Source organism: Leisingera caerulea DSM 24564, from assembly GCF_000473325.1.
Taxonomy (GTDB): Bacteria; Pseudomonadota; Alphaproteobacteria; order Rhodobacterales; family Rhodobacteraceae; genus Leisingera; species Leisingera caerulea.
This window is the reverse complement of the sequence record NZ_KI421514.1, coordinates 390033-435499: the sequence shown is the minus strand read 5'-3', so window position 1 is coordinate 435499 and position 45467 is coordinate 390033. Positions and strand designations below refer to the sequence as shown.

Genomic DNA, 45467 nt, shown 5'->3' with positions numbered 1-45467 from the left:
CACCCGATACACTGAAGGCGGCAACCCCGAAGTGTCAGAGTGGCCAGAGGCCGAATTCCTCACCGTAGGTTTCGGTCCGCAGCGCGTTTGGGTTCCGCCCCATGTCCTGTCCTGACGTGGCGCCGCGGGCGCGGTATGTGCCAAGTGCCGGGTTTCTGGCGATGCTCGCGAAGCTAAAGGCTGAGGTTGAAGCGAAAGATGAATACACGCGCCGCCAGCTTGAGGCGGTGTTCAGTCAGTCCAAGTAAGGAGCAAGGCGATATGGCGTCACGGGATCTGATCAACGAACAGTTCGTCGCTCATGGTGCGCGCATGGACCGTGTTGCCAATTGCCAGCACTGTGATCAGGGCGGCCCAGTAACGCCGGAGCCGACGAAAACTGGGGTTCGGATCGTGTGCAATTACTGCTGGACGAAAACGCCGCCATTCAAACACATTAACGATGCCGTCGATCGCTGGACCGAAATGCAGCGTGCGGCGAAACAGGAGTCCAAATAGGAGCGAGGTATGAGTGCCAACAGGATTGAAGTTGTGCGGCTGGCCGACGGGCAGGTGAGCGTGCGAAAGGGGTCTTGGTTCGACGTGTTTGACGAGGGCCGCAGGGAGCCTTGGGCAACTTGGTATGAGCAGATGCATGCAGAATACGGATATGACGGCTACCTCGATATGGCCAAGGCTTTGCGGTCGTTGCCGCCCCTGGCTGCATAGCCTGCAAGGGAGCCAGGCAATGGATGCTCGAGACAGACGGCAATTCCGTGTGGTGTGCGAACGCCTGGCTGTAGCTTTCCGGAGCGTCGCTGAGGCTGGAGGAGACGATTTTCCGTTTTGCCCACTGGATGCCGCCGCGCGCGCTGATGCGGCCGCGGCGGAACTTCGCCAGGGCCCAAAGTTGGTGAATTCCAAATAGGAGTGCGGCCCGCGAAGGTGGTAAAACACGCACTAGTTACGCGCGGGCCGCTGCCCCTGTCGGCTAGGGGCAAGTTGATGGTAGGGCGATTTCTCGCCTTTCACGGGGAATTTTCGAAACGACCGCTCAAGATGGGGCTGTCTGAAATAGGAGAATGGTATTATGCCGCTTACTTTTTCGGGTGAGCAGGGAAGCTCTCAGGGGTTTGAGATGCTTCTTGAAGCATTTGATGGAGACAAGCGCGTAGTCGTTGTGACCTCCAGCGAAGCTATCGAGGACCACGGGCTACACGCTGTGCAGTCAAAGGCTGAGGAAAAATACGACGCTGGGATGTTTGGTAGTGACGGGCGCCTGCGGGTCCTCACAACGGATTTCTAGTGCTGGGTGCTCCAGCCGTCCAAAAAAAAGGAGTGTGCAACCCGCAGGACCAATCAATCCCCCAATTGGTTAACTCGCGGGTTGCAGCCCCATGTCGCCATGAGGCTTACTGTAGGTAGCGCTGGCTGAATGTTGATCAACTTGGGCTGGCCGAGGTTCAGTAAAGGGGGGGGGAGTGTTCCATTTTTTCAGCAACGCCAGTGAGGCTTGGGCGGAATTCGAGTGCCCTGTGTGTTCTATAGATATGGATTTCGAGCTGAGCGATGTGCCGGCCGAGGGTGAAGTGTTCGAATGCCCAAATTGCGCAGCGCATCTGACTGTGCACCATCTAAAGAGTGAATCAAGCTAAGGAGGGAAGCCGTTGATTTACCAATTGTTTGTTGAGGGCGCTCTTGTTGCGAAAGGTTGCAAAACGCTTGCCGAGGCTATGGCATATGCCGATGAGGAGATTTGCAAGAAGTCTTCGTGCCGCATTGTTGCTATCGGCCACGGTGCCACCTTGCCTACCCCCACTCAGGAGTGGCGCTATGACTACAAGGTGCAAGACTGGGTTCAGAGCTAGCTGACCAGATCGTCGAGCGGCCTGCGAAAGAACTATATCAGGTTGTGCAGGCCGCTCTGCCCCACCCCTCGGTAAGTTGCGGGATGGTAGGGGAGCTAGGGCTACACCTAAAATTGTCCAGTTAAGGAGCAGCGGCTCATGGCAAAATGGGAAATAAGACACTGGGATGGAACTTCAGAGAAGAGCGTGGGGGAGATGCCTGGGAACCTGAGTGAAGGGGAAATTCTTCAAGTTCTCCAGCGCTTGGCCTGCATATCATTGAAACCGCAAGAGATCTTAAGCGCTTCACTTCGGCGTGGAAGTAGGCAGCGCTCTGCAGTGTTGGATCGCGCCGGATTTGGCTTGCCGGTTCAAGTTGACAGTGGCGATGGCTTTTATTCAGCGAACCTGGTCGAGTAGCAGATCCAGAAAAGGAGAGCGGAAGCCAAGCGAGCGACCCGCCGGGCAAATTTACCGCCGTAGACGGTGTTGCGGGCCGCTCTATCCCACCCCGGTTAGTTGGGATAGTGGAAGAGTAGGGCTGAACTGGAGAAACTCCAGATAAGGAGAGCAGGGCCCCGGCAAATCGCCGGGGCCTTTGGCTTCAGGCGGCCTCTGCAGTAATCTCGACGTGCATTCCTAGAGCTTCGAAAGCTTCCTCGACCTGGGTCAGTTTGCTTTCGTGGTTCGGATCAAACAGCCGGTCAACCTTTGTGCGCGACCAACCAGTTGCCCGTTGAAGGTCTGCGCGTGTCATTCCTGCCGCGTTGAGCGCCCAATAGAGCTGCAGCTTGATACTGAGGGTCAGAGGGATAGAGGCGCCGCCGCCGGCGGAGGGTGGGGGAATTTCCTGAAACGCGTCCATCCGGGCAGCAATGGCTTCCAGAATCGCATTCCGGCCATTCGCTATGGCTTCCTCCTCGCTGGCCCCGAAGGATGTAACCTCTGGCAAATCGGGGCAGGTCACCAGAAAGGTGTCGTTGTCGTCTGGGGTCAGATCAATCGGGTAAAACATGTAGCCCTCCGTGGCTGGTAACCCCGGCCTATTTAAGGCCGAGGTCTTTGAGTATCTTGTTAACAAGGCCGGTTCCGAGTTCTTTTCTTGAGCCGTGCATGGGCAACTGTGAAGTTTTGTCGCCTAGCTTTACCGTCTTGTGTCCACTTCCGCCCTTATGCGTTTCGAAGGTGCATCCGTGGCGCTTGAGTAGCTTCTCCAGTTCTTTGCTGTTCATAGGTATATATTACACATAAGTGTGTAATCAAGTAAACAGAAGTGTGTAATATTTTGTCCAAACCACGCAAGTTTGTAGCTTGCGTACCGGGCTTCCGCCCGGGAAGCGCCGTTCGAGCTGGGGGGGGGCTGGGAGCTTCTGCAGCCCAGTGATCGGTTGGGCTTATTTGGTTGCCTTATCGGCTGCGCCCCACCAGTTCTGCGCGTAGAAGGGGCGGCAACGCTCCCGCATGTTATCTGGCGAGACGCGATCCTCAGGACAGTCTGCGGCAATAACTGAAAGCGCTTGCGGCAGCTCTGTGTCGCCTCCTACTAGGTCGGTGAACCTGCTCTTTCGGTACTTTCTGTACCTGCAGCAGTAATCGCAGGAAATTTCGACCATTGGCAGCGGGTAGTCTTTAGCCTTCATCTGCGTCCGCTTCCTTGGCTGGTGCGATACGGGCGAGCCATGGCCAGCCTTCGAACCGGTCACCGGTGGCGCGGATATGGCTGTACCTCTGCAGGCTCTGCCAGCTCCGGTGGCCAGATACGCTGGCTACCTGAGGGATGGTCTTTCCCATTTCGAACAGGCGGCTCACGCCCTCATGCCGTAGATCGTGAAACCGCAGATCATCTATCCCCAGCAGGGCGCATGTTCTGATGAATGACGCCGAAATGTTGTTCGCGCGGTGCCGGAAGATGGGTTCTTCCGGGCCGGTGTCGGGCATTGTCTCGATGATGCGCACTGCCTCTGGTGGCAGCTCGCACCAAACATCATTCCCGATTTTCTCGCCGGGGTTCTTCATATCCCTGACCAGCACACGACTATGCTCCTGGTCGAGATCCTGCCATTTTATCCGGACGATTTCGTCTTGCCGCCTGGTCGAGAAAATCGCGAAAGGGATGATCTTGTTCATAGGCATGTGCCCGCGCGCGGCGCTGTCTTGGTAGTGCGTCATGAGCTTTTCGAGCTCGTCCATAGTCGGCCGGCGGTCGCGCCTGTTTGACTTGGAAATCAGGCCCAGCCGCTTACACACGATCAGGGCATCATTGATGGCAGCCGGGTCGAGGTCGATCTGCCAGGCGGGACGTGCCATTCTAAAGACGGGGGCGAGGTGTGACAGGTAATTGCCGACTGTGGAACTGGCTCGGCCTTCCCCGATTTCGCGGGCCAGGTCGACAATGTGCTGGCTGGTGATTTCGTCGCAGGGCTTTTCCGCTATCGGCATTTCCTTAAGCCGGTTCAGCACCTGTGCCTTTGACCGGCCGTAGGTCTTCTTGTGATCGTCGATGTATTGGTTGATCGCGTCGGCGAGTGTCTTGCGTTTCCCGCGGGCCTTTTCGAGTCCGCCCGGGGCGCGAAGCTCTTTCTCACGCCGCTCCATCCAAGCTTTGGCGGTTGAGCGCCTGGGGAATTGGCGGGATTCTCTGTGCGTTGGTTCGCCCTTGCGTTTGATAATGATTTGGGCCTTATAGGCGGTGCGTCCGTCTGAAAGCTTGCGTTCTGCGATCGTACCCATATTGCCCCTTCGATCCTTGGTATGCCCTGAGTGTTGCGGTATGCCTTCGGGGCATAACATGGTTGGCAAATGATCAGAAAAGCAAGAAAATAACGGGCGAAAACTGGCGAAGGCGGTCAAGTAAAATCAAAGGTTTGCCGCCCAAGCTTCTGAATTATTGAGGTTTCTTGCCTCAAGCGTGGGCGATTTGTTACCGGATTGCGGGCCACGTTAAACAATCCCGCTAAAGAGGTCAGGACGTGAAGGACCCCCTTTCGCTTGGCCGATCGGGGGTTTTTTTGTGCGCTATAGGCGCGAGGAGACAGAAGATGAGCGACAACTGGAACAGCCGCACCAAGCTGGTTCATGGCGGCACCCGCCGCAGCCAGTACAACGAGGTGAGCGAGGCGATCTTCCTGACCCAGGGCTTTGTCTACGACAGCGCCGAGCAGGCCGAGGCGCGGTTCATCGAGACCGGCCCGGATGAATTCATCTATGCCCGTTACGGCAACCCGACCGTCGACATGTTCGAAAAGCGTATCGCGGCGCTGGAAGGGGCAGAGGATGCCTTTGCCACCGCCTCCGGCATGGCGGCTGTGAATGGCGCGCTGACCTCGCTGGTCAAGGCGGGCGACCACATCGTGTCGGCCAAGGCGCTGTTCGGCTCCTGCAACTATATCCTGGCGGATGTGCTGGGCCGCTTCGGGGTTGAGGTGACGTTCATCGACGGCACCGATCTGGAAGCCTGGCGGCAGGCGGTGCGCCCGGACACCAAGGCGGTGTTCTTTGAGAGCATGTCGAACCCGACGCTGGAGGTGATCGACATCGCGGGCGTGGCTGAGATCGCCCATGCCGCGGGCGCCACGGTGGTGGTGGACAACGTGTTCTCGACCCCGGTGTTTTCCAACGCGATCGAACAGGGCGCCGATGTGGTGATCTACTCCGCGACCAAGCACATCGACGGCCAGGGCCGGGCGCTGGGCGGTGTGGTGCTGGGCACCAAGGACTACATCCGCGGCACGCTGGAACCCTATATGAAGCACACCGGCGGCTCATTGAGCCCGTTCAATGCCTGGGTGATGCTGAAGGGGCTGGAAACACTGGCGCTGCGGGTGAATGCCCAGGCCGAAACCGCGCTGAAAATTGCCGAAGCCCTGAACGGCCATCCGGCACTGGCGCGAACCATCTATCCGGGGCTCAAGGACCATCCGCAAAACGCGCTGGTGCAGACCCAGCTGGGCGGCAAGGGCGGCACCGTTTTGTCGCTGGACCTGAAGGGCGGCAAGGCGGCGGCTTTCAAGTTCCTGAACGCCATGACCATCCCGGTGATCTCCAACAACCTGGGCGACGCCAAATCCATTGCCACCCACCCGGCCACCACCACCCACCAGCGCCTCAGCGACGACCTGAAGGTCGAGCTGGGCATCACACCCGGCCTGGTGCGCTTCTCGGTGGGGCTGGAAGACGCAGACGATCTGATTGCCGACCTGACAGCGGCGCTGGAGGCCGCGCAGGCTTGACCCCGTTACAGCCGGAAAAACATTTATTCATCTGGCTGAAAATATCCTCGGGGTGAATTGAGCCGGAGGCTCAAGAGGGGGCAGACAGCCCCCTCTTTTCTTTCAGCGGGGGCCGGCTCAGGAGGCGCGGCCGTAAAAGCCGATGTTTTCCTCATCGCTGAACCGCACGCCCGGGCGTTCGTAGAAGGTGAAGACGGCGATCACCCTGGTCTTGCCGCCTTTGACGGTGCCGACCCGGTGGGGTGAATTCTTGCCGCGGAAGATGTTCAGCGTGCCGGGCGCCAGGGTGATCGAGCGCATGTTGGGGTCTTCACCCTTCAGCAGCCGTTCGACGCCTGCGTAATTCGGATCGTCATCACTGCGCAGCTCGGGGCTGTAGATGAACTCGCCGCCTTCCTCAGGCGCTTGCAGCAGCATGGTGGTGGTGAATTCAGAACGGTCGAAATGCCAGTTCAGCGCCTGATCGGCTCCGTAGGACATGATGTTCAGCCGCGCCAGCGGGTCGTCCATGGTGTAAAGCGCGGGCTTGTCCATTGTGGCGGCGAGGAATTCGGCAAAGGGCGGCCAGTCGTACAGCCGAAGCACAGGCGAGTCCGGGAACTGGTCGGCACACAGGGTGAAGTTCGAGGTCTCCACCTTCTGCAGGGCCGGGTGGTCCGAGGCCAGCCCCTCGACGCGGTCCTTGAAATAGATGTTGTGCCAGCGCTTGTGGTGGAAGCTTTCGGTCTCGAACTTGCCTTTCAGCGCGTCGGCTGCGCCTTGGGCCACCTCCGGCTTCATCAGCCCCTCCAGGCTGAACATGCCGTCGGCGGCCAGCTCAGCACGGCAGCGGTCCACCAGCGCCTGCCATTCCGGGGTGCCGGGGCGGTCGAGCGGGTAACGGTCGAGATCAAGAATATCGTGCATGGGGTGGTCCTTGGATCTTGATGGTCTTTTGTAAAGCCTGCGCGCTGCGCGGACATCTGACCACTATAAAATATCTTGGCGAGCATAAGCATTTCTTGCACTGTGCCGCCATGAAGCTGCCGCCCCTGAACGCCCTGCGCGCCTTTGAATGCGCTGCCCGGACCGGGAGTTTTTCGGCTGCGGGGGCGGAGCTGGGGGTGAGCTCTGCTGCGGTGTCGATGCAGGTCAAGAACCTGGAGGACTGGCTGGCGCTGAAGCTGTTTGTCCGCCGCGCCAATCAGGTGCGGCTGACGGATGCGGGGCGGGATTACTACCAACGGGCGGCGGTATCGCTGGCGGAGATCGCCAGTTTCACCGAAGCGATGACCGAAGGCGCCAAAAGCCGCCCGCTGGTGATTTCTGCCACGCCTGCATTGGCGCAGCTGTGGCTGCCGGAGCGGCTGAAGCTGTTTGCGCAGGCGCGGCCTGACGTGACGGTGCGGCTTCGGATCGAGGATGACAGGATCGACCTGGAAGCCGAGGGTATTGATGCGCGGCTGGCCTATGGCGGCGAGCATCCGGAGCACCGGACGCAGGCACTGTTCAAGGACCGGCTGGTGCCGGTCGGAGCGGATCCGCAGGCCGATGTGCGCAGTGCGCCGCTGGTCGAGGTTGCCTGGGGCGAGACGATTTCCTCGGTGCCGGGCTGGCGGCAGTATTTTACGCAGCATGGGATTGAGCGCCCCAGCCTGGCGGCGGCGATCGGGCAGTCGGTTCCCTCTGTCGTGTCGCTGGTGCAGGCGGGGCTGGGCATTGCGCTGCTGCCGGAGCAGGTTGTGGGCGGCGAACTCCGCGCGGGCAGGCTGCACCGGCTGGAGGGGCCGGCGCTGGAGATGGCGCGGCCTTATGTGCTGGTCACTGCGCATTACAAGTCGCGTTCGCGGCGCTTGAGGGCGCTTGCAGAGGCGTTGGGGGTCCGATAAGGCGCCGGTTCTGCCGCAAATGGCGGATCCGTTTTGAAAATTGCCGCGTAACAGTATATGAGGGTGGCCTGCCGGACCTTATATGGGCCGTATCACTGGGGGAAACGCCGATGAACATTCATAACCGCGACGCTGCTGAGGCGCCGGACCGCGAGGCCGCTGCCGCCGCGCTGGATGTGTTGCGGGCCTGGGCCGGCATTGCGTCTGAGACCGAGATTGCCGAGCTGGACCCGGCTGTGGCACGGCTGCTGCCGGGCCGTGAGGTCGGGAATTATCCGGATCTGTCGCGGATTTACCCCGAGGATTTCAAGTCGGACGAGCCTTATCGCGCGACGCTGCCCGACCTGCAGAACGGGCCTACCAGCCTGATCCGCGGCGCCAAGGAGCAGATTCAGCATGTGGGGATCTCCAACTTCCGCCTGCCGATCCGGTTCCACACCCGCGATGATGGCGATCTGACGCTGGAAACCAGCGTGACCGGCACCGTCAGCCTGGACGCCGGCAAGAAGGGCATCAACATGTCCCGGATCATGCGCACCTTCTACAAGCACGCGGAGCGGACCTTCAGTTTCGAGGTGATGGCGAACGCGCTGGATGATTACCTGAGCGATCTGGACAGCCCGGATGCGCGCATCCAGATGCGGTTCTCCTTCCCGGCGCGGGTCAAGAGCCTGCGCTCCGGCCTGAGCGGTTACCAGTATTACGATTTTGCGCTGGAGCTGGTGGACCATGACGGGGTGCGTGAGAAGATCATGCACCTGGACTATGTCTATTCCTCGACCTGCCCGTGTTCGCTGGAGCTGTCAGAGCACGCCCGCCAGGCGCGCGGCCAGCTGGCGACGCCGCATTCGCAGCGCTCTGTCGCGCGGATTTCGGTGCAGTCTGTGCCGGGCAGCCAGTGCCTGTGGTTCGAGGACCTGATCGAGCTGTGCCGCAAGGCGGTGCCGACCGAGACCCAGGTGATGGTCAAGCGCGAGGACGAGCAGGCGTTTGCCGAGCTGAACGCCGCCAATCCGATCTTTGTCGAGGATGCGGCGCGGCTGTTTTGCGAGGCGCTGCAGGGGGATGCCCGGATCGGCGATTTCCGGGTGGTGGCCAGCCACCAGGAAAGCCTGCACAGCCATGACGCGGTCAGCGTGCTGACCCAAGGACCGCTGTTCAAGGCGATGAGCCTGGACCCGAAACTGTTCTCGACCCTGATCCATCACGGCTGAGACACGCGCGCGCCTGCCTGATTTGCAGGCAGGTTTCCGCCTGAAACGAGCCTGCTCTGCGGCATTTTCTGCGTTGCCGCAATTTTTACGCCGCTGCGCAGAAACGCATGTTAGCCTGATCTGCGAATCCCCCGGTTATCCTGCCGGGGGCAGGGGAGCTTGTGCGCAGGTGTCTGCAATTGACGGCCCGAATTCTGCTGGACCCGGCCCGGTGCGCATCCGGCGTCCGCTCCCCGATATCCTTGCCCGGACATCTCAATGCAGCCCCGGCGCAAGGCCAGTGCAGGACTTGAGGAGTACCAGATGACGAGCTTTCACCACTTTGCCGGTTTCACGGCCCGGGCGCATGAATGGGCGGGGTTTGCGGCCGGCATACAGCTGAAGCTGTGGCGCCAGGCGGCAGAGGCGGCGTTGCAGACCCCCTTTGAGCAGATGCGGATGGCGCATTCGATGCTTGAGGCGCAACGGCGGCTGATGGGCGCAAACCCGGCCGCGGCGGAGACCGTGCCGGAAGGCCAAGCTGACGCCGGAGCGGAGGCGGAAACGGCCCCGCTAGCGGCAGCCGGAACGGAAGCCGTGGCGGACGCGGACGCAAAGGCGCAGCCCGGCAAGAAGCCGGCTGCCAAGACGGCCCGGAAGGCGGCAGCCAAAAAGCCGGCGGCCCGCAAGGCTGCAACCCGGAAGCCTGCAACCCGCAAGCCTGCCGCGCGAAAGGCCCCGGCCCGTGCGGCGGCGGCAGATACGGCGGCCAAGCCGGAGCAGGCCAAGACTGCCGCGGCACAGCCAGCCAAAGACGCCGCCGGCAATCAGGCCGCCAAGCAAGGCGGGGCGGCTGCCGGACCCGGGATGAAAGAGGCACCCGCGGTGTTCCGCACCTCCGCATCCCGCAAGAGCGCGCCGGAACAGCCGGCCAAGGCGGCAGAGAAACCCGCAGCCAAGGCCGAAGCGCCAAAGGCCGCAGCGCCGGACGCCAAGGCTGCTGCGTTGAAGGCACCCGAGACCAAGGCCGCGGCGCCTCAGGCAAAGAAACCTGAAGCAAAGGCACCGGAAGCAAAGGCGCCTGAGGCAAAGGCTCCTGAGGCAAGGGCGCCTGAGGCAAAAGCCGCGGGAGCTAAGCCGCCTGAGGTGAAAGCACCAGCCAAGGCGGAGGCAGCCCAGTCCGGCTCTGCCAAGCGGCCGCGCAAGCCGTCTTCGCCGCCGCAGATGCCGCAGCGCAACGCTGCTGGCACCAGAGGCAGCGGCGAATAGCGCCGCACACTTGACACTTACCGCGCGGGGGGCCAACGCTGCGCCGCATGTTGGATCTCCGCCCGGTTGGATATGTCATCGGCCTGCTGGTCGTCATCTTGGGAGCCATGATGGTGTTCCCGCTGCTGGTCGATCTGCTGGACGGCCGCGGCGAGTGGCATGTTTTTCTGGAAAGCGCGGTGTTCACCATTCTGGTCGGCGGGCTGATGGCGCTGAGCTGTGCCAACGGGGTGAAGGAGGGGCTGAGCATCCGCCAGACCTTCCTTCTGACCACGATGGTCTGGCTTGCGCTGCCGCTGTTCGGTGCGGTGCCGCTGATGCTGGGGGCCACCGAGCTGCGTTTTGTCGATGCTTTTTTCGAGGCGATGTCGGGGCTGACCACAACCGGCTCGACGGTGATCTCGGGACTTGATGATCTGCCGCGCGGATTGCTGCTGTGGCGTGGCATCCTGCAATGGGTCGGCGGGATCGGCATCATTGTTGTGGCGATGGTGTTCCTGCCCGAGCTTCGGGTCGGGGGGATGCAGATCTTTAAATCGGAAAGCTTTGACACCTTTGGGAAAATCCTGCCGCGCGCGCAGGCGATCGCCAAGCAGATTTCGCTGATCTACGTGTCGCTGACGATGGCCTGCATGCTGGTTTACATGGTGATGGGCATGGGGCCGTTTGATGCGCTGGTGCATTCGATGACCACCATCGCGACCGGCGGCTTTGCCAATTACGATGCGTCCTTCGGGGCCTTTGCCGGGCCGGTGGAATATGCCGCCTCTGTCTTTATGATCCTGGCGGCGCTGCCCTTCGTGCGCTATGTGCAGCTGATCAACGGCCACGGCACCCCGATGCTGCGCGACAGCCAGATCCGGGGCTTCATGATGACGCTGGGGCTGCTGGTCGCGATTGCCGCAGGCGTGCTGTACTACGCGCGCCCGCATGGCGGCGAGGAGGCGCTGCGCTCGGCCCTGTTCAATATCACCTCGATCATGTCGGGCACCGGTTATGCCAGCGCCGATTACATGCAATGGGGCAGCTTTCTGGTGATGATCTTCTTTTTCACCGGGCTGATCGGCGGCTGCGCGGGCTCGACCGCCTGTTCAGTCAAGATCTTCCGCTACCAGCTGTTGTTTGCCTCGATACGCAATCAGATCCAGCGCATCCGCTCGCCGCACGGGGTGTTCATCACCCGTTATGAGGGGCGTCCCGTGAACGCTGAGGTGCTGAGCTCGGTGATCTCCTTTTTCATGTTCTTTGTGGTTACATTGGGGGTGGTTGCCTGGGCGCTGGCGCTGACGGGGCTGGACTTTGTCACCGCAGTCTCGGGCGCGGCCACTGCAGTGGCCAACATCGGCCCCGGGCTGGGCGATACAATCGGGCCGGCCGGCAATTTTTCCACTCTCAACGATCCGGCGAAATGGATCCTGAGCGCGGCAATGCTGATCGGGCGGCTGGAACTGATGGCGGTCTACGCCATTCTGACGGTGCGGTTCTGGCGCGGCTGACAGCGCGCGGATTGGCAGAAATTGCGCAAACCGCCTGTTGTGGCGCTTTGCCGCGCCGCAGGGGCTGGCGGAACCGCAGCTTCCTTGCCGGATGGGGCTGCGCGCTCTTGCCCTTACAGGGCCGCTCGCATATGAGGCACGGGACCGAAACCCGCAAGCGCAGGGAGACCCGTTCCATATGCCCGTACTTGTGATGAAATTCGGCGGCACATCTGTCGCCAACCTGGACCGCATCCGCCGCGCCGCCAAGCGTGTCGGCGTTGAAGTGGCCAAGGGCTATGACGTGATCGTCATCGTCTCTGCCATGTCCGGTAAGACCAACGAGCTGGTGGGCTGGGTCGATGAGACCTCGCCGCTGTACGATGCGCGGGAATATGACGCCGTGGTGTCCTCGGGCGAGAACGTGACCGCCGGCCTGATGGCGCTGACGCTGCAGGAGATGGATGTCCCGGCGCGCAGCTGGCAGGGCTGGCAGGTGCCGCTCAAGACCAATTCGGCGCACAGCCAGGCCCGGATCGAGGAGATTCCGCCGGAAAACATCCGTGCCAAGTTTGCCGAGGGCATGAAAGTGGCGGTTGTGGCCGGTTTCCAGGGCATCAGCCCCGAGGGCCGTATCACCACCCTGGGCCGCGGCGGTTCGGACACGACCGCAGTGGCGTTTGCCGCCGCGTTCGAGGCGGAGCGCTGCGACATCTACACCGACGTGGACGGCGTCTATACCACCGATCCGCGGATTTGCGACAAGGCGCGCAAGCTGGACAAGATCGCCTTTGAAGAAATGCTGGAGCTGGCCTCGCTGGGGGCCAAGGTGCTGCAAACCCGCTCGGTCGAACTGGCAATGCGCTATAAGGTGAAGCTGCGCGTTCTGTCGAGCTTTGAGGAACAGTCCGACGAGGCCGGAACCCTGGTCTGCGACGAGGAGGAAATCATGGAATCCAATGTTGTGGCCGGTGTGGCCTATTCCCGTGACGAAGCCAAGCTGACCGTGCAGTCGGTGGCCGACCGCCCTGGCATCGCGGCCACCATCTTTACAACGCTGAGCGACGCGGGCGTGAATGTGGACATGATCGTGCAGGACATCTCCGAAGAGGGCCGCACCGACATGACCTTCTCCTGCCCGACCGATCAGGTTGCCCGCGCCGAACAGGCGCTGCTGGCGATCAAGGAAAAGGGCGAGCTGAACTATGCCGAGCTGCTGGCCGACAGGGATGTGGCCAAGGTGTCGGTGGTCGGCATCGGCATGCGCTCGCAGTCGGGCGTGGCGGCCAAGATGTTCAAGGTGCTGTCGGATGAGGGCATCAACATCAAGGTGATCACCACCTCGGAAATCAAGATCTCGGTGCTGATCGACCGCAAGTACATGGAGCTGGCGGTGCAGGCGCTGCACGACGCGTTTGAGCTGCAGAAAGCCGGCTGAGCGCTGATCTGATAAAGAGATCCGGTAAATTGCAAGGGCGCCCTTCCGGCGCCTTTGTTGTGTCTGGGCCGCGCTGTGCGGTATTTTGCGCAACGCCGGAGCGGGCTGCGCTGAATACGGGCAATGCAGTAAAAACACTTGGACTTTTCATCCTGGGGTGGGACAAGTGGGTGGAGGAGAGAGCGCTGGCGTACTACTCTGGGCGGTATCCGTTCCGGGAGAGCAATCTGGGCGGCAGCGTGCGGGGAAACGACCTCGGGAGAGGGTGAGAATGGCCGATAGTACGGAATCCGAAAGCAGGAAGCTTCTGGGCCGCTTGCGCGAGGCGATGGCGAGTGATGATGCCGGTCAGGCGCGGCTCGACAAGATCACCCATCTGATCGCCGACAGCATGGGCACAGAGGTGTGCTCAGTCTATCTGTTCCGCGATGATGAGACGCTGGAGTTGTGCGCGACTCAAGGCCTGAACATCGAATCGGTGCACCAGACCCGGATGCGCATCGGCGAGGGCCTGGTGGGCCGGGTGGCGCGGTTTGGCAAAGTGGTGAACACGCCGGATGCGCCCAATGCCAAAGGCTTCCGCTACATGCCGGAAACCGGGGAGGAGCGGTACTCGTCCTTCCTGGGGGTGCCGATCCAGCGCCTGGGCGAGATGCTGGGCGTGCTGGTGGTGCAGTCCAAGGAGGCGCGCGAGTTTTCCTCGGACGCGGTTTACGCACTGGAAGTGGTGGCAATGGTGATCGCCGAGATGACCGAGCTGGGCGCCTTTGTTGGCGAGGGCGCGGCGCTGTCTCCGCTGCACCAGCAGGCGGTGCTGATTCACGGCACCTCGGCCCAGGAGGGCGCGGCGGAAGGCAATGTCTGGCTGCACGAGCCGCGGGTGATTGTCACTAATCCGATTGCCGATGATCCGCAGCGCGAGCTGGAGCGGCTGAACGGCGCGGTGGAGGAACTGCGGGTCGGTGTCGACAAGATGCTGGAAGTCTCCCGCAATGGCGACAAGGAGCAGCTGCAGGTCCTTGAGGCCTATAGGATGTTCGCCAATTCCAAAGGCTGGATGCGGCGCATGGAAGAGGACATCGCCCGCGGCCTGAGCGCTGAGGCGGCGGTGGAGAAGGAGCAGTCCCAGGCCCGCGCCCGGATGAGTCAGGTGCAGGACGCATACCTGCGCGAACGGCTGAGCGATCTGGACGACCTGTCGAACCGGCTGCTGCGCATTCTGACCGGCCAGGGCGCCGATACAGGCGCTGAATTGCCGGAGAACCCGATCCTCATTGCCCGCAACATCGGCCCGGGCGATCTGCTGGAATACGGCCGGTCCTTGCGGGGGATCGTGCTGGAGGAAGGCTCCGTCGGCTCGCACGCGGCCATTGTTGCGCGGGCGCTGGCAATTCCGCTGGTGGTGAATGCCAAGCGCGTCACCACCGAGGCGCTGAATGGCGACCACATCATGGTGGACGGCGATCAGGGCGTGGTGCATCTGCGCCCCGACGAAACCGTCGTCGGCGCCTTCCGCGACAAGATCGCGATGCATACCCAGGCGCAGGAGCGCTATGCCTCGATCCGCAACAAGTCCGCGGTGACAACCGACGGGCAGCGCATAAACATGATGATGAACGCGGGCCTGATGGCTGACCTGCCGTCGCTGGACGGCTCTGGCGCCGAAGGGGTGGGGCTGTTCCGCACCGAACTGCAGTTCCTGGTGCGCAACCAGATGCCGAAGCGTTCGGAGCTGGTGGCCTTGTACAAACGGGTTCTGGACGCGGCCCACGGCAAGCCGGTGGTGTTCCGCACGCTGGACATCGGCTCCGACAAGGTGCTGCCTTACATGAAGCCCACGGATGAGCCGAACCCGGCGCTGGGCTGGCGGGCGATCCGGGTCGGGCTGGACAAGCCCGGGGTGATGCGGATGCAGCTGCAAGCGCTGCTGCGCGCCGCCGAGGGGCGGCCGCTGTCGGTCATGTTCCCCTTTGTGGCGCAGTTCGAGGAATACCGCGCCGCCAAGGCCGAGGTAGAAAAGACAATCGAGCGCGAGCGTATTCTGGGCCACGTGCTGCCATCCGATCTGGAGGTGGGCGCGATGCTGGAGACGCCGTCGCTGGCCTATGCGCCGCAGAAGTTCTTTGACGAGGTGGCGTTCATCTCGATCGGCGGCAACGACCTGAAGCAGTTCTTCTTTGCGGCTGACCGCGAGAACGAGCGGGTGCGCCGCCGCTATGACACGCTGAATGTCAGCTTCCTGAGCTTTATCGAGCGGATTGTCGAACGCTGCGCGATCTCCGGCACGCCGCTCAGCTTCTGCGGGGAGGATGCAGGGCGGCCGGTCGAGGCGGTGTGCCTGGCCGCGATGGGCATCCGCACGCTGTCGATGCGCCCGGCCTCGATCGGGCCGGTGAAATCGCTGCTGCTGCGGGTGGATCTGGGTGAGCTGCGCAAGATCATCTCGGATGCGCGCCACCGCGGCGACCAGGCGGTGCGCCCGGCGGTGATGGAGTACCTGCGGGGGCTGTAATCCGCGGCAGCCCGTGCCGCGGCGGCCTGCTCCGTAGCCCCGCCCAGGGCGGGGCTGGGGTGCATTTGCCACGTCTGAGGCGGTGCCGGGTCCGTGCCGTGAGCCTTTCTCGCGGCCATTTGTTTCAAGCTTAAAACTTTAGGCTTGAAGTTTTTCCGGACCCGCTTATCCTGATCCGCGGATATTGTGCTGAGCGGGAGTGGATGGTCATGAAAGTCGTCTGTCTGGGGGGAGGGCCTGCCGGCCTCTACTTTGCGATCTCTATGAAGCTGCGCCAGCCGGAGGCGCAGGTCACGGTGATTGAACGCAACAAGGCGGATGACACCTTCGGCTGGGGTGTAGTGCTGTCGGATGACGCGCTGGAGAACCTGACCGAGAACGACCCTCAAAGCGCGGCGGCGATCCGGGAAAACTTTGCCTATTGGGACGACATCGCAGTTGTCCATAACGGGACCCGCACGGTGTCGGGCGGCCACGGTTTTGCCGGGATCGGGCGCAAGCAGATGCTGCTGCTGTTGCAGGACCGGGCGCGGGAGCTGGGCGTCGACCTGCAGTTTGAAACCGCCGCGAAAACCGCTGCCGAGTATCAGAAAGAATACGATCTGGTGGTGGGCTGCGACGGGCTGAATTCCAGTGTCCGCAATGAGTTCGCAGAGCACTTTAAACCGGAAATCGACGTCCGCCCCTGCAAGTTCATCTGGCTGGGCACCCATCAGAAATTCGATGATGCCTTCACCTTTGTGTTCGAGAAGACCAAGCACGGCTGGATGTGGATTCACGCCTATCAGTTCGACGCCGACACCGCTACGGTGATTGTTGAATGCTCTGCCGAGACCTGGGAGGCCTGGGGCTTTGAGGGGATGAGCAAGGACGAAATCATCCGCACCTGCGAGGAGATCTTTGCCGATCATCTGGACGGGCACGCGCTGATGTCCAACGCTGCGCATCTGCGCGGGGCAGCGGTGTGGATCAACTTTCCGCGGGTGCTGTGCGAGAAGTGGTATCACGAGAATGTGGTGCTTTTGGGCGATGCCTCCGCCACTGCGCATTTTTCCATCGGGTCGGGGTCGCGGCTGGCCTTTGACAGCGCAATTGCGCTGGCGGAGCTGGTCAGCACCGAGCCGACGCTTGAGCGCGCGTTTGAGCGTTATCAGGAGGAGCGGCGGCTGGATGTGCTGCGGCTGCAGTCGGCGGCGCGCAACTCGCTGGAGTGGTTCGAGGAAGTCGAGCGCTATCTGGACATGGATCCGGTGCAGTTCAATTACTCGCTGCTGACCCGCTCGCAGCGGATTTCCCATGAAAACCTGCGCCTGCGCGATGCGGAGTGGCTGGAAAGCGCCGAGAAGTGGTTTCAGGATAAGGCAGGCGCGCCTGCCGATGCACCTGTGCGGCCGCCGATGTTTGCGCCCTATGCCTTGCGCGGGATGGAGCTGAAGAACCGCGTCGTGGTGTCGCCGATGGCGCAGTACAAGGCGGTGGATGGCAGCCCGACGGACTGGCACCTGATCCATTACGGCGAGCGCGCCAAGGGCGGGGCAGGGCTGGTTTACACCGAGATGACCTGTGTGTCGGCGGAGGGGCGGATCACGCCCGGGTGCCCAGGGCTCTACGCGCCGGAGCATGAGGCGGCGTGGAAGCGGCTGACGGATTTCGTCCACGCTGAGACCAGTGCGAAAATCTGCTGCCAGATCGGCCATTCGGGCCGCAAGGGCTCAACCCAGCTGGGCTGGGAGGAAATGGATGCGCCGCTGCCGGAAGGGAACTGGGAAACGGTTTCGGCCTCGGCGATCCCGTGGTCGGACAACAACCCGGCACCGCGGGAAATCTCACGCGCGGAAATGGATGCGATCAAAGCGGAATTCGTGGCCGCCGCGCAAATGGCAGAGCGCGCCGGGTTTGACATGATCGAACTTCATGCGGCGCATGGCTATCTGATTTCGTCCTTTATCTCGCCTAAATCGAACATCCGGGAGGATGAGTACGGCGGCTCCCTCGAAAACCGCCTGCGCTACCCGCTGGAGGTGTTCCAGGCGATGCGCGCAGTCTGGCCGGACGACAAACCGATGTCGGTGCGTATCTCCGCCAACGACTGGGTCGGCGACGAGGGTGTGACGCCGGAGGAGGCGGTGGAGATCGCCAAGGCTTTCACCGCGGCGGGTGCCGATATCATTGACGTCTCTGCCGGGCAGACCTCGACCGATGCGCAGCCGGTTTATGGCCGGATGTTCCAGACGCCGTTCTCCGACCGCATCCGCAACGAGGCCGGGATTGCCACCATGGCGGTGGGCAACATCTATGAGGCGGATCATGCCAACTCGATCCTGATGGCGGGGCGGGCGGATCTGGTCTGCGTCGGCCGGCCGCATCTGGCAGATCCCTATTGGAGCCTGCACGAGGCGGCGCGGATCGGTGACCGGCATGGCGACTGGCCGCTGCCTTATCACGCGGGCCGCGATCAGCTGTGGCGGCTGGCCGACCGCGAGGCGGAGGTGATCCGGGCATGAGCGTGGCGGGCAAACATGCGGTGATTTCCGGCGGCGGCTCCGGCGTCGGCGCCGAGCTTGCCGCGCGGTTTGCCGCAGGCGGCGCCAGGGTCACCATCCTGGGCCGCCGCATGGAGCCGTTGCAAGAGGTGGCGGACCGCACGGGCGCCTTTCCGTCCGTATGCGACGTGACGGACCGGGCGGCGCTGGATGACGCCTTGGCCAAGGCGGCTGAGGCTAACGGGCCGGTCAGCATCGCGCTGGCCAATGCCGGTGCTGCGCCCTCCAAACCCTTTGAGCGGATGACCACCGGGGATTTCGAGGCGGCGCTGTCGGTCAATCTGACCGGTGTTTTCAATCTGTGGCAGGGCTGTCTGCCGGGCATGAAAGACCAGGGCTGGGGGCGGTTGATTGCCGTGGCCTCCACCGCGGGGCTGAAGGGCTATCCTTATGTTTCCGGCTATTGCGCTGCCAAGCACGGCGTTGTCGGCCTGACCCGGGCGCTGGCGGTGGAATTGGCGAAATCCGGGGTGACGGTGAATGCGATCTGCCCGGGTTTCATCGAAACACCGCTGCTGCAAAGATCGCTGGACAACATCGTGGCCAAGACCGGTATGACGGCGGAGCAGGCGGCCAAATCCCTGCGCCGGGGCAACCCGCAGGACCGGTTTATCCAGCCGGAAGAAGTGGCGGAGGCAGCGCTGTGGCTGGCCAGCGAGGGCGCGGGATCGGTCAACGGCAGCGCGCTGCCGATTTCGGGAGGGGAGATTTGAGCACAACTTCGAAAGACCGGCTGCGGCTGTGGCTGAAGGTGCTGAAAGCCACCAAGGCGGTGGAGAGCGAAGTGCGGGAAAACCTGCGGCGCGATTTCTCTACCACGCTGCCGCGGTTCGACGTGATGGCGGCGCTGATGCAGCACGATAAGGGCCTGAAGATGAGCGAACTGTCGGGGGTCCTGAAAGTCTCAAACGGCAATGTGACAGGGATCGTCGAGCGGCTGGTCGAAGACGGCCATGTGCTGCGCGAGAAGGTCGAAGGCGACCGGCGCGCCAACCTGGTGCGGCTGACCCCGGCGGGCAAGGCGGAGTTTGCCCGGCAGGCGGACGCGCATGAGGGCTGGATCAACGCGGCCTTTGACGGGCTGACCGCGGATGAGGCGCAGAGAATAACAGAAAGCCTGGACGCGGTGGCCCGGCGTCTGGAAAACGGAGGCAAGGCGAGATGCTGAACACGGACCCGAAACACTTCCTGTGCCGGATCGAAGACGGTGTCGCCACCGTCTCATTGGACCGGCCGGAGCGGAAGAACCCGCTGACCTTCGACAGCTACGCCGAGCTGCGCGACTGGTTCCGGGATCTGCATTACGACGATACCGTTAAGGCGGTGGTCTTTGCCTCCAACGGCGGCAACTTCTGCTCTGGCGGTGATGTGCATGACATTATCGGGCCGCTGACCAAGATGAGCATGAAGGAGCTTTTGGCCTTCACCCGGATGACCGGCGATCTGGTCAAGGCGATGGTGAACTGCGGCAAGCCGGTGATTGCGGCGATTGACGGGATCTGCGTGGGTGCGGGGGCAATTATCGCCATGGCCTCCGACATCCGGATCGCGACGCCGGAGGCGAAGACCGCGTTCCTGTTCACCCGGGTAGGGCTGGCGGGCTGCGATATGGGCGCCTGTGCAATCCTGCCGCGCATTATCGGCCAGGGCCGGGCGGCGGAGCTGCTGTATACCGGGCGGTCGATGAGCGCCGAGGAGGGTCACGCCTGGGGCTTTCACAACAAGCTGGTTGCGGCGGACGCGCTGGCGGGCGAGGCGCAGAGCTGGGCGGAGCGGATCGCGGCGGGGCCGAACTTTGGTCACATGATGACCAAGACCATGCTGGCGCAGGAATGGTCGATGTCGATCGAACAGGCGATTGAAGCGGAGGCTCAAGCGCAGGCGATCTGCATGCAGACGGCGGATTTCGAGCGCGCCTATCATGCCTTTGTGAAGAAGGAAAAGCCGCTGTTCGAGGGCGACTGAGCCGTGAAAACGCCGGAGCCCGCGCCGGAGGAGGGTGCGGGAGCCTCCGGCGGGGATAATTAGGGCCAGATGAAGGAGCGGATCCGTTCTCTGGCCGGGGAGGAGTGAAGATGGCAGACAAGTCGTTTTTGGAATGGCCGTTTTTTGAGGACCGCCACCGCGCCTTGGCGGCAGAGCTGGACAACTGGGCCGGGGCGAATCTGGGCGGGATTGATCATTCCGATACCGACGCCGCTTGCCGGGCTTTGGTTGCGGCCCTGGGCGAGGCGGGCTGGACACGGCATTCAGGCGCCGAAGCGGGGGAGACCTTGGACGTTCGCACCCTGTGCCTGATCCGCGAGACGCTGGCGCGCCATGACGGGCTGGCCGATTTTGCCTTTGCCATGCAGGGGCTGGGCACCGGCGCGATCTCGCTGTTCGGCACCCCGGAGCAGCAGGCGGAATGGCTGCCGCTGACGCGGGCAGGCAAGGCGATTTCGGCCTTTGCCCTGACCGAGCCGCAGTCAGGGTCGGATGTGGCGAACTCCACCATGTCCGCCACGCTGGATGGCGACCATTATGTGCTGAATGGCGAGAAGACCTGGATTTCCAACGGCGGGATTGCCGATGTTTACACGCTGTTTGCCCGCACCGGCGAGGCGCCGGGCGCCAGGGGGCTGTCGGCGTTTGTCGTGCCCGCAGGCCTGCCGGGTTTTGAAGTTGTTGAGCGCCAGCAGGTGATCGCGCCGCACCCGCTGGCGACGCTGCGGTTCACCGGCTGCCGCATCCCGAAATCGGCGCTGCTGGGGCAGCCGGGGCAGGGCTTCAAAATCGCGATGTCGGTGCTGGACGTGTTCCGCTCCACCGTGGCCGCCGCCGCCTTGGGCTTTGCCCGCCGGGCGCTGGACGAGGCGCTGCAGCGGGTGAGCGAGCGCACGGTGCAAGGGGCGCCGCTGTTCGAGTTGCAAATGGTGCAGGGCCATATCGCCGACATGGCGCTGGATGTGGATGCCAGCGCGCTGCTGGTCTACCGCGCCGCTTGGGCCAAGGATTCCGGTGCCGCGCGGGTCACGCGGGAAGCTGCGATGGCCAAGCTATTCTCCACCGATCAGGCGCAGCAGGTCATCGACAAGGCGGTGCAGCTGCACGGCGGTGATGGTGTGCGCCGGGGCCAGAAGGTGGAGGAGCTTTACCGCGATATCCGGGCCTTGCGGATTTACGAGGGGGCCTCGGACGTGCAGCGGGTGGTGATCGCGCGCCAGGCGCTGGGTGCCTTTCAGGGAGGGAATTGAGATGCTGGGACCAACCGCCCATGTGGACACATTCGCCCGGGATAACCTGCCGCCCATCGACCAGTGGCCGGAGTTCCTGCTGGAGGGCTTCGACTATCCAGAATACCTGAATGCGGCGGTCGAGCTGACCGATGCGATGGTGGAGAAGGGCTTTGGCGACCGCACCGCGCTGATCGGTAACGGCCGGTACCGCACCTACAAGGAACTGGCCGACTGGACCAACCGGCTGGCGCATGTGCTGACCGAGGACCTGGGCGTGAAGCCCGGCAACCGGGTGCTCATCCGCTCGGCCAACAACCCGGCGATGGTGGCCTGCTGGCTGGCGGCGACCAAGGCGGGCGCGGTGGTTGTCAACACCATGCCGCTGCTGCGGAAGGGCGAGCTGGCCAAGATCGTCGACAAGGCCGAGGTCTCCCACGCGCTGTGCGACACCCGTCTGAAGGATGAGCTGGTGGCCTGCGCCAAGGAGTCGAAGTTCCTGAAAACGGTTGTCGGGTTTGACGGCACCTCCAACCACGATGCGGAACTGGACCGGCTGGCGCTGGAGAGGCCGGTGACCTATGAGGCGGTGAGAACCGGCCGGGATGACGTAGCGCTGCTGGGCTTCACCTCCGGCACCACAGGGTCGCCCAAGGCAACGATGCATTTCCACCGCGACCTGCTGATCATCGCCGATGGCTATGCCCGCGAAGTGCTGGATGTGCAGCCGGAGGACGTGTTTGTCGGCTCACCGCCCCTGGCCTTCACATTCGGCCTGGGCGGGCTGGCGATCTTCCCCCTGCGGTTCGGCGCGGCGGCGACGCTTCTGGAGAATGCCTCGCCGCCGAACCTGATCGAGATCATCGAGAAATACAAGGCAACGGTCTGCTTTACCGCGCCGACCGCCTACCGGGTGATGCTGCGGGCGATGGAGGAGGGGGCGGATCTGTCCTCGCTGCGGGCGGCGGTTTCGGCGGGCGAAACCTTGCCCGCGCCGGTCTATCAGGAGTGGATGGAGAAAACCGGCAAGCCGATGCTGGACGGGATCGGCGCAACCGAACTGCTGCATATCTTCATCACCAACCGCTTCAGCGACCACCGGCCCGCCTGCACCGGCAAACCGGTGGGCGGCTACCGGGTAAGGGTGCTGGACGCAGACGGCAACGAAGCCCCGCGCGGCGAGGCCGGGCGGCTGGCGGTGAAGGGCCCGACCGGCTGCCGCTATCTGGCGGATGACCGGCAGGGGGATTACGTGGTGAACGGCTGGAACATCACCGGTGACAGCTTCATCCAGGACGCGGACGGCTATTTGCGCTTCGCTGCCCGCAACGACGACATGATCGTCTCTTCCGGCTACAACATCGCCGGCCCTGAGGTGGAGGCAGCGCTCTTGGCGCATGCGGCGGTGGCGGAATGCGCCGTGGTCGGTGCCCCGGACGAGGCCCGCGGCGAGATCGTGCAGGCGCATGTGGTGCTGGCCGCAGGGCATGTGCCGTCGGAGGATCTGGTCAAGCAGTTGCAGGACCACGTGAAGGCGGAGATCGCGCCATACAAATATCCGCGTTCGGTGGTGTTCACAGAAGCGCTGCCTAAGACGGAGACGGGCAAGATCCAGCGGTTCCGGCTGAAAGGGTAGTTGTAGAGGGCATCTTCATCAGAGCGCTCTTGGCGGCCGCCGTGCCGCCGGGGTGTTCGGTGCGGCGCAAAACGCGTGCGGCCTGTGTGGCGGCAGCGCTTGCGGAACTCACGGATGTTAGTGAACGAGTGTGGAGGCGAGTACCGGAATCGAACCGGTGTACACGGATTTGCAATCCGCTGCGTCACCACTCCGCCAACTCGCCATCCGTGGTGTAAGGCGTGATTAATCACATGCCCGGCGCCGGTGCAAGAGGCGTTTTGTCCTTGCCCCGGCCTAAAATTGTTTTTCTTTCCTGTTGGGTAGAATCCCGCCGGGCCCGAGTTGCGTCAGGGTTCGCGGTCTGAGGCCGCGCTGCGGATGGCCTTGGCGATCAGCCCGGGGACACCCGGCAGCGCGCCTGTGACCGGCAGCACGGGGCCGCCGAACTGCGCTGTCTCCAGCGCTTCGGGAATGTCTTCTTTCACGTGGTCGCCGGCCTGGGCGAAGAACGGCAGGCAGAGGGCGCGGGCGGGCAGGGAAGCCGCCGCGGTTTCAACACGCGGGTCCTGTTCGACGTAGCCGGGGGTGACCGTGCAGCCGGGCAGCATCGGGCGCAGTCTGGCGGCAAAGGCTTCGGCGGCCTCGGCTGCCTTAAGTCCGCGGGCAGAGCCGTGGGCGGCCAGCAGCAGGTGGAGGCCGCCTAGATCCCACCCTTGTGCCAGTGCTGCCTGCTGAATCGCCCGGGCCGCCAGCGGCGGCAAGGCGGCATCAAGGCCGAAGGGCGCCACGATATGGCACTTGATCCCTTTCAGGCGCTCCGGCAGCACCCTGGCCGTGAAATAGCCCTGGGACATGAAAAACGGGTAGACCACGGCGCCGTCCTCCGTCATTTCCTCCAGCCGCCCTGGCGTTGCGAGCGTGGCGGAACGCACATCCCACTCCGGCAGGTATGCGGCAACATCCGCTGCGAGTTTTGCCAGTTCCGCTTCGGCCGGCGCGGGCGCGGAGGGCTGTCCGTGGGCGGTGATGATGGCGGTTCGCGGGCTTTGGGTCACAGCGTGCGTCCGGATTGTTGAGGGGCTGCCGGGCAGCGGATTATCCTGTTATTTGGGGGTCTTGGGGGGCGTTCCGCAAGGGCTGCAGATAATTTTCCGGCCGCCCCAGGAGAAAGCAATTCAAGGTGGTTGACCTTCCCCGGCGCTTCACCTAAATCAGCAGATGTCCTGAGCGGGTATGGTGAAATGGTATCATAAGAGCCTTCCAAGCTTAAGGTGCGGGTTCGATTCCCGCTACCCGCTCCAGACCTTTCCCGCACCGCCTGCCGCAGCGCCGCGCTGATCCGCTGATACAGTGTGACGCGGGCTGGCGCCATTCTCATACACAGTTTGAAACTGCTCTGCGCTTGACGCGCGGGGCCTGCGGGGCCATGAACCTTGGCAAATGCGCGGGTTTTGGGCCCGCAAGACCAAAAGTGCAGAAGGATCCGGAATGGCGCGGAGACAAGCGGCCCCGAACGCGGAACAGGAGCGGGAGAAGTCCCGGAAAATTGGCGTGCTCTCGGCGCTGTGGCCGTTTATGCGCCCTTACCGGCGGCTGATGTTTGCAGCCACCTGCGCGCTGGTGCTGACGGCGGCGCTGTCGCTGACGCTGCCCTTGGCGGTGCGCCGGGTGGTGGACAATTTCCGGGTCTCCGATTCCGAGCTGCTGAACCTCTATTTCGGTGCTGCGCTGGGGATTGCAGCGCTGCTGGCTGTTGGCACCGGGGTGCGGTATGCGCTGGTGACGCGGCTGGGCGAGCGCGTGGTGGCGGATATCCGCAAGGCGGTGTTTGACCGGGTGATCGGCATGAGCCCGGAATTCTATGAGCGCATCATGACCGGCGAGGTGCTGAGCCGGATCACCACCGACACCACGCTGATCCAGTCGGTGCTGGGCTCGTCGGTGTCGATTGCGCTGCGCAACCTGCTGATTTTCCTGGGCGGCATGGTGCTGATGCTGCTGACCTCCGCGAAGCTCACGATGATGGTGCTGCTGATCGTGCCTGCGGTGATCGTGCCGATCCTGTTCCTGGGCCGCCGGCTGCGCGCGATCAGCAAGGAGAACCAGGATTGGATCGCCGCGTCCTCCGGCAACGCGGGGGAGGCGCTGGGGGCGGTGCAGACGGTGCAGGCCTTTACCCATGAAAGCGCCAGCCGCCTGAAGTTCGGTGAGATGACCGAGACCGCCTATGACGTCTCGCGCCGCCGGATCCGGACCCGGGCTTATCTGACGGTGATCGTGATCTTCCTGGTGTTCTCAGGCATTGTCGGCGTGCTGTGGATGGGGGCCAATGATGTGCGCGCCGGCGTGATGTCCGAGGGCACGCTGATCCAGTTTGTGATCTACGCGGTGCTGGTGGCGGGCTCTGTCGCCGCGCTGTCGGAAATCTGGAGCGAACTGCAGCGCGCTGCCGGCGCGACTGAGCGGCTGGTGGAGCTGCTGAACGCCCAGGATACCGTGCTGGACCCGGCAGCGGCGCAGGTGCTGCCCGCGCCGGTCAGGGGCGAAATTGCGTTTGAGAATGTCTCCTTCCGCTATCCGTCGCGCCCGGACGTCTCGGCGCTGGAGGAGGTGTCGCTGGCTGTGAAGCCGGGTGAGACGGTCGCCTTTGTCGGTCCGTCCGGTGCTGGCAAGACCACCATCATCCAGCTGCTGCAGCGCTTTTATGACCCCAATCTGGGCGCGGTGAAGCTGGACGGCATTGCGCTGAAGCACCTGCAGCGGGACGAGTTCCGCCGCCATATCGCCTTGGTGCCGCAGGATCCGGTGATCTTTGCCGCCTCGGCCCGCGAGAACATCCGGTTTGGCCGCCCCGATGCGTCCGATGCGGAAGTGGAAGCTGCCGCCAAAGCCGCTGCGGCGCATGAATTCATTTCCAAGCTGCCGGACGGCTACGACAGCTTTGTCGGCGAGCGCGGGGTGATGCTGTCGGGCGGGCAGAAGCAGCGGATCGCCATCGCCCGTGCGATCCTGCGCGACGCGCCGGTGCTGCTGCTGGACGAGGCGACCTCGGCGCTGGATGCGGAAAGCGAACGGCTGGTGCAGGCCGCGGTGGATGAGCTGAGCCAGGGCCGCACCACGCTGATTGTGGCGCACCGTCTGGCCACCGTGAAAAAGGCTGACCGCATCGTTGTGATGGACCAGGGGCGCATCGTCGCCACCGGCAGCCATGATGAGCTGGTGGCGCAGGGCGGTCTTTATGCGCGCCTTGCCAAGCTGCAGTTCACCGAAGGTTTGGCCGCGGAGTAACCGCACGCATTTGCATGATTCCAGGCGCCCCGGACCTTGTCCGGGGCGTTTTTTGCGGCAAAAGGTCAATTCTTGGTGGAATTGGCGTCACGTCATGCCGCAACCTGCCTTGACGTGACCCCGTGCCGGAGCTTGCGCAAATGCGTGTTTGCAATAGTCTGAGGCGAACGAGAACACACCCCGAAACACCGGGGGCACGGGGAGGAGACGAATGGGTTTTTGCGGGATTACGGACCGTAACGCGCTGCAGAACGAAATGCCGTATGAGGCGCGGGATCTGCCAGCCACGCTGTATGGGCTGCTGTCGCGCACGGCGGATAAATTTCCGGACAGCAATGCGGTCAGCTATCAGATCTTCTCTGGCCCTGCGGACAAGGCGGAAACGCTGACCTGGCGCACGCTGAAGGAGCAGGTGAGCCAGGCGGCCAACATGTTCCGCGCGCTGGGGATCGGCGAGAAGGACGTGGTCGCCTATGTGCTGCCCAACTGCAACGAGACGCTGGTGACCATGCTGGGCGGCGCGGTGGCGGGGATCGTGAACCCGATCAACCCGCTGCTGGAGCCGGAGCAGATCGCCTCGATCCTGCGCGAGACCAAGGCCAAGGTGGTGGTGACCCTGCGGCCTTTCCCCAAGACCGACGTGGCGCAGAAAGTGGCCGAGGCGGTGCGCCATGCGCCCGGAGTGAACACGGTGCTGGAGGTGGACCTGAACCGCTACTTGACGCCGCCCAAGTCCTGGATCGTGCCGCTGGTGCGGCCCAAGTTGGATAACCAGGCCAAGGCTGCCCACGCCGACTACATGAGCTTTGCCAAGGAAATGGCGAAGCATCCCAAGACGCTGAGCTTTGCTGACAGCGCCGGCGACCGGGTGGCCTGCTATTTCCACACCGGCGGCACCACGGGCATGCCCAAGGTGGCGCAGCACAAATACTCGGGCCTGGTCTACAACGGCTGGCTGGGCAGCACCCTGCTGTTCACCGAGGAAGACAACATCATCTGCCCGCTGCCGCTGTTCCATGTCTTTGCGGTGCATGTGATCATGATGGCGGCGGTGGCCTCTGGCGCGCATGTGGTGTTCCCGACCCCGCAGGGCTACCGCGGCGAGGGGGTTTTCGACAATTTCTGGAAGCTGATCGAGCGCTGGAAGATCACCTTTGTCATCACCGTGCCCACCGCGGTGTCGGCGCTGATGCAGCGGCCGGTGGATGCCGATATCTCGACCGTCAAGACGGCGTTTTCCGGCTCCGCCCCGATGCCGATGGAGCTGTTCAAGCGTTTCGAAAACGCCTCTGGTGTGACCATTGTCGAGGGCTACGGCCTGACTGAGGCCACCTGTCTGGTGTCCTGCAACCCGCCCGGCGGCGAGAAGAAGGTCGGCTCTGTCGGCATTCCGTTCCCGTATACGGACGTTCGGATCGTCAAGCAGACCAACGGCGGCCCGCTGGAATGCGGTGTGGACGAGGTGGGCGAGATCTGCGTGTCCAATCCCGGGGTTTTTGCCGGCAACACCTATACCGAGGCCGAAAAGAACGTGGATCTCTACTATCAGGAAAAATTCCTGCGCACCGGCGATCTGGGCCGTATCGACGAGGATGGCTACCTGTGGATCACCGGCCGCGCCAAGGACCTGATCATCCGCGGCGGCCACAACATCGACCCGGCGGAAATCGAAGAGGCGCTGCTGGGGCATGAGGCCGTGGCCTTTGCCGGGGCCATCGGCCAGCCGGACGCCCATTCCGGTGAATTGCCCTGCGCCTTTGTCGAGCTGGTGGACGGGGCCTCTGTCAGCGAGCAGGAGCTGCTGGAATACTGCAAGATCCACGTGCACGAACGCGCAGCGATCCCCAAGCATCTGACGGTGCTGGATGAGCTGCCGAAAACTGCGGTGGGCAAGGTGTTCAAGCCGGATCTGCGCAAGCTGGCGATCACCCGTGTCTACAATGGCGCACTGGAAAAGGCCGGGGTGGCTGCGCGGGTTGTCAGCGTGATTGATGACAAGAAGCGCGGGCTGGTGGCGCAGGTCGCCGCCAACGGCAGCCAGGATGCGGATATCAACGGCGTTCTGAACAGCTTCACCCGGCCCTGGGAGCCGGCCGCGGCAGCGTGACCTCCGCCATCAGATGCAACAGCAAAAGGCGCCCTGCGGGGCGCTTTTTCATTCAGGCATTCCATTTGCGGGAATCTCTGCCTAGGCTCGGGAAAACGAGGCGCGCAGGGAGGCTCGCAGATGGACTACGAACGGCTGATCGACGAGGAGACCTGGGATTTCATCCAGAAGACCGGCGAGCTCTATCCCGATGACGCCGTGGAAATGTCCATAGACGAGCAGCGCCGCATTTACGACTGCATGGCCCGGGAGTTCCGGGCGCCGCGTCCGGACTTCGTCACCATCAAGGACACCCGGGCCGGCGGCGTGCCAGTGCGCATCTATTCCGCGGGCGATCCCACCCGCACGGTGCTGTTCTGCCACGGCGGCGGTTTTGTGGTCGGCGGCCTCGACAGCCACGACGATATCTGCGCCGAGATCTGTGCGCAGACTGGTTACAGGGTGGTGGCGGTGGATTACCGTCTGGCACCGGAGCACAAGCATCCCGCCGGGTTCGAAGACGCCTGGACCGTGCTGACCTGGGCGGAAAAGACCTATGGCAAGGGGATTGTGCTGGCGGGCGACAGCGCCGGGGCAAACATCTGTGCTGCGGTGGCGCACCACGCCCGGGGCCGGACCGATGCGTTGCTGGGTCAGGTGCTGATCTATGGCGTCTTTGGCGGTGATATGGACCAGGGGTCCTATATCGAACACGCCCAGGCACCGATGCTGACCCGCGAGGACGTGCGTTACTATATGGATATTCGCGCGGATGGCGGGGCGCCGAAGGATGATCCGCGGTTCGCGCCGCTGGCAGACAGCGACTTTTCGGGGCTGCCGCCTACGGTGCTGGTGACGGCGGATTGCGACCCGGTCCGCGATGACTCGCGTGACTACCGCGACCGCATCGCCGCTGCCGGCGGCAAAGCGCATTGGATCAACGAGCCGGGGCTGATCCATGGCTATCTGCGCGCCCGCCACAGCGTCAGCCGCGCCCGTGACAGTTTCGAGAGGATCTCGATCGCGATCGAGGCGCTGGGGCAGGGAATCTGGGCTTATGACGACTAGTCCCGCCTAACCGGCAAAATCCCGGCACTGTTCCTCATACAGCGAAGTATCGAGCCAGCCGCCGCTGATGAACCGCCAGTCCGGGCCGGAGGTGGTGACGTAGGTCCAGCTGCCAACCGGGATATGGGAGAACTTGATGTAGTCGCCGGGATTGATCTGCCCGACCAGAGGGGCGTCCGGCCGGTGTCCGGCCCGCAGGCCCATCACGGGGCCCAGCCAGCCCAGGCAGGCGCCTTCAAACTCGTCATGCACCGGCAGGTCCCACAGCTGATAACGCAGGTACAGGTCGTCCAGGTTCAGATAGGTCTGCCGGTTGTTCACCCGGCAGCCGATGCGTGCCTCCATCTGTTTGACCTGTGCCACTGTCCGCGCGTCCTGCGGCGGCAGGGAGACGGACTTGCCGATGCAGCCTGTGTTGTCAAAGACGGCCTGGCCCAGCGGCGAGCCGAAGCAATAGCCGGCCCGGTCGATCAGCGCGTTTCTGGTGAACCACAGATCGTGGCAGGTATCGCGGGCCAGAGCCGGGCCGGCTAGCAGGCAGAGGGCGGTAACAAGGGATTTCACGGGCAATCCTTTCTGGCAATTGGAAACGGCGGCTGAGGGGCAGTCTAGCACACAGCCGCCGCAACCGCGTTACTTCAGGAACGGTTCAGCCTTCATGGTTTCCGCGATGGGCGCGCCCAGCCGCTGGAGGATGGCCGGGGCCAATTGGCGCTGGTCGATGACATCGCTGTGGTCGGGGCCGTCGGCATCGCCAAAATAGTAGAGCGCAGTTTCCTGCTGCAGCGGGCTGCGGCCGCCGTGGTGGCCGCGCTCGTCCTGGCCGTGGTCGGCAGTGACGATCACCTCATAGCCCAGATCGCGCCAGCGGGTGATGAAAGGGGCCAGCATCTCATCCATCACAAAGCAGGCGTGGTCCATTTCCTGGCAGTCGTGGAAATAGCGGTGGCCCATGCTGTCCAGTGTGCAGGTGTGCAGCATGCCGTAATCCAGGCCGAACCGCAGGCACAGGTTGGTCAGGGTGCCGAACAGATCGACATCCGACGGGGTCATCTGGTTGTCCTTGCCGTAGCCGGTCATGGTGTGGAACCGGCCGTGGTTGATTGTCTTGCTTTCGGGCTCGTCATATTCGATGTCGCGCACGTAGTCGAACGGATGCCGGTTGAAGAAAGAGGACCAGTAGCTGTGCGCCACGGCTCCTGTTACGCCGCCCGCCTCGCGCACCTGGCTGAACACGTCCTTTTCTTTCAGCCGGAACACGTTGGCGTTGCCGGTGCAGCCGTGGATGGCGGGGGCCACGCCAGTGTGGATCGAGGCATAGCAGCTGGCAGAGATCGACGGCAGCACGCTGCGCAGCTTCCAGACGCGGGCATCGCCGCTGTCCACCCAGCCTTCCAGGTTTCCGAACAGGCGCCGGAAGTTGCGCCAGGGCACGCCGTCCAGAATGATAAGCAGAAGTTTGTTGTCCATGGCCCGAATCCCTCTTGCCTTGCAATGGCTTCGGTGCCCCATTTTGATGTCAGTTTCTTGAAGCGCCATTCAAAAAGCGAATGGATGGTCTGAAAGCGGCAAATTCTGGTGAGCGGGCAGGGCCGCCGCGGTTCAGAAAGCGGTAGCCATCAGGTAGCCGCCGGCAAGCATCAGCAGGATACCGGTGGCCGGAACGACCGGCCTGGCGCGTGCCAGGTGCTTCTCGGCAAGCACATAGAGGGCAATACCGGCGATCCAGTACAGGTTCATAATACCGCCCGCAAACAGCAGCAGCATCAGCGCCCAGCAGCAGCCCAGGCAATACGCGCCGTGATGGGCGCCCATCAGCACAGCACCAGCCAAGCCTGTGCGGTTATGCGCGGTCAAAAAATGAACCGGCATACGGCAGTGAGAGAGGCAGGCGTGCTTGCAGGGGGTAAACTGATAGGCGCCCGCCGCCAGCAGCAACGCACCCGCAAGGGCACGGCTGCTGAGCGACATCATCGGGCCATCCGACAGCCCAACTGTTTCCAACCCCCACTGCAAGGCGGTGGCTGCGGCTGAAAAGGCGCCCCAGGCCAGCAGGTAGCCGCACAGGAACAAGAGGCTGAGCAGCGGCGCCTGTGCAGGACGCGCGCCCGCTTTCTTGATGGCGGTGAACAGCAGCAGGACGGGGGCGGCGCTGGGTGTCATCATGGCAATCATCATGATCCACCACATCAGGAAGACCAGACCGGCGTAGCCTGCGGTCCACGGAGCGCCGGTTCCCATTTGCATCGGCTCGCCGACCGGGCCGGCCATCCTGGTCATCTCGGCCGCAGTCATGTCCATGCCGGTGCCGAGCACGGTGTAGAGTGCGCTCAGCACGACAACCATGGTTGCGGCGCCCAGCACGACCGCCTGGTCGTGGCGGGCCAGCCGTTCCACCGGCCCTGTGTCTTGCTGGACCTGCGGCATGACCGCCTCAGGCCGCGCGCTCTACGCCTTTGCCGGTCAGGTGCAGCTCGGCGATATGGGCGTGGGTTCCGCTGTTCTTTTCCAGGCTGATCGCTGCATTGCGGGTCTGGGTGGAGCCGCACGCCATGGTGGCCTCGGAAAATTCAAAGCCTTTGGGCAGCGCAATGCTGACGAAATGCGGGTCACCGGAAACAATGTTCGGGATCGGCTGCACCTTGGTCTCTGCATAGCCGCCCACCTTGGCCTGGCCGGTGCCGCTCTCAGCGTCATAATCCAGCGAAATTGCTGCGCTCAGCGTCTCGTGCTTGGTCGGGCTCATCAGACTGAACACAGAGAACATCGTGGCGAACTCATCTGTGTCTTCGCCTGTCATGATCGCTTCCAGTGCTGCGCGTTGTTCGGCTGTTGCGCGTTCGTCGATAATCATCTGCATCTGGCCGCCGCCCTCATGCACGGGGCCTGGCCATTTATAGATCACTGCGGCGAACAGGCCGTCCAGCTGGACATTGCCGTAATGCCCCTTGTCGATGCGGTACGTCAGCAAAGCCTCGCAGGTGCCGTCCGTGGGCAGCTGGGAAAACTGGCAGGGGCATCCCGGGTTGCAGTTGCAGTTTCCGATTTCCTGTCCGTGAATAGCCCAATCCGTCATGGCATCCCCTCCTGTTCTGCCTGAAACGCAAAACTGCCCGGAGTATTCGGGTTAGACCTGCATGAAAACAGCCGCACGCGGTGATCGTATTATTGCTTGCGGCTGATGTCGCCGCACTCTCCCTGCACCGTTAAATTATCACAAAATCATGTATGTATAAAAAGAAAAAGCCCCCGCCCGCATTGGGGCGGGGGCTTTGCATCTTGTGGTGGACTCAGTTGCCGGCGCTTTCCATCTTGCGGTGGGCGATCACCTCTTCCAGCCAGCCGAGCTTCATCTCTGGAACGGAGCTCAGCAGGAGGTCGGTGTAATCGTCGAACGGCGGGCTCAGCACTTTGGACTTGCCGCCGTAGCGCTGCACCTTGCCCTGGTACATCACCGCGATGTTGTCGGAGATGGCGCGCACGGTCGCCAGGTCGTGGGTGATGAACAGATACGCCACGTCCTCGATCTTCTGCAGGTCCAGGAGCAGCTTCAGGATGCCGTCCGCCACCAGCGGGTCCAGCGCCGAGGTGACCTCGTCGCAGATGATCATCTTGGGCTTGGCCGCCAGCGAGCGGGCGATGCATACGCGCTGCTTCTGGCCGCCCGACAGCTCCGCCGGGTAGCGGTCCATGAACTTCTCGCCCAGCTCGATCTCATCCAGCAGTTCGATGATCCGCTTCTTCTTCTCCGCGCCGCGCATGCCAAAGTAGAACTCCAGCGGGCGCCCGATGATGGTGCCGACGGTCTGGCGCGGGTTCATCGCCACGTCCGCCATCTGATAGATCATCTGCAGCTCGCGCAGGTCCTCGCGGCTGCGGCCCTTGAGATCGGGCGATAGCGTGCGGCCGGCAAACTCGATCTCGCCCTCGCGCGGCGGCAACAGGCCGGTGATCACGCGGGCGAGGGTGGATTTGCCGGAACCGGATTCGCCCACCACCGCCAGCGTCTGGCCGGGGTACAGGTCGACGTTCACATTGTGCAGCACGTCGAAGCTGGTGCCCTTGTAGCGGGCGGTGATGTTGCGCACGCTCAGCACCGGCTCCTCGGTGGGAGCCTTTTCCTCATGCTCGATGGAGCGGACCGAGACCAGCGCTTGGGTATACTCCTCCTGCGGGTTGTTGATGATCTGGTCGACAGGGCCGTATTCAACCGTGTTGCCCATCTTCAGCACCATGATGTCGTCGCTTACCTGCGCCACAACCGCCAGGTCGTGGGTGATGTAGAGCGCGGCAACGCCGGTATCCCGGATCGCTTCCTTGATCGCCATCAGCACGTCGATCTGGGTGGTCACGTCGAGGGCGGTGGTCGGCTCGTCGAACACCACCAGATCCGGCTCAGGACACAGCGCCAGCGCGGTCATGCAGCGCTGCAGCTGGCCGCCAGACACCTGGTGCGGGTAGCGCTCGCCGATGTTGTCCGGATCCGGCAGGCCCAGCTTGGCGAACAGGGCGCGGGCACGGGCTTCGGCCTGCTTGCGGGAGAACTTCTTCTGCTCGACCGCGGCCTCGACCACCTGGTCCATGATCTTCTTGGCAGGGTTGAAGGAGGCCGCCGCGGATTGCGAGACATAGGTGACCTCGCCGCCGCGCAGCTTGCGGATGTCGCCAAGCTTGGACTTCAGGATGTCGCGGCCGTTGACCCAGACCTCGCCGCCGGTGATCTTCACGCCGCCGCGGCCATAGGCCATGGAGGCGAGGCCAATGGTCGATTTGCCGGCACCGGATTCACCGATCAGCCCCAACACCTTTCCGGGCGCGAGGTCAAAGCTGACCCCGTGCACGATTTCGATGTCGCGGGGGCGTTCCCCCGGCGGATAGACGGTTGCGCCGATTTTCAGGTCGCGGACTTTCAACAGGGTATCGCTCATCCGCGGCCTCCTTTCAGCGATGTGGTCCGGTTCAGCACCCAGTCAGCCACCAGGTTGACCGAGATCGCCAGGGTGGCGATGGCAAAGGCAGGGATCAGGGCCGCAGGAATGCCATAGACAATCCCGTCCTTGTTTTCCTTCACGATGCCGCCCCAGTCGGCCGCCGGCGGCTGAACGCCAAGGCCCAGGAAGGACAGGGTGGAGACAAACAGAACCGCAAAGATGAACCGCAAGCCCATTTCGGCGACCAGCGGCGACAGCGCGTTCGGCAGGATCTCGCGGAAGATGATCCAGGAGGTCTTCTCGCCGCGAAGCCGCGCGGCTTCGACGTAGTCCATGACCTCGATATCGACCGCAACCGCGCGCGCCAGCCGGTAGACCCGGGTCGAGTCCAGCAGGCCCATCACGACGATCAGAATCGGAATGGTCACCGGCATGACCGACAGCACCACCAGGGCGAAGATCAGCGTCGGGATCGACATGATCAGGTCGACAAAGCGCGACATTGCCTGGTCCAGCCAGCCGCCGGCCTCGGCGGCGATAAAGCCCAGGATGGATCCGGTGGTGAAGGACAGCAGGGTTGCTGCAGTGGCGATGAAGATCGTGGTCTGGCCGCCATAGATCATCCGGGTCAGCAGGTCCCGTCCGATGTTGTCAGTGCCCAGCAGGAACTCCGAGCTGGCGGGTTCCCAGACGTCGCCGACCACTTCGCCAACCCCATAGGGGGCCAGCAGCGGCGCGAAAATCGCGCCGAGAAAGTACAAGGCCGTAAAGAACAGCCCGATGAGTGCGGAAATGGGGATATTCTTCATTTCGGATGCCTCAGGCGCGGGTTGCTCAGGATGGCGACGATATCAGCGATCATGTTGAGGCCGATATAGACGGCCGCAAAGATCAGTCCGCAGGCCTGCACAACAGGCACATCGCGCTTGGACACGTGGTCCACCAGATACTGGCCCATGCCGGGATAGACAAAGACCACCTCGATCACCACGACGCCCACCACCAGATAGGCGAGGTTCAGCATCACCACGTTGACGATGGGGGCAATGGCGTTCGGGAAGGCATGCCGGTAGATCACCTGAAAGGCGTTGAGGCCCTTCAGCTCGGCGGTTTCGATGTAGGCCGATTGCATCACGTTCAGGATCGCCGCGCGGGTCATCCGCATCATGTGCGCCAGCACCACCAGGGTCAGCACGGCAATCGGCAGAGCGATGGCGTTGAGCTTTTCAAACAGGCTCATGTTGTCGTTGACCATCGCCACAGAGGGGAACCAGCGCAGCTGCACCGCAATGACGTACATCAGCACGTAGCCGATCAGGAATTCGGGAATGGAGATCGAGGCGAGGGTGACGCCGGAGATCAGCTTGTCGGGCCAGCGGTCCTTGAAGCGGACAGCAAGCAGGCCAAGGAAAATGGCCAGGGGCACAGCAACGACGGCTGCCCAGAAGGCCAGGAACAGGGTATTCCAGAAACGGCTGGCGAGGGCCTCGGAAATATCCTGGCCGCTGGTGAGCGCGGTGCCCAGGTCGCCTTGGATGGCGCCGAACAGCCAGGCGAAATAGCGCTGCACAGGCGGATCGTTGACCCCAAGCTCAGCCCGCAGGTTGGCAAGTGCTTCCGGAGTCGCCGACTGGCCCAGAATCGATTGGGCAACATCGCCGGGCAGCACCATCGTGCCCGCGAAAATCACCATCGAGATAAGCAAAAGGAGGAGGAGGCTCAGCGCAATGCGCTGAACCAAAAGTTTCAATACCGGGGACATTTAGGCTTTGACCCACAGTTTGCTGGCGGCGTAGCCGTTCATCAGAACCTGGCCCGGGATGCCTTCGACAAAGCCGTCGACCTTGTCGGTGGTCGCTTCGACGAAGTCGTTGAACATCGGGCAGATCAGGCCGCCTTCGTCGCGCAGGATCATCGACATGTCAGCATACATCTGCGTCCGCTTTGCAACGTCCAGCTCGCCGCGTGCGGCAACCAGCATCTGGTCGAACTGCTCGTTGTTGAAGCGGGTGTCGTTCCAGTCCGCGGTGGACAGATAGGCTGTGGTGAACATCTGGTCCTGAGTCGGACGGCCGCCCCAGTAGCTGGTGCAGAACGGTTTGTTGTTCCAGACTTCCGACCAGTAGCCATCGTTCGGCTCGCGCTTGACGTCCAGCTTGATGCCCGCGCTGTTGAGCGACTGCTGGAACAGGGCGGAGGCATCCGGCGCGCCGGGGAAGGAGTTGTCCGAAGTGCGCAGCAGGATGGCGCCGTCGTGGCCAGCCTTCTTCATGTGGTGCATCGCCTTGTCCGGGTCGAACTGGCGCTGTTCCAGCTCGGTGTACATCGGATAGGAGGCGTTGATCGGGGTGTCGTTGCCCACGGTGCCATAGCCGTTCAGGATCTTGTCGACCATTTCCTGGCGGTTGATGCCGTACTTCAGAGCCATCCGCACGTCGTTGTTGTCAAACGGCGCGGTGTTGCAGTGCATGATGAACACATAGTGGCCGGCCGCAGAGGTCGAGTGCACGGTGATGTTCGGCGCGCGGTCCACCAGTTTCGCGGTGCGCGGCGGCACCCGGTCGATCACATCCACCTGGCCGGACTGCAGCGCTGCGACGCGGGCGGTGTCGTCGTTGATGACGATGATCTCCACGGTGTCCGCATTGCCCAGATCGCCCCAGTAGTTCGGGTTCTTCTCGGCCACGAAGCGCACGCCCATGTCGGAGGATTTCATGATGTAGGGGCCGGTGCCGATGGCCGCTGCCGGATCGTCATTGCCGCCGTTCGGCTGGATGATCAGGTGGTAGTCGGCCAGCAGATAAGGCAAGTCGGCGTTCGGGCTGTCCAGTTCGAAGACAACGCTGTCGCCGTCCGCGCGCACGTCCTTGATGCCGCGCATGATGCCCAGGGCGCCGGACTTGGTGTCCTCGCCGCTGTGGCGCTCCATGGTCTTGACCACGTCCTCGGCGGTCACGTTCTGGCCGTTCGAGTAGGTCACGCCGGGGCGCAGCTTGAAGGTCCAGGTCTTGGCGTCAGCCGAGGCTTCATAGCTTTCGGCCAGCTTGCCTTCGATGCCGCCGTCCTCGGCCAGCTCGACCAGGGTTTCACCCCACAGGCGGGTGACCATCAGGCCGACGGTGTTGGTGACCAGAGCAGGATCAAGGCTGTCGGTGGTGGAGCCGCCCTGCAGGCCAAGGCGGATGGTGCCGCCTTTCTGCGGGCCAGCCGCCTTGGCGGCGCTGGACAGCAGCAGGTTGGCGGATACAGCGGTAAAGCCCAGTGCTGCGGCCTTGCCCAGGAAGTCGCGGCGCGACAGCTTGCCTGCCACAGCCTGGCTGGCCAGGTACTGCATGTGTCTGTTCATAGGTCTCTCCCGATTGGTTGCGGTGCCGTAAGCACCCGTTTTTTGATTGGTGGTTCAAGATTTGCGCATTTGCTGCCACCTCGCAAGCGTTATTCGTGAAACGCTTGGTAAGGCCGCGCACACGCCGGCAAGGGCTGCTGAAGGGAAGTCGCCTTTTTCAAGTAAGGTGCCGTTTTTCGCTGCCATGCCGGGTGTAAATCAAAAAAACATCTGGAATGCGACAAGAAATTTTTGTGCGCAGGAATGACGGTTTTTTTATGATTTGGCCGGTTCGAGGTGCAATGCTGGCGGTAACAGGGATAGAATCGATGCTTTCTGGCCTGAAAACGTCGTCGCTGCCGCCGGCAGGGCCGGCTGACAGCGCGTTTCCGGCGGGTGGGGCCGCTGGGGCCACTGGGGCGCGATGGCCGGATCAGGCCTGTTCCGTATCCATCCAGATGGTCACCGGGCCGTCGTTCAGCAGCCGCACTTTCATGTCGGCGCCAAAGCGCCCCTTGGCTGTTTCCAAACCGAGCCGCGACAGCTGGCCCGCAAAATAGTCATACAGCCGCTCGCCCTCTGCCGGGGATGCGGCTGCCGAAAACCCGGGCCGGTTGCCGCGGCGGGTGTCTGCGGCCAGGGTGAACTGGCTGACCACCAGGGCGCTGCCGCCGGTGTCCAGCACCGAGAGGTTCATCTTGCCGCCCTCATCCTTGAAGATCCTGAGCTTGGAGATCTTGGCGGCCAGCTGATCCGCCTGGGCTTCGCTGTCGCCCTGCATGGCACAGACCAGGATCAGCAGTCCGGGGCCGATTTCGCCAAGGGTTTCGCCATCCACCGTGACCGAGGCCTCGCTGACCCGCTGAATCAATGCCCGCATCTGTGTTTGTCCTTGTCCTGCCTCAGCCGCGCCAGTCCGCAAATTCCTCCAGCGCCGCCCGGCTGGTGCGGAAGCTGTTGGCCGGGTGGTCTCCGTCGCCGTAACCAAAGGAGATGGCGCAGAGGATGATCCGGTCGTCCGGTATGTCCAGCAGTTCATGCAGCAGCGGTGCAAAGGAGGCAACCGCCGCCTGCGGGATACTGGCAACCCCGGCGGCTTGGGCCGCCAGCGTGAAGGCCGCAACAAAGCCGCCGCAATCCATCGCGCCGTAGGATCCCAGCTCCGCCGGAGAGGACAGGATCGCGCAATGGGGTGCGCCGAACAGCCGGTAATTTTCCATCATCTGCCGGGCCGAGCCCGCACGGTCGCCTTTCTGCACGCCGACAGCCTCATACAGCGCCCAGCCGCAGTCGCGGCGGCGCTGCTGATACTCATCCGAGTAGCCATCGGGAAAGGGCAGGTCCGGGCTGTGCCCGCCGTCCTCGGCCGCCTTCAGAAGGGCGGCCCGCACGCGCTCCGCTTCAGCGCCGCTGCAGATCGTCACCTTCCAGGGCTGCGCATTGCACCATGAGGGCACCTTTTGCGCGGTCCGCAGGATGTCATCTATCACCGCGCGCGGCACCGGCTCCGGGCGGAAGGCCCGGCAGCTGTGGCGCGCGGCAAACAGTTTGTTCAGGCGTTGCAGTTCGGGTGTCACGTCAGGTCCCTCCGGGCGGCTGAGGGCCAGACTGGCGTCAGAATTTCCTTTGCGCAAGCGCCCCGCTTGCGCCGGATCAAGGCAGTGCCGCAGCGTCAGGGATACAATGGGCCGAAACAGGAAAGGAGGTTGAACTATGGTGGAAAAAACCGAACACGGCGGTTTCTGGCCGTCGCTCTATGACCCGTTCCGCAGCTTCGGAACCCGTCTCACCGATTGGCTCAATCCCGCAACTGAGGCCTCTTCGGGCAAAGAGGCTTATGACATTGCGATGGAGCTTCCGGGCGTCGCTCTTGGAGATGTCGAGCTGACCGTGGACAACGGCGTGCTGATGATCCGCGGCGAAAAGAAAACCCAGTCCGAGAAGACAGGCGACACATGGTACTTCAGCGAGCGCCAGTATGGTGCCTTCCGCCGTTCCTTCCGCCTGCCGGAGGATGCCGACGGGCAGGCGGCCTCTGCCAGGATGGAGGACGGCGTTCTGCATATCTCGGTGCCGAAGAAAGCGCTGGAGCAGCCTGAGACCGCCCGCAAGATCGAGATCAGTAAGGGCTGACAAGGGGTCGGCTGCGGTTCCGGCAGAATACCGGGGAAAGGAACCGGCCGCATCAGGAAGGGGGAGGCAGCTCCCCCTTCCGCTGTTTGCAGCGCTACTGCTGGCTGGCCAGCAGGGCGATGCCCGCGGCAACGGCCAGCGCCAGAACGACCGCAATGGCAATCTTCCAGGCCGAATAGGGCCGCTCGCCCTGCACCCGGCCCGATTGCCCGTTCACCACAAAACGGTAGGTCTTGCCGCGGTACTTGTAGGCCGCCAGCCAGACCGGCAGCAGGATGTGCTTGAAGGTCACATCGGACATCCGCGTGTCGATGCTGCTGATGCGCTGCCGGTCGCCGCCGATGTCGAAGCGCACGTCGCGCTCGATAACGCGCTCCATCTTCTGTCCCGCCTCGGCAAAGCCTGCCTCCAGGTCCACCGCATAGGCCTCGGCCCGGAAGCCCGCCAGATACTGCGGCTGATAGGGTTCAAGCTGCGACAGGTCCCAGGGCTCCAGCGCCTCGGTATAGCGTTTCGGCAGGCTTTTGGAGGCCAGCACCAGCACATCGTCAAAGAACCGCTGCACCCGGCCGGAAGCGGGCCGCCAGCGCACCTTGGCCACCTGCCGGGTCTGCATCTTGCCGTCGCGCCGGAAGGTTTCGGTCACGTAATAGACCGTGCCGCGCTGACCGGTATAGGAACTGCGGGTCTGGGCGTCATAGGTCCAGTAAGGCACATAGATCCCTTGCATCCGCCGCCCCTTGCGGGCGTATTCCTTCAGGCCGCTTGGTGCGAACCACAACTGGCCGAGCCAATCGGTCATTGCCTTGTGCGCCGCGCGCTCCTCCACGGCAAACGGCAGCACCCCCTTGGGCTTGATATGCCTGTTCTCGCCGGTGCCGGTCACGACCGGGGTGGCGCAGAACGGGCATTCCTTGGCGTGGGTGTCAGGGTCGAACTCGACCTGGGCCGCGCAGTTCGGGCAGACAGAGACGCGCGTGACTTCGATTTCCGCCTCCGGCAGCTGCTCGGCCACGGCAGCGCGGAAGTCCAGCTCCCGCAGGGCGGAGCCCTCCCACGGCCCGCTGCGCACGTCTTCGCGGTGGCCGCAGTGATCGCAGATCAGCGCCCCCGCGTTCGGGTCGAAACGGTAATCGGCGCCGCAATTGGGGCAGGGGAAGCGGTGGCTGTCCTCCTGGGCAGAGGGCGCGCTGGCGGCTGGCGGCGGCGGGGGCATCGTCACGGGGCGGGGAACCTGCGGTGGGAAATCAACGGAAGGAATGAGGGCGGCGGCATCGCGGTCCGGGCACCGCCGCAGCCAAGGCTCAGCCGGCAGGCGGGGCCGGAGGGGGCGGGGGCGGGGGCGGCAGGATCGTGAACAGCTGCGCCAGTTCCATCACATCGCCCGCCCGTTTCCAGCCATCCTGGCCTGGCGTCCAGACATGGGTGTCCCGCGTCAGGCTGCCGTCCTGCGCCATCCGCCCCATCCGCGCTTTGGAAAAGGGCCCGGAGGTTTGCCCCTCCGCCGCGATATGCCAGACATGCTCCACCGGCGGCGGGGGCGGCGCCACGGGCGCAGGCGCTTGCGGCGCAGCGGGTTCGGGCCGCGCACCCCATGGCCCGGACGGCTGACCCGCTGCCTGAGAAGCCGCGCCTCCCTGCAGGGCCTGGCCCATCTGCTGCGCCATCGCCATTCCCATGCCCATCCCCATGCCGGCACCCATGCCGCTGTTCGGCGTTTTGGCCGCGGCGGTCATCGCTTCGGCCGCAGAAAACTGGGTATAGCGGCCAAGGTCGCCCAGCACGCCCATCTGCGTGCGCTTGTCCATCGCTTCCTCTACCGCGGGCGGCAGCGAGATGTTTTCGATATAAAGCTCCGGCATCATCAGGCCGTAGTCCGCCAAAGTGCCGGAGATCTCTGCCGCCACCAGCTTGCCCAGGTCTGCCGTGTTGGCGGCCATGTCCAGCACCGGAATGCCGGAGCCTGCGATGACGCGGGAGAACTCCTGCACGATGATATTGCGGATCTGATAGGAGATCTCGTCCATCGTGAACTCGCCATCGGTGCCGACGATCTCGCTCAGGAAGCGGGCGGGGTCGGCGACCTTGATCGTATAGGTGCCATAGGCGCGCAGCCGCACCGGGCCGAATTCCGGATCGCGGCAGATGATCGGGTTCTTGGTGCCCCACTTCAGATCGCTGAAGCGGGTGGTGTCGACAAAGTAGATCTCCGACTTGAACGGCGATTGGAAGCCATGGTCCCAATGCTGCAGCGTCGTCAGCACCGGCATGTTGTTGGTCTCCAGCAGATAGAGACCCGGGGTGAACACATCCGCCAGCTGCCCCTCATGCACGAACACTGCTGCCTGGCCCTCGCGCACCGTCAGCTTGGCGCCGTATTTGATGGCATGGCCCTCGCGCTCGAACCGCCAGACCATGGTGTCACGAGTGTCATCCACCCAGTGAATGACATCAATGAATTCGCCCTTGAGAAAATCGAAAATACCCATGTTTCAGGTCCTCTTCCTTTGGCGGCCTACAGTTCCTGGCCCATCGCCTCGCGGGCGAGAATGCGGATCACGGGGCGGGCGTCTTCGGCGCTCATGCCCGTTTTCAGTCTTGGATCATACAGCATCTGCAGCAGTTTTTCGTCAAAGCTGGTCAGCAGCGCAAATTCGTCATCGTCGTTGAAAATCGAGGGCCGCGCCCGCGGGCTGTCGTTGCGAAGGCCCAGACCTTGCGCCACTTCCTCATGCACGCAGCTTTTGCGTACCAGGTCCGGGTGCTCGGCCCGGATCAGCGCCACTCCGCGGGTGTAGGACAGCGGATTGCTCTGCGGCCCGCCTGCCACCACCAGGCAGTAGAAACTGCGCGGCGGCGCGGCCAGCAGCGACAGGTCCTTGGCGCTGATCGCGGGCAGCAGTTCGCGCACGCGCTCGGCCACAAAGGCGCTGTCGTCGAGGCTGGCAAAGATCACGTGGAAATTGCCGCGCGCGGCCACGGTGCCGATCGGGTGGCCGGTGATCCGGGCCAGCCGGGCGGCGTAGGCGTTCAGCGTCTCGGTGTCCGCAGCCCGCCGGGCCGCGGGCACCGAGGGGCCGAACTCTGCCGCGATCCGCACCGGGCCTTCCCAGCGGCCCAATCCGCCGGATATGCCGGAGCCGCCGTATTCATCATAAAACGCCAGCGCTTCGAAGCTCTCCGCCAGATCTTCGGCATCATAAGGCGTGTCCGGTCCGCCGCCGTCGGTTCGCAGCAGGCCGCGGGTCAGCAGGTCGCGCTGCAAGGCGTTGTAGTAGTAGGCCAGCTGTGCGCTGTCGGCGGAGGGTTTGTAGACTGCAGGTTCCGGCACGGCAGGGCGGGGCTGCGGCACCAGCGATTCCGGCTGGTCAAACGGCAGGCATGCCGCCAGGGCGGCCAGCCCGGCCAGTGCCGCTCCGCCTTTCCAAACCGCGTAATGCGCCCGCACGCCTGCCACCGGTTTCAGTTCGGCACCGCGGTGCCCGCGGTGTCGCCAGTCCCGTCGCGGCGGGACTTGGCGGCAGCCAGCGTGTCGCGCAGCTCGGCCTCCATCTTTTGCAGTTCGGCCTCTGCGGCGGCGCGTTTGGCCTTGCCCTCATCGGCGATGCGCAGGCTGTCCTGAATGGTGCCGATCAGATCCGCATTGGCCTGTTTCACGGCCTCAATGTCAAAGACGCCGCGCTCCATCTCCTGGCGGATCATCTCGTTCGACTGGCGCAGGTTGGCGGCGTTGGAGGTCAAGAGCTCATTGGTCAGGTCATTGGCGTCACGCACCGCGGCCGCTGCCTGGGCGGAGCGCTGGATGGTCAGTGCCTGCGCCAGCTGGGTTTCCCACAGCGGCACGGTGTTGACCAGGGTGGAGTTGATCTTGGTCACCAGCGACTTGTCGTTCTCCTGCACCAGCCGGATCGACGGCAGCGACTGCATGGTGACCTGGCGGGTGAGCTTGAGATCATGCACCCGGCGTTCCAGATCATCACGGGCTGCGCGCAGGTCGCGCAGCTCCTGCGCCTTCATGACCTGATCGTTTTCGGCGGCAGCCTGGACCTCGGCTTCCTTGGCCGGGATGTCCTCGCCGTCCAGCTGCGCCAGCTTGGCCTCGCCTGCCGCGATATACAGCGCCAGCTCGTCGTAGAAGTTCAGCGTCTTCTCATACAGCAGGTCGAGCGACTTGATGTCTTTCAGCAGCTGATGCTCATGGCCCAGCAGGTCATCGGTGATCCTGTCGATCTGCTCCTGCACCGTCTCATAGCGCGCAGTGAATTTGGCAAAGGGGGCGGCCCTGCCCAAAAGACGCTCCCACAAGGTCGGCTTGCGGCGGATGTCCAGTTCGGAGACCGAGAAGCCGCGGATGGTGGTCACGATATTGCGCAAGCTGTCGCCCGCAGGCCCCACGTCCTTATTGCGCACATCCGAGAGCATCGCCTGGCTGATCGTCTGCAGCTCGGCCTGCGCGGCAGAGCCGAAATGGATAATTGAATTGGTGTCGGCCATGTCGAGCTGGTCCATCCGCACCCGGATCGCCTCGCTGGTGGGGGCATCGGCCTGCTCCAGCGGCTGCACCTCCGCCACAGGTTCCGGCAGTTCGATGGCCGTGACCTCTTTTACCAGTGTTTCGGCCTGGGCGGCTTTCTGTTGGACAGCTTCCGACATGAACGGCTTCCTCGCTAATCAGTTGCGGTCCAGATGGACCCCTTCACGCTGCAAACGGTCGCGCAGCACATCAATCTCAATCGTCAGGTCCGTGCGGTCTTCCACCAGCATCTTGCGGGTGCGCGCGGCAAAGTTCTGTTCCAGATCATCCAGCAGCGCCAAATAACCCTCGCGCGCCTGCGCGTCCTGGCTGCGGGCGTAAATGTCGGCAAATTTCACCGTCGCGTCACGGGCGCCCTGCAGATAGACGGTCAGGTACTTCCGCGCCGCAGTCAGGTCGCGCGGGTCTTCCTCAACCGTGCGGAACAATTCGCGGGCAACAGATTGGAACTGTTCCACCCGTGCCTCCACCCGGCGGTCGCGGGCGCGCAGGGCGGCGTCCTTCATGGCGGCAAGGCTTTGCTCGGCCTCATCCACTGCGCGGGCCACCCGGGACTGCTGGAAGGTGTCGGCGCCCGCCACACCCTTGTCCCGCAGCGGGTCGATGCCAAAGGCTGTGATATGGAGACCCGTTGCCGCGGCGCCGTAAATGGCGGCAATCAGGATGCCGGGTTCGGCCTTCCACGCAGCCAGCGCCGCGCCGGCGCCGGCCAGCAGTGCCGCCAGGATCTTGCGGGGCAGAGTGGGCCTGCGGGCCACCTTGCGGGCGGCATAGGCAGCCTCAGCCTTCAGCCCCTCGCGCAGCAGGAAGGCGCCGCTGGTCCACAGGCCTGCGCCAAGCAGCCCCAGCGCCAGCCCGGTGGCGCCGTCGTTCAGCGACAGCAGGGCCAGGAGTGCGGGCGGCACAAAGAGCACGT

General features: G+C 63.5%; 42 protein-coding genes, 2 tRNA genes and 1 riboswitch (1 of these 45 only partly in view). Of the genes, 23 read left to right on the top strand and 21 right to left on the bottom strand.

Translation table 11 applies throughout. The annotated features are described in order from the left end of the window. Positions 1-261 precede the first annotated feature (261 nt). The 5 genes from CAER_RS0126705 to CAER_RS0126690 all read left to right on the top strand — a co-directional run bounded on the left by CAER_RS0126705 (position 262) and on the right by CAER_RS0126690 (position 1847). Positions 262-498, top strand: coding sequence for a hypothetical protein (locus CAER_RS0126705; protein ID WP_027238245.1), 237 nt, complete (start codon positions 262-264; stop codon positions 496-498). A gap of 9 nt (positions 499-507) precedes the next feature. Continuing rightward, on the top strand, positions 508-708 hold the full coding sequence (locus tag CAER_RS0126700; RefSeq protein WP_027238244.1) for a hypothetical protein: 201 nt from the start codon (positions 508-510) through the stop codon (positions 706-708). Between the two features lie 361 nt (positions 709-1069). Next, positions 1070-1285, top strand: a complete 216-nt coding sequence (locus tag CAER_RS0126695; RefSeq protein WP_027238243.1) for a hypothetical protein — start codon at positions 1070-1072, stop codon at positions 1283-1285. 175 nt (positions 1286-1460) lie between these two features. After that, positions 1461-1634: a DUF7836 family putative zinc-binding protein gene (locus CAER_RS30855; RefSeq protein ID WP_457911920.1), complete on the top strand. Its 174-nt coding sequence runs from the start codon at positions 1461-1463 to the stop codon at positions 1632-1634. A 12-nt stretch (positions 1635-1646) separates the two neighbouring features. Beyond that, a complete protein-coding gene (locus CAER_RS0126690; protein WP_027238242.1) occupies positions 1647-1847 on the top strand; it encodes a hypothetical protein in 201 nt (66 codons plus the stop codon). Positions 1848-2430: 583 nt separating this feature from the next. Here the strand turns inward: CAER_RS0126690 and CAER_RS0126685 are convergent. The 3 genes from CAER_RS0126685 to CAER_RS0126680 form a co-directional block, all read right to left on the bottom strand. Continuing rightward, on the bottom strand, positions 2431-2841 hold the full coding sequence (locus CAER_RS0126685; protein ID WP_027238241.1) for a type II toxin-antitoxin system HicB family antitoxin: 411 nt from the start codon (positions 2839-2841) through the stop codon (positions 2431-2433). A gap of 28 nt (positions 2842-2869) precedes the next feature. After that, on the bottom strand, positions 2870-3058 hold the full coding sequence (locus tag CAER_RS30815) for a type II toxin-antitoxin system HicA family toxin (RefSeq protein ID WP_084299662.1): 189 nt from the start codon (positions 3056-3058) through the stop codon (positions 2870-2872). A gap of 397 nt (positions 3059-3455) precedes the next feature. Further along, on the bottom strand, positions 3456-4676 hold the full coding sequence (locus tag CAER_RS0126680) for a tyrosine-type recombinase/integrase (protein ID WP_245597429.1): 1221 nt from the start codon (positions 4674-4676) through the stop codon (positions 3456-3458). A 48-nt stretch (positions 4677-4724) separates the two neighbouring features. Beyond that, a riboswitch (SAM riboswitch) is annotated at positions 4725-4804 on the top strand. A 60-nt stretch (positions 4805-4864) separates the two neighbouring features. Between CAER_RS0126680 and metZ the strand changes: the two genes are divergently transcribed. Continuing rightward, positions 4865-6055 (top strand): O-succinylhomoserine sulfhydrylase, encoded by a 1191-nt coding sequence (metZ, locus tag CAER_RS0126675; protein WP_027238239.1) that lies wholly within the window; start codon positions 4865-4867, stop codon positions 6053-6055. Positions 6056-6172: 117 nt separating this feature from the next. On the opposite strand, the gene CAER_RS0126670 is transcribed toward metZ, so the two are convergent. Next, positions 6173-6961: a HalD/BesD family halogenase gene (locus CAER_RS0126670; RefSeq protein ID WP_027238238.1), complete on the bottom strand. Its 789-nt coding sequence runs from the start codon at positions 6959-6961 to the stop codon at positions 6173-6175. Between the two features lie 110 nt (positions 6962-7071). Between CAER_RS0126670 and CAER_RS28575 the strand changes: the two genes are divergently transcribed. The 12 genes from CAER_RS28575 (at position 7072) to CAER_RS0126610 (ending at position 23204) form a co-directional block, all read left to right on the top strand. Beyond that, positions 7072-7923, top strand: coding sequence for a LysR substrate-binding domain-containing protein (locus tag CAER_RS28575; RefSeq protein ID WP_161631112.1), 852 nt, complete (start codon positions 7072-7074; stop codon positions 7921-7923). A 110-nt stretch (positions 7924-8033) separates the two neighbouring features. Then, on the top strand, positions 8034-9137 hold the full coding sequence (folE2, locus tag CAER_RS0126660) for a GTP cyclohydrolase FolE2 (protein ID WP_027238237.1): 1104 nt from the start codon (positions 8034-8036) through the stop codon (positions 9135-9137). A gap of 303 nt (positions 9138-9440) precedes the next feature. Then, positions 9441-10385, top strand: a complete 945-nt coding sequence (locus CAER_RS29010) for a hypothetical protein (RefSeq protein ID WP_051357896.1) — start codon at positions 9441-9443, stop codon at positions 10383-10385. 47 nt (positions 10386-10432) lie between these two features. After that, positions 10433-11881 (top strand): TrkH family potassium uptake protein, encoded by a 1449-nt coding sequence (locus CAER_RS0126650; RefSeq protein WP_027238236.1) that lies wholly within the window; start codon positions 10433-10435, stop codon positions 11879-11881. A gap of 178 nt (positions 11882-12059) precedes the next feature. Beyond that, positions 12060-13298 (top strand): aspartate kinase, encoded by a 1239-nt coding sequence (locus CAER_RS0126645; RefSeq protein WP_027238235.1) that lies wholly within the window; start codon positions 12060-12062, stop codon positions 13296-13298. A gap of 271 nt (positions 13299-13569) precedes the next feature. After that, positions 13570-15810, top strand: coding sequence for a phosphoenolpyruvate--protein phosphotransferase (gene ptsP / locus CAER_RS0126640; protein WP_027238234.1), 2241 nt, complete (start codon positions 13570-13572; stop codon positions 15808-15810). A gap of 209 nt (positions 15811-16019) precedes the next feature. Then, the gene (locus tag CAER_RS0126635; protein ID WP_027238233.1) at positions 16020-18314 is read left to right on the top strand and encodes a bifunctional salicylyl-CoA 5-hydroxylase/oxidoreductase; all 2295 of its coding nucleotides are present in this window, start codon (positions 16020-16022) and stop codon (positions 18312-18314) included. After that, positions 18311-19066: an SDR family NAD(P)-dependent oxidoreductase gene (locus CAER_RS0126630; RefSeq protein ID WP_027238232.1), complete on the top strand. Its 756-nt coding sequence runs from the start codon at positions 18311-18313 to the stop codon at positions 19064-19066. The genes CAER_RS0126635 and CAER_RS0126630 overlap by 4 nt, the downstream gene beginning before the upstream one ends. Further along, entirely contained in the window at positions 19063-19521 is a 459-nt protein-coding gene (locus tag CAER_RS0126625; RefSeq protein ID WP_027238231.1) for a MarR family winged helix-turn-helix transcriptional regulator, read from the top strand. The genes CAER_RS0126630 and CAER_RS0126625 overlap by 4 nt, the downstream gene beginning before the upstream one ends. After that, a complete protein-coding gene (locus CAER_RS0126620) occupies positions 19515-20318 on the top strand; it encodes an enoyl-CoA hydratase family protein (protein WP_027238230.1) in 804 nt (267 codons plus the stop codon). Before CAER_RS0126625 ends, CAER_RS0126620 begins: the two co-directional genes overlap by 7 nt. Before the next feature lie 110 nt (positions 20319-20428). Further along, positions 20429-21589, top strand: a complete 1161-nt coding sequence (locus CAER_RS0126615; RefSeq protein WP_027238229.1) for an acyl-CoA dehydrogenase family protein — start codon at positions 20429-20431, stop codon at positions 21587-21589. A 1-nt stretch (position 21590) separates the two neighbouring features. Then, the gene (locus CAER_RS0126610) at positions 21591-23204 is read left to right on the top strand and encodes an AMP-binding protein (protein WP_027238228.1); all 1614 of its coding nucleotides are present in this window, start codon (positions 21591-21593) and stop codon (positions 23202-23204) included. 131 nt (positions 23205-23335) lie between these two features. Here the strand turns inward: CAER_RS0126610 and CAER_RS0126605 are convergent. Both CAER_RS0126605 and CAER_RS0126600 read right to left on the bottom strand, forming a co-directional pair. Then, positions 23336-23409 (bottom strand) — tRNA-Cys (locus CAER_RS0126605). Between the two features lie 124 nt (positions 23410-23533). After that, positions 23534-24241, bottom strand: a complete 708-nt coding sequence (locus CAER_RS0126600; protein ID WP_027238227.1) for a sirohydrochlorin chelatase — start codon at positions 24239-24241, stop codon at positions 23534-23536. 172 nt (positions 24242-24413) lie between these two features. Here CAER_RS0126600 and CAER_RS0126595 point away from each other — a divergent pair. The 4 genes from CAER_RS0126595 (at position 24414) to CAER_RS0126580 (ending at position 29628) form a co-directional block, all read left to right on the top strand. Next, positions 24414-24487: transfer RNA gene (locus CAER_RS0126595), tRNA-Gly, on the top strand. 187 nt (positions 24488-24674) lie between these two features. After that, a complete protein-coding gene (locus CAER_RS0126590; protein WP_027238226.1) occupies positions 24675-26474 on the top strand; it encodes an ABC transporter transmembrane domain-containing protein in 1800 nt (599 codons plus the stop codon). A gap of 211 nt (positions 26475-26685) precedes the next feature. Then, positions 26686-28581: an acyl-CoA synthetase gene (locus CAER_RS0126585; protein ID WP_027238225.1), complete on the top strand. Its 1896-nt coding sequence runs from the start codon at positions 26686-26688 to the stop codon at positions 28579-28581. 120 nt (positions 28582-28701) lie between these two features. Beyond that, positions 28702-29628, top strand: a complete 927-nt coding sequence (locus CAER_RS0126580) for an alpha/beta hydrolase (RefSeq protein WP_027238224.1) — start codon at positions 28702-28704, stop codon at positions 29626-29628. Between the two features lie 6 nt (positions 29629-29634). On the opposite strand, the gene CAER_RS0126575 is transcribed toward CAER_RS0126580, so the two are convergent. From CAER_RS0126575 to CAER_RS0126530, 10 genes are all read right to left on the bottom strand, one after another. Beyond that, a complete protein-coding gene (locus CAER_RS0126575) occupies positions 29635-30192 on the bottom strand; it encodes a DUF4453 domain-containing protein (RefSeq protein ID WP_027238223.1) in 558 nt (185 codons plus the stop codon). 69 nt (positions 30193-30261) lie between these two features. After that, positions 30262-31098, bottom strand: coding sequence for an alkaline phosphatase family protein (locus CAER_RS0126570; RefSeq protein WP_027238222.1), 837 nt, complete (start codon positions 31096-31098; stop codon positions 30262-30264). 132 nt (positions 31099-31230) lie between these two features. Continuing rightward, the gene (locus tag CAER_RS0126565; protein WP_027238221.1) at positions 31231-32055 is read right to left on the bottom strand and encodes a DUF2182 domain-containing protein; all 825 of its coding nucleotides are present in this window, start codon (positions 32053-32055) and stop codon (positions 31231-31233) included. Positions 32056-32062: 7 nt separating this feature from the next. Beyond that, complete coding sequence (locus tag CAER_RS0126560) at positions 32063-32704, bottom strand: DUF1326 domain-containing protein (protein ID WP_027238220.1); 642 nt, start codon at positions 32702-32704, stop codon at positions 32063-32065. 214 nt (positions 32705-32918) lie between these two features. Continuing rightward, positions 32919-34556: an ABC transporter ATP-binding protein gene (locus CAER_RS0126555; protein ID WP_027238219.1), complete on the bottom strand. Its 1638-nt coding sequence runs from the start codon at positions 34554-34556 to the stop codon at positions 32919-32921. Then, positions 34553-35368 carry an ABC transporter permease gene (locus tag CAER_RS0126550; RefSeq protein WP_027238218.1) on the bottom strand — a complete coding sequence of 272 codons (816 nt, stop codon included), beginning with the start codon at positions 35366-35368 and terminating at the stop codon, positions 34553-34555. The genes CAER_RS0126555 and CAER_RS0126550 overlap by 4 nt, the downstream gene beginning before the upstream one ends. Continuing rightward, on the bottom strand, positions 35365-36321 hold the full coding sequence (locus CAER_RS0126545; protein WP_027238217.1) for an ABC transporter permease: 957 nt from the start codon (positions 36319-36321) through the stop codon (positions 35365-35367). The genes CAER_RS0126550 and CAER_RS0126545 overlap by 4 nt, the downstream gene beginning before the upstream one ends. Next, positions 36322-37905, bottom strand: a complete 1584-nt coding sequence (locus CAER_RS0126540; protein ID WP_027238216.1) for an ABC transporter substrate-binding protein — start codon at positions 37903-37905, stop codon at positions 36322-36324. A 412-nt stretch (positions 37906-38317) separates the two neighbouring features. Then, entirely contained in the window at positions 38318-38764 is a 447-nt protein-coding gene (dtd, locus tag CAER_RS0126535) for a D-aminoacyl-tRNA deacylase (RefSeq protein WP_027238215.1), read from the bottom strand. 22 nt (positions 38765-38786) lie between these two features. After that, on the bottom strand, positions 38787-39461 hold the full coding sequence (locus CAER_RS0126530; protein WP_051357895.1) for a nitroreductase: 675 nt from the start codon (positions 39459-39461) through the stop codon (positions 38787-38789). Between the two features lie 136 nt (positions 39462-39597). On the opposite strand from CAER_RS0126530, the gene CAER_RS0126525 reads away from it, so the two are divergent. Continuing rightward, positions 39598-40017, top strand: a complete 420-nt coding sequence (locus CAER_RS0126525; protein WP_027238213.1) for an Hsp20/alpha crystallin family protein — start codon at positions 39598-39600, stop codon at positions 40015-40017. Positions 40018-40111: 94 nt separating this feature from the next. On the opposite strand, the gene CAER_RS0126520 is transcribed toward CAER_RS0126525, so the two are convergent. From CAER_RS0126520 to CAER_RS0126500, 5 genes are all read right to left on the bottom strand, one after another. Then, the gene (locus tag CAER_RS0126520; RefSeq protein WP_027238212.1) at positions 40112-41233 is read right to left on the bottom strand and encodes a TFIIB-type zinc ribbon-containing protein; all 1122 of its coding nucleotides are present in this window, start codon (positions 41231-41233) and stop codon (positions 40112-40114) included. An 88-nt stretch (positions 41234-41321) separates the two neighbouring features. After that, positions 41322-42506 (bottom strand): SPFH domain-containing protein, encoded by a 1185-nt coding sequence (locus tag CAER_RS0126515; protein WP_027238211.1) that lies wholly within the window; start codon positions 42504-42506, stop codon positions 41322-41324. Between the two features lie 26 nt (positions 42507-42532). Beyond that, the gene (locus CAER_RS0126510; RefSeq protein WP_084299665.1) at positions 42533-43426 is read right to left on the bottom strand and encodes a DUF2927 domain-containing protein; all 894 of its coding nucleotides are present in this window, start codon (positions 43424-43426) and stop codon (positions 42533-42535) included. 53 nt (positions 43427-43479) lie between these two features. After that, entirely contained in the window at positions 43480-44670 is a 1191-nt protein-coding gene (locus tag CAER_RS0126505) for a toxic anion resistance protein (RefSeq protein WP_027238209.1), read from the bottom strand. An 18-nt stretch (positions 44671-44688) separates the two neighbouring features. After that, positions 44689-45467, bottom strand: the 3' portion of a protein-coding gene (locus CAER_RS0126500; protein ID WP_027238208.1) for a 5-bromo-4-chloroindolyl phosphate hydrolysis family protein. 115 nt of this gene lie beyond the right edge of the window; only the last 779 of its 894 coding nucleotides appear in the window; its start codon lies beyond the right edge, outside the window; its stop codon occupies positions 44689-44691.

Bases quoted from the DNA above. Each gene is read 5' to 3' on its own strand.
- CAER_RS0126705 (WP_027238245.1), top strand. From the start codon at position 262: ATGGCGTCACGGGATCTGATCAACGAACAGTTCGTCGCTCATGGTGCG.
- CAER_RS0126700 (WP_027238244.1), top strand. From the start codon at position 508: ATGAGTGCCAACAGGATTGAAGTTGTGCGGCTGGCCGACGGGCAGGTG.
- CAER_RS0126695 (WP_027238243.1), top strand. From the start codon at position 1,070: ATGCCGCTTACTTTTTCGGGTGAGCAGGGAAGCTCTCAGGGGTTTGAG.
- CAER_RS0126685 (WP_027238241.1), bottom strand. From the start codon at position 2,841: ATGTTTTACCCGATTGATCTGACCCCAGACGACAACGACACCTTTCTG.
- CAER_RS30815 (WP_084299662.1), bottom strand. From the start codon at position 3,058: ATGAACAGCAAAGAACTGGAGAAGCTACTCAAGCGCCACGGATGCACC.
- metZ (WP_027238239.1), top strand. From the start codon at position 4,865: ATGAGCGACAACTGGAACAGCCGCACCAAGCTGGTTCATGGCGGCACC.
- CAER_RS0126670 (WP_027238238.1), bottom strand. From the start codon at position 6,961: ATGCACGATATTCTTGATCTCGACCGTTACCCGCTCGACCGCCCCGGC.
- CAER_RS28575 (WP_161631112.1), top strand. From the start codon at position 7,072: ATGAAGCTGCCGCCCCTGAACGCCCTGCGCGCCTTTGAATGCGCTGCC.
- folE2 (WP_027238237.1), top strand. From the start codon at position 8,034: ATGAACATTCATAACCGCGACGCTGCTGAGGCGCCGGACCGCGAGGCC.
- CAER_RS29010 (WP_051357896.1), top strand. From the start codon at position 9,441: ATGACGAGCTTTCACCACTTTGCCGGTTTCACGGCCCGGGCGCATGAA.
- CAER_RS0126650 (WP_027238236.1), top strand. From the start codon at position 10,433: ATGTTGGATCTCCGCCCGGTTGGATATGTCATCGGCCTGCTGGTCGTC.
- CAER_RS0126645 (WP_027238235.1), top strand. From the start codon at position 12,060: ATGCCCGTACTTGTGATGAAATTCGGCGGCACATCTGTCGCCAACCTG.
- ptsP (WP_027238234.1), top strand. From the start codon at position 13,570: ATGGCCGATAGTACGGAATCCGAAAGCAGGAAGCTTCTGGGCCGCTTG.
- CAER_RS0126635 (WP_027238233.1), top strand. From the start codon at position 16,020: ATGAAAGTCGTCTGTCTGGGGGGAGGGCCTGCCGGCCTCTACTTTGCG.
- CAER_RS0126630 (WP_027238232.1), top strand. From the start codon at position 18,311: ATGAGCGTGGCGGGCAAACATGCGGTGATTTCCGGCGGCGGCTCCGGC.
- CAER_RS0126620 (WP_027238230.1), top strand. From the start codon at position 19,515: ATGCTGAACACGGACCCGAAACACTTCCTGTGCCGGATCGAAGACGGT.
- CAER_RS0126615 (WP_027238229.1), top strand. From the start codon at position 20,429: ATGGCAGACAAGTCGTTTTTGGAATGGCCGTTTTTTGAGGACCGCCAC.
- CAER_RS0126610 (WP_027238228.1), top strand. From the start codon at position 21,591: ATGCTGGGACCAACCGCCCATGTGGACACATTCGCCCGGGATAACCTG.
- CAER_RS0126590 (WP_027238226.1), top strand. From the start codon at position 24,675: ATGGCGCGGAGACAAGCGGCCCCGAACGCGGAACAGGAGCGGGAGAAG.
- CAER_RS0126585 (WP_027238225.1), top strand. From the start codon at position 26,686: ATGGGTTTTTGCGGGATTACGGACCGTAACGCGCTGCAGAACGAAATG.
- CAER_RS0126580 (WP_027238224.1), top strand. From the start codon at position 28,702: ATGGACTACGAACGGCTGATCGACGAGGAGACCTGGGATTTCATCCAG.
- CAER_RS0126570 (WP_027238222.1), bottom strand. From the start codon at position 31,098: ATGGACAACAAACTTCTGCTTATCATTCTGGACGGCGTGCCCTGGCGC.
- CAER_RS0126565 (WP_027238221.1), bottom strand. From the start codon at position 32,055: ATGCCGCAGGTCCAGCAAGACACAGGGCCGGTGGAACGGCTGGCCCGC.
- CAER_RS0126560 (WP_027238220.1), bottom strand. From the start codon at position 32,704: ATGACGGATTGGGCTATTCACGGACAGGAAATCGGAAACTGCAACTGC.
- CAER_RS0126555 (WP_027238219.1), bottom strand. From the start codon at position 34,556: ATGAGCGATACCCTGTTGAAAGTCCGCGACCTGAAAATCGGCGCAACC.
- CAER_RS0126550 (WP_027238218.1), bottom strand. From the start codon at position 35,368: ATGAAGAATATCCCCATTTCCGCACTCATCGGGCTGTTCTTTACGGCC.
- CAER_RS0126545 (WP_027238217.1), bottom strand. From the start codon at position 36,321: ATGTCCCCGGTATTGAAACTTTTGGTTCAGCGCATTGCGCTGAGCCTC.
- CAER_RS0126540 (WP_027238216.1), bottom strand. From the start codon at position 37,905: ATGAACAGACACATGCAGTACCTGGCCAGCCAGGCTGTGGCAGGCAAG.
- dtd (WP_027238215.1), bottom strand. From the start codon at position 38,764: ATGCGGGCATTGATTCAGCGGGTCAGCGAGGCCTCGGTCACGGTGGAT.
- CAER_RS0126525 (WP_027238213.1), top strand. From the start codon at position 39,598: ATGGTGGAAAAAACCGAACACGGCGGTTTCTGGCCGTCGCTCTATGAC.
- CAER_RS0126520 (WP_027238212.1), bottom strand. From the start codon at position 41,233: ATGCCCCCGCCGCCGCCAGCCGCCAGCGCGCCCTCTGCCCAGGAGGAC.
- CAER_RS0126515 (WP_027238211.1), bottom strand. From the start codon at position 42,506: ATGGGTATTTTCGATTTTCTCAAGGGCGAATTCATTGATGTCATTCAC.
- CAER_RS0126505 (WP_027238209.1), bottom strand. From the start codon at position 44,670: ATGTCGGAAGCTGTCCAACAGAAAGCCGCCCAGGCCGAAACACTGGTA.